The 55530-nt window shown below is 55.6% G+C and carries 60 protein-coding genes and 1 other annotated feature (2 of these 61 cut by a window edge); of the genes, 26 read left to right on the top strand and 34 right to left on the bottom strand.

Going from position 1 to position 55530, the window contains the following annotated elements:
* The 7 genes from pheT to thrS form a co-directional block, all read right to left on the bottom strand.
* A protein-coding gene (gene pheT / locus ACOTXD_RS12030) for a phenylalanine--tRNA ligase subunit beta (protein WP_045346440.1) crosses the window boundary here: on the bottom strand, window positions 1–1103 show its 5' end (the start). It extends 1285 nt beyond the left edge of the window; the window shows 1103 of its 2388 coding nt (coding positions 1–1103); it begins with the start codon at window positions 1101–1103; its stop codon lies off the left edge, out of view.
* Between the two features lie 15 nt (window positions 1104–1118).
* A complete protein-coding gene (gene pheS, locus ACOTXD_RS12025) occupies window positions 1119–2102 on the bottom strand; it encodes a phenylalanine--tRNA ligase subunit alpha (protein ID WP_061856398.1) in 984 nt (327 codons plus the stop codon).
* A 62-nt stretch (window positions 2103–2164) separates the two neighbouring features.
* Window positions 2165–2289: a sequence feature (Phe leader region), on the bottom strand.
* Window positions 2240–2284, bottom strand: a complete 45-nt coding sequence (gene pheM, locus ACOTXD_RS12020) for a pheST operon leader peptide PheM (protein ID WP_001386830.1) — start codon at window positions 2282–2284, stop codon at window positions 2240–2242. Its footprint overlaps the feature before it by 45 nt.
* 117 nt (window positions 2290–2406) lie before the next feature.
* Window positions 2407–2763 (bottom strand): 50S ribosomal protein L20, encoded by a 357-nt coding sequence (rplT, locus tag ACOTXD_RS12015; RefSeq protein WP_000124850.1) that lies wholly within the window; start codon window positions 2761–2763, stop codon window positions 2407–2409.
* Window positions 2764–2813: 50 nt separating this feature from the next.
* Complete coding sequence (gene rpmI, locus ACOTXD_RS12010; RefSeq protein ID WP_001124225.1) at window positions 2814–3011, bottom strand: 50S ribosomal protein L35; 198 nt, start codon at window positions 3009–3011, stop codon at window positions 2814–2816.
* Window positions 3012–3108: 97 nt separating this feature from the next.
* Window positions 3109–3651, bottom strand: coding sequence for a translation initiation factor IF-3 (gene infC / locus ACOTXD_RS12005; RefSeq protein ID WP_023616141.1), 543 nt, complete (start codon window positions 3649–3651; stop codon window positions 3109–3111).
* A 3-nt stretch (window positions 3652–3654) separates the two neighbouring features.
* Complete coding sequence (gene thrS / locus ACOTXD_RS12000; protein WP_003857814.1) at window positions 3655–5583, bottom strand: threonine--tRNA ligase; 1929 nt, start codon at window positions 5581–5583, stop codon at window positions 3655–3657.
* Between the two features lie 324 nt (window positions 5584–5907).
* Between thrS and yncL the strand changes: the two genes are divergently transcribed.
* Both yncL and yniD read left to right on the top strand, forming a co-directional pair.
* Entirely contained in the window at window positions 5908–6000 is a 93-nt protein-coding gene (gene yncL, locus ACOTXD_RS11995; RefSeq protein WP_071785204.1) for a stress response membrane protein YncL, read from the top strand.
* 98 nt (window positions 6001–6098) lie between these two features.
* A complete protein-coding gene (gene yniD, locus ACOTXD_RS11990) occupies window positions 6099–6206 on the top strand; it encodes a small membrane protein YniD (protein ID WP_003857815.1) in 108 nt (35 codons plus the stop codon).
* A gap of 149 nt (window positions 6207–6355) precedes the next feature.
* Here the strand turns inward: yniD and ACOTXD_RS11985 are convergent, their stop codons facing one another.
* Window positions 6356–6589 carry a hypothetical protein gene (locus ACOTXD_RS11985; protein WP_015570736.1) on the bottom strand — a complete coding sequence of 78 codons (234 nt, stop codon included), beginning with the start codon at window positions 6587–6589 and terminating at the stop codon, window positions 6356–6358.
* A 263-nt stretch (window positions 6590–6852) separates the two neighbouring features.
* The gene (locus tag ACOTXD_RS11980; protein WP_058648316.1) at window positions 6853–7611 is read right to left on the bottom strand and encodes a DUF481 domain-containing protein; all 759 of its coding nucleotides are present in this window, start codon (window positions 7609–7611) and stop codon (window positions 6853–6855) included.
* A 296-nt stretch (window positions 7612–7907) separates the two neighbouring features.
* On the opposite strand from ACOTXD_RS11980, the gene pfkB reads away from it, so the two are divergent.
* From pfkB to ACOTXD_RS11965, 3 genes are all read left to right on the top strand, one after another.
* Window positions 7908–8840 (top strand): 6-phosphofructokinase II, encoded by a 933-nt coding sequence (gene pfkB / locus ACOTXD_RS11975; protein ID WP_048208835.1) that lies wholly within the window; start codon window positions 7908–7910, stop codon window positions 8838–8840.
* A 91-nt stretch (window positions 8841–8931) separates the two neighbouring features.
* A complete protein-coding gene (ghoS, locus tag ACOTXD_RS11970; RefSeq protein WP_003857822.1) occupies window positions 8932–9222 on the top strand; it encodes a type V toxin-antitoxin system endoribonuclease antitoxin GhoS in 291 nt (96 codons plus the stop codon).
* Between the two features lie 105 nt (window positions 9223–9327).
* Entirely contained in the window at window positions 9328–10188 is an 861-nt protein-coding gene (locus tag ACOTXD_RS11965; RefSeq protein ID WP_022650899.1) for a fructosamine kinase family protein, read from the top strand.
* A gap of 36 nt (window positions 10189–10224) precedes the next feature.
* On the opposite strand, the gene ACOTXD_RS11960 is transcribed toward ACOTXD_RS11965, so the two are convergent.
* Complete coding sequence (locus tag ACOTXD_RS11960) at window positions 10225–10761, bottom strand: YniB family protein (protein ID WP_003857823.1); 537 nt, start codon at window positions 10759–10761, stop codon at window positions 10225–10227.
* A gap of 140 nt (window positions 10762–10901) precedes the next feature.
* On the opposite strand from ACOTXD_RS11960, the gene hxpB reads away from it, so the two are divergent.
* From hxpB to tcyP, 4 genes are all read left to right on the top strand, one after another.
* Entirely contained in the window at window positions 10902–11573 is a 672-nt protein-coding gene (gene hxpB, locus ACOTXD_RS11955) for a hexitol phosphatase HxpB (protein ID WP_421766419.1), read from the top strand.
* 128 nt (window positions 11574–11701) lie between these two features.
* Window positions 11702–12463, top strand: a complete 762-nt coding sequence (gene kduD / locus ACOTXD_RS11950; protein ID WP_003857827.1) for a 2-dehydro-3-deoxy-D-gluconate 5-dehydrogenase KduD — start codon at window positions 11702–11704, stop codon at window positions 12461–12463.
* 95 nt (window positions 12464–12558) lie between these two features.
* The gene (locus ACOTXD_RS11945) at window positions 12559–13149 is read left to right on the top strand and encodes a metal-dependent hydrolase (protein WP_015570742.1); all 591 of its coding nucleotides are present in this window, start codon (window positions 12559–12561) and stop codon (window positions 13147–13149) included.
* A gap of 127 nt (window positions 13150–13276) precedes the next feature.
* Entirely contained in the window at window positions 13277–14668 is a 1392-nt protein-coding gene (tcyP, locus tag ACOTXD_RS11940) for a cystine/sulfocysteine:cation symporter (RefSeq protein WP_421766418.1), read from the top strand.
* 48 nt (window positions 14669–14716) lie between these two features.
* Here the strand turns inward: tcyP and cedA are convergent, their stop codons facing one another.
* On the bottom strand, window positions 14717–14971 hold the full coding sequence (cedA, locus tag ACOTXD_RS11935; RefSeq protein ID WP_071785203.1) for a cell division activator CedA: 255 nt from the start codon (window positions 14969–14971) through the stop codon (window positions 14717–14719).
* 188 nt (window positions 14972–15159) lie between these two features.
* Here cedA and katE point away from each other — a divergent pair, with 188 nt between their 5' ends.
* Window positions 15160–17409 (top strand): catalase HPII, encoded by a 2250-nt coding sequence (gene katE / locus ACOTXD_RS11930; protein WP_022650896.1) that lies wholly within the window; start codon window positions 15160–15162, stop codon window positions 17407–17409.
* A gap of 109 nt (window positions 17410–17518) precedes the next feature.
* Here the strand turns inward: katE and chbG are convergent, their stop codons facing one another.
* The 7 genes from chbG to osmE all read right to left on the bottom strand — a co-directional run bounded on the left by chbG (window position 17519) and on the right by osmE (window position 23372).
* The gene (gene chbG, locus ACOTXD_RS11925; RefSeq protein WP_421766417.1) at window positions 17519–18268 is read right to left on the bottom strand and encodes a chitin disaccharide deacetylase; all 750 of its coding nucleotides are present in this window, start codon (window positions 18266–18268) and stop codon (window positions 17519–17521) included.
* Between the two features lie 11 nt (window positions 18269–18279).
* Window positions 18280–19635: a 6-phospho-beta-glucosidase gene (locus ACOTXD_RS11920; RefSeq protein WP_022650894.1), complete on the bottom strand. Its 1356-nt coding sequence runs from the start codon at window positions 19633–19635 to the stop codon at window positions 18280–18282.
* 109 nt (window positions 19636–19744) lie between these two features.
* Window positions 19745–20563: a transcriptional regulator ChbR gene (gene chbR / locus ACOTXD_RS11915; RefSeq protein WP_017384663.1), complete on the bottom strand. Its 819-nt coding sequence runs from the start codon at window positions 20561–20563 to the stop codon at window positions 19745–19747.
* Between the two features lie 30 nt (window positions 20564–20593).
* Window positions 20594–20941 (bottom strand): PTS N,N'-diacetylchitobiose transporter subunit IIA, encoded by a 348-nt coding sequence (gene chbA, locus ACOTXD_RS11910; protein ID WP_003857835.1) that lies wholly within the window; start codon window positions 20939–20941, stop codon window positions 20594–20596.
* 48 nt (window positions 20942–20989) lie between these two features.
* Entirely contained in the window at window positions 20990–22348 is a 1359-nt protein-coding gene (gene chbC / locus ACOTXD_RS11905; protein ID WP_017384664.1) for a PTS N,N'-diacetylchitobiose transporter subunit IIC, read from the bottom strand.
* An 80-nt stretch (window positions 22349–22428) separates the two neighbouring features.
* Entirely contained in the window at window positions 22429–22746 is a 318-nt protein-coding gene (chbB, locus tag ACOTXD_RS11900) for a PTS N,N'-diacetylchitobiose transporter subunit IIB (RefSeq protein ID WP_015570750.1), read from the bottom strand.
* Between the two features lie 281 nt (window positions 22747–23027).
* Window positions 23028–23372 carry an osmotically-inducible lipoprotein OsmE gene (gene osmE, locus ACOTXD_RS11895; RefSeq protein WP_003857836.1) on the bottom strand — a complete coding sequence of 115 codons (345 nt, stop codon included), beginning with the start codon at window positions 23370–23372 and terminating at the stop codon, window positions 23028–23030.
* 231 nt (window positions 23373–23603) lie between these two features.
* Between osmE and nadE the strand changes: the two genes are divergently transcribed.
* Together nadE and cho are read left to right on the top strand one after the other, a co-directional pair.
* On the top strand, window positions 23604–24431 hold the full coding sequence (gene nadE / locus ACOTXD_RS11890) for an ammonia-dependent NAD(+) synthetase (protein ID WP_003857837.1): 828 nt from the start codon (window positions 23604–23606) through the stop codon (window positions 24429–24431).
* 115 nt (window positions 24432–24546) lie between these two features.
* A complete protein-coding gene (gene cho / locus ACOTXD_RS11885; protein WP_421766416.1) occupies window positions 24547–25425 on the top strand; it encodes an excinuclease Cho in 879 nt (292 codons plus the stop codon).
* On the opposite strand, the gene ves is transcribed toward cho, so the two are convergent.
* From ves to astC, 7 genes are all read right to left on the bottom strand, one after another.
* On the bottom strand, window positions 25403–25960 hold the full coding sequence (gene ves / locus ACOTXD_RS11880) for an environmental stress-induced protein Ves (protein ID WP_421766415.1): 558 nt from the start codon (window positions 25958–25960) through the stop codon (window positions 25403–25405). The genes cho and ves overlap by 23 nt on opposite strands.
* Window positions 25961–26127: 167 nt before the next feature.
* Window positions 26128–26622, bottom strand: coding sequence for an ATP-independent periplasmic protein-refolding chaperone Spy (gene spy, locus ACOTXD_RS11875; protein WP_015570753.1), 495 nt, complete (start codon window positions 26620–26622; stop codon window positions 26128–26130).
* 337 nt (window positions 26623–26959) lie between these two features.
* Window positions 26960–27925, bottom strand: a complete 966-nt coding sequence (gene astE / locus ACOTXD_RS11870; protein ID WP_022650890.1) for a succinylglutamate desuccinylase — start codon at window positions 27923–27925, stop codon at window positions 26960–26962.
* A 9-nt stretch (window positions 27926–27934) separates the two neighbouring features.
* Window positions 27935–29260 (bottom strand): N-succinylarginine dihydrolase, encoded by a 1326-nt coding sequence (gene astB, locus ACOTXD_RS11865; protein WP_045897545.1) that lies wholly within the window; start codon window positions 29258–29260, stop codon window positions 27935–27937.
* Window positions 29247–30734, bottom strand: coding sequence for a succinylglutamate-semialdehyde dehydrogenase (gene astD / locus ACOTXD_RS11860; protein ID WP_057059062.1), 1488 nt, complete (start codon window positions 30732–30734; stop codon window positions 29247–29249). Before astD ends, astB begins: the two co-directional genes overlap by 14 nt.
* The gene (gene astA / locus ACOTXD_RS11855; RefSeq protein WP_022650887.1) at window positions 30731–31765 is read right to left on the bottom strand and encodes an arginine N-succinyltransferase; all 1035 of its coding nucleotides are present in this window, start codon (window positions 31763–31765) and stop codon (window positions 30731–30733) included. Before astA ends, astD begins: the two co-directional genes overlap by 4 nt.
* Window positions 31762–32982, bottom strand: a complete 1221-nt coding sequence (gene astC / locus ACOTXD_RS11850) for a succinylornithine/acetylornithine transaminase (RefSeq protein WP_061856395.1) — start codon at window positions 32980–32982, stop codon at window positions 31762–31764. The genes astA and astC overlap by 4 nt, the downstream gene beginning before the upstream one ends.
* Before the next feature lie 433 nt (window positions 32983–33415).
* On the opposite strand from astC, the gene xthA reads away from it, so the two are divergent.
* The 6 genes from xthA (at window position 33416) to ACOTXD_RS11820 (ending at window position 39591) form a co-directional block, all read left to right on the top strand.
* Window positions 33416–34222, top strand: coding sequence for an exodeoxyribonuclease III (gene xthA / locus ACOTXD_RS11845; protein WP_022650885.1), 807 nt, complete (start codon window positions 33416–33418; stop codon window positions 34220–34222).
* A gap of 6 nt (window positions 34223–34228) precedes the next feature.
* Window positions 34229–34912 (top strand): TVP38/TMEM64 family protein, encoded by a 684-nt coding sequence (locus tag ACOTXD_RS11840; protein WP_032645828.1) that lies wholly within the window; start codon window positions 34229–34231, stop codon window positions 34910–34912.
* A gap of 6 nt (window positions 34913–34918) precedes the next feature.
* Window positions 34919–36088: an ABC transporter substrate-binding protein gene (locus tag ACOTXD_RS11835; protein ID WP_073970455.1), complete on the top strand. Its 1170-nt coding sequence runs from the start codon at window positions 34919–34921 to the stop codon at window positions 36086–36088.
* Window positions 36061–37590, top strand: a complete 1530-nt coding sequence (locus ACOTXD_RS11830; RefSeq protein WP_061856394.1) for an ABC transporter permease subunit — start codon at window positions 36061–36063, stop codon at window positions 37588–37590. The genes ACOTXD_RS11835 and ACOTXD_RS11830 overlap by 28 nt, the downstream gene beginning before the upstream one ends.
* Complete coding sequence (locus tag ACOTXD_RS11825) at window positions 37590–38210, top strand: ATP-binding cassette domain-containing protein (protein ID WP_022650881.1); 621 nt, start codon at window positions 37590–37592, stop codon at window positions 38208–38210. The genes ACOTXD_RS11830 and ACOTXD_RS11825 overlap by 1 nt, the downstream gene beginning before the upstream one ends.
* Window positions 38211–38283: 73 nt before the next feature.
* Complete coding sequence (locus tag ACOTXD_RS11820) at window positions 38284–39591, top strand: sulfurtransferase (RefSeq protein WP_061856413.1); 1308 nt, start codon at window positions 38284–38286, stop codon at window positions 39589–39591.
* Here ACOTXD_RS11820 and ACOTXD_RS11815 read toward each other — a convergent pair.
* Window positions 39588–40205, bottom strand: coding sequence for a CDP-alcohol phosphatidyltransferase family protein (locus ACOTXD_RS11815; protein ID WP_022650879.1), 618 nt, complete (start codon window positions 40203–40205; stop codon window positions 39588–39590). The two genes, ACOTXD_RS11820 and ACOTXD_RS11815, sit on opposite strands and share 4 nt — an antisense overlap.
* Complete coding sequence (locus tag ACOTXD_RS11810; RefSeq protein WP_032658147.1) at window positions 40195–40767, bottom strand: carboxymuconolactone decarboxylase family protein; 573 nt, start codon at window positions 40765–40767, stop codon at window positions 40195–40197. Before ACOTXD_RS11810 ends, ACOTXD_RS11815 begins: the two co-directional genes overlap by 11 nt.
* 75 nt (window positions 40768–40842) lie before the next feature.
* Between ACOTXD_RS11810 and ACOTXD_RS11805 the strand changes: the two genes are divergently transcribed.
* Window positions 40843–41259, top strand: coding sequence for a pyrimidine (deoxy)nucleoside triphosphate diphosphatase (locus tag ACOTXD_RS11805; protein WP_045346455.1), 417 nt, complete (start codon window positions 40843–40845; stop codon window positions 41257–41259).
* Here ACOTXD_RS11805 and ACOTXD_RS11800 read toward each other — a convergent pair.
* Window positions 41219–41491: a YnjH family protein gene (locus tag ACOTXD_RS11800; protein ID WP_003857857.1), complete on the bottom strand. Its 273-nt coding sequence runs from the start codon at window positions 41489–41491 to the stop codon at window positions 41219–41221. The genes ACOTXD_RS11805 and ACOTXD_RS11800 overlap by 41 nt on opposite strands.
* Before the next feature lie 225 nt (window positions 41492–41716).
* Between ACOTXD_RS11800 and gdhA the strand changes: the two genes are divergently transcribed.
* Window positions 41717–43060, top strand: a complete 1344-nt coding sequence (gene gdhA, locus ACOTXD_RS11795; protein ID WP_023315910.1) for an NADP-specific glutamate dehydrogenase — start codon at window positions 41717–41719, stop codon at window positions 43058–43060.
* A gap of 114 nt (window positions 43061–43174) precedes the next feature.
* Here gdhA and ACOTXD_RS11790 read toward each other — a convergent pair whose 3' ends face one another.
* From ACOTXD_RS11790 to ACOTXD_RS11780, 3 genes are all read right to left on the bottom strand, one after another.
* Window positions 43175–45097, bottom strand: a complete 1923-nt coding sequence (locus ACOTXD_RS11790; RefSeq protein ID WP_061856393.1) for a DNA topoisomerase III — start codon at window positions 45095–45097, stop codon at window positions 43175–43177.
* 4 nt (window positions 45098–45101) lie between these two features.
* The gene (selD, locus tag ACOTXD_RS11785; protein WP_058648310.1) at window positions 45102–46145 is read right to left on the bottom strand and encodes a selenide, water dikinase SelD; all 1044 of its coding nucleotides are present in this window, start codon (window positions 46143–46145) and stop codon (window positions 45102–45104) included.
* Window positions 46146–46261: 116 nt separating this feature from the next.
* Window positions 46262–46813 carry an NAD(P)H nitroreductase gene (locus tag ACOTXD_RS11780; RefSeq protein ID WP_023324479.1) on the bottom strand — a complete coding sequence of 184 codons (552 nt, stop codon included), beginning with the start codon at window positions 46811–46813 and terminating at the stop codon, window positions 46262–46264.
* Window positions 46814–46980: 167 nt separating this feature from the next.
* Between ACOTXD_RS11780 and sppA the strand changes: the two genes are divergently transcribed.
* The 4 genes from sppA to ACOTXD_RS11760 all read left to right on the top strand — a co-directional run bounded on the left by sppA (window position 46981) and on the right by ACOTXD_RS11760 (window position 52043).
* Window positions 46981–48837, top strand: coding sequence for a signal peptide peptidase SppA (sppA, locus tag ACOTXD_RS11775; RefSeq protein WP_045346458.1), 1857 nt, complete (start codon window positions 46981–46983; stop codon window positions 48835–48837).
* Between the two features lie 62 nt (window positions 48838–48899).
* Window positions 48900–49916, top strand: coding sequence for an asparaginase (gene ansA, locus ACOTXD_RS11770; RefSeq protein ID WP_023303507.1), 1017 nt, complete (start codon window positions 48900–48902; stop codon window positions 49914–49916).
* Between the two features lie 9 nt (window positions 49917–49925).
* Window positions 49926–50567, top strand: a complete 642-nt coding sequence (gene pncA, locus ACOTXD_RS11765; protein ID WP_022650870.1) for a bifunctional nicotinamidase/pyrazinamidase — start codon at window positions 49926–49928, stop codon at window positions 50565–50567.
* Window positions 50568–50786: 219 nt separating this feature from the next.
* Window positions 50787–52043: a glycoside hydrolase family 18 protein gene (locus tag ACOTXD_RS11760; RefSeq protein WP_022650869.1), complete on the top strand. Its 1257-nt coding sequence runs from the start codon at window positions 50787–50789 to the stop codon at window positions 52041–52043.
* Window positions 52044–52103: 60 nt separating this feature from the next.
* Here ACOTXD_RS11760 and ACOTXD_RS11755 read toward each other — a convergent pair whose 3' ends face one another.
* On the bottom strand, window positions 52104–52382 hold the full coding sequence (locus ACOTXD_RS11755) for a YeaC family protein (protein WP_003857863.1): 279 nt from the start codon (window positions 52380–52382) through the stop codon (window positions 52104–52106).
* Window positions 52383–52423: 41 nt separating this feature from the next.
* Window positions 52424–52837, bottom strand: coding sequence for a peptide-methionine (R)-S-oxide reductase MsrB (gene msrB / locus ACOTXD_RS11750; protein WP_003857865.1), 414 nt, complete (start codon window positions 52835–52837; stop codon window positions 52424–52426).
* A gap of 341 nt (window positions 52838–53178) precedes the next feature.
* Here msrB and gapA point away from each other — a divergent pair, with 341 nt between their 5' ends.
* Both gapA and ACOTXD_RS11740 read left to right on the top strand, forming a co-directional pair.
* The gene (gapA, locus tag ACOTXD_RS11745) at window positions 53179–54174 is read left to right on the top strand and encodes a glyceraldehyde-3-phosphate dehydrogenase (RefSeq protein WP_023324475.1); all 996 of its coding nucleotides are present in this window, start codon (window positions 53179–53181) and stop codon (window positions 54172–54174) included.
* A 74-nt stretch (window positions 54175–54248) separates the two neighbouring features.
* Window positions 54249–55133, top strand: coding sequence for a D-hexose-6-phosphate mutarotase (locus tag ACOTXD_RS11740; RefSeq protein ID WP_023324474.1), 885 nt, complete (start codon window positions 54249–54251; stop codon window positions 55131–55133).
* A 66-nt stretch (window positions 55134–55199) separates the two neighbouring features.
* On the opposite strand, the gene ACOTXD_RS11735 is transcribed toward ACOTXD_RS11740, so the two are convergent.
* Window positions 55200–55530 carry the 3' portion of a MipA/OmpV family protein gene (locus ACOTXD_RS11735; RefSeq protein WP_421766414.1) on the bottom strand. It continues 416 nt past the right edge of the window, so the window shows 331 of its 747 coding nt (coding positions 417–747); its start codon lies beyond the right edge, outside the window; the stop codon is at window positions 55200–55202.

Here is a 55530-nt window from a genome sequence, read left to right as displayed (position 1 = left end):
AGCGCAGGATCCACACCACGCTCGTAGCGATGAGAAGCATCAGTGTGCAGACCGTGACGGCGTGCGCGGCCAGTGATGGAGAGCGGGCTGAAGAACGCGCATTCCAGCAGGACGTTTTGCGTCTCGTCGTTAACGCCAGAGTGCTCGCCGCCGAAGATACCGCCCATCGCCAGCGCTTTGTTGTGATCGGCAATCACCAGGGTGTCGGCGTTCAGTTTCGCTTCGCTGCCGTCCAGCAGAACCAGGGTTTCGCCCTCTTTCGCCATGCGCACGACGATCCCACCTTCGATACGATCTTTATCAAAGGCGTGCATTGGCTGGCCCAGCTCCAGCAGAACATAGTTGGTGACGTCCACCACGGCGTCGATAGAACGGATACCGCAGCGACGCAGTTTCTCTTTCATCCACAGCGGGGTTGGCGCTTTAACGTTAATACCTTTCACCACACGACCGAGGTAGCGTGGGCAGGCCTCAGGCGCGTCTATCTGAATCGGCAGCACGTCACTGATGGTTGCCTCAACCGGCGCGATCTCTGGCACGTTCAGTTCGGTCTGGTTCAGCACGGCCACGTCGCGGGCCACACCGATGATGCCTAAGCAGTCGGCACGGTTTGGCGTTACGCTGATTTCGATGGTGTTGTCATCAAGCTTCAGGTATTCGCGGATATCGGTACCGACTGGCGCATCCTGCGGCAGTTCAATAATGCCGGAGTGATCGTCGGAAATACCCAGTTCGGAGAAGGAGCACAGCATACCTTCAGACGGCTCACCGCGCAGCTTAGCCGCTTTGATTTTGAAATCGCCCGGCAGTACCGCACCGACGGTCGCCACGGCCACTTTCAGGCCCTGACGGCAGTTTGGCGCACCGCAGACGATATCCAGCAGACGATCACCGCCCACATTGACTTTTGTTACGCGCAGTTTGTCAGCGTTAGGGTGCTGACCGCATTCAACCACTTCGCCCACGACCACGCCGGTGAAGGCGCCAGAAACCGGCTCTACACCGTCAACTTCCAGACCCGCCATGGTGATCTGGTTGGAAAGCGCGTCGCTGTCCAGCGTGGTGTTCACCCATTCGCGTAACCACAGTTCACTGAATTTCATTGTTCTGTCCTGCCCTTATTTAAACTGTTTGAGGAAACGCAGATCGTTTTCGAAGAACGCACGTAAATCGGTTACGCCGTAGCGCAGCATGGTCAGACGCTCCATGCCCATACCGAACGCAAAGCCGGAATACACTTCTGAATCGATACCCACGTTGCGCAGCACGTTTGGATGCACCATGCCGCAGCCCAGCACTTCCAGCCATTTACCGTTTTTACCCATCACGTCAACTTCCGCAGACGGTTCGGTGAACGGGAAGTAGGACGGACGGAAGCGAACCTGCAAATCTTCCTCAAAAAAGTTGTTCAGGAAATCGTGCAGCGTGCCTTTCAGGTTGGTGAAGCTGATGTTTTTATCAACAATCAGACCTTCCATCTGGTGGAACATTGGGGTGTGGGTCTGATCGTAGTCGTTACGGTATACGCGGCCAGGCGCGATAATACGGATTGGCGGTTCCTGATCCTTCATGGTACGGATCTGAACGCCGGAAGTCTGGGTACGCAGCAGACGGGTAGCGTCAAACCAGAAAGTGTCGTGGTCAGCACGTGCCGGATGATGGCCAGGAATGTTGAGGGCATCGAAGTTATGGTAATCATCTTCAATTTCCGGGCCAGTCGCCACGGTAAAGCCGAGCTCACCGAAGAAACTTTCAATACGATCGATAGTACGGGTAACCGGATGCAGACCGCCGTTTTCGATACGACGACCCGGCAGAGAAACGTCAATCGTTTCTGCCGCCAGACGCGCATTCAGTACTGCGCTTTCCAGCTCGGCTTTACGCGCGTTCAGCGCCTGCTGTACCTGCTCTTTGGCTTCGTTAATCACTGCACCGGCTGCCGGGCGCTCCTCTGCTGGCAGTTCACGCAGGGTAGTCATCTGAAGGGTCAAATGCCCTTTCTTGCCCAGATATTCGACGCGGACATTGTCTAACGCGGCAACATCTGAGGCCTGGTTAATGGCGGCCGTTGCACTGGCAACCAGCTCTGCGAGATGTGACATGGTTTTCCTCATTATGTCGGTGCAGACACCGAATTGTTGGACGTATTCTCTTAACTTCAGGCACAAAAAAAGCCTCCATCGGGAGGCTTATCTGGCGCTGTTTTTCGTTTCATCTTTCACGCGCTAGCCTCCTGAAGTCAGGTGCTAAAGTAAAAGAAGAAGCGGAAAATAGCAGCATTCATGCTTGCGTTACCTTGTAGGGTAAAAACCGTTAAGACCTTATTGAAAAGCCTGCACGGATAAATGTCAATCTTCTGATGGTGTTAAATGAAAAGAGGAGGCAAAGCCCCCTCTCTCAACTGGCTTATGCCAGTGCTGCTTTCGCTTTTTCGACCAGAGCGGTGAACGCTACTTTGTCGAATACTGCGATGTCAGCCAGGATCTTACGGTCGATTTCAACAGAGGCTTTTTTCAGGCCGTTGATGAATTTGCTGTAAGAAATACCGTTCTGACGTGCTGCTGCGTTGATACGCGCAATCCACAGTTGACGGAACTGACGCTTACGCTGACGACGGTCACGGTAAGCGTACTGACCTGCTTTGATAACAGCCTGGAAGGCAACGCGGTATACGCGTGAACGCGCACCGTAGTAGCCTTTAGCTTGTTTCAAAATTTTCTTGTGACGTGCACGTGCAATTACACCACGTTTTACGCGAGCCATGTGTGCTCTCCTGTATCTATTCTAAGTTAAAAAAGTTAAACGTTAACGACTTATGCGTACGGCAGGCACGCGATGACCAGGCCCAGATCGCCTTTAGAAACCATGGCTTTTGGACGCAGGTGACGTTTACGCTTGGTAGCTTTCTTAGTCAGAATGTGACGCAGGTTAGCGTGCTTGTGCTTAAAACCACCTTTACCGGTTTTTTTGAAGCGCTTAGCAGCACCGCGTACGGTCTTAATTTTTGGCATTTTAATAACTTCCACTTCGCATTGTTAAATAAACGAAACATAGGCGAACAAAACCTATGAAACCCGAAGGCTCCACAGATTTTGCTGCTTGAAGGCCTTACTGTTTCTTCTTAGGAGCGAGCACCATGATCATCTGGCGGCCTTCGATCTTCGTAGGGAAGGATTCGACTACTGCCAGTTCACTCAGATCGTCACGGACGCGGTTAAGCACTTCCATACCAATCTGTTGGTGGGCCATCTCACGACCGCGGAAACGCAGCGTGATCTTGGCCTTATCGCCATCTTCCAGAAAGCGAATCAGGCTGCGGAGTTTTACCTGATAATCGCCATCGTCGGTACCAGGACGGAATTTGATTTCCTTAACCTGGATAACTTTTTGCTTCTTCTTCTGTTCCTTAGAAGACTTACTCTTTTCATAAAGGAACTTGCCGTAGTCCATGATACGACAAACTGGCGGTTCGGCGTTAGGGCTGATTTCAACTAAATCTACTCCAGCTTCTTCAGCCTTTTCGATCGCTTCTCTCAGACTCACAATCCCCAGCTGCTCGCCTTCCAGACCTGTTAAGCGAACTTCCTGGGCGCGAATCTCGCCATTGATACGATTCGGACGTGCCGTTTGAACTCGTTTTCCGCCTTTAATACCTTATTCCTCCAGTTGTTGAAGACTGCGGCTGCGAATCTCTTGTTGCAGCTTCTCAATCACTTCACTTACGTCCAGGCTCCCCAGGTCTTTACCACGGCGGGTGCGAACGGCAACTTTGCCTGCTTCCACCTCTTTATCACCACAGACCAACATATACGGGACACGACGTAAAGTGTGCTCGCGGATTTTAAAGCCAATCTTCTCATTTCTCAAGTCTGCTTTTACGCGAATGCCCGCATTTTGTAGTTTCTGCGTCAATTCTTTAACGTAATCCGCCTGAGAATCGGTAATGTTCATCACCACGACCTGCACTGGCGCAAGCCAGGTTGGGAAGAAGCCTGCGAACTCTTCGGTCAGGATGCCGATGAAGCGCTCCAGTGAACCGAGAATCGCACGGTGAATCATAACCGGCACCTGACGCTCGTTGTCTTCGCCAACATAAGAGGCGCTTAAACGCTGCGGCAGGGAGAAGTCAAGCTGTACCGTTCCGCACTGCCATGCGCGATCGAGGCAGTCATACAGGGTAAATTCAATTTTCGGACCGTAGAATGCGCCCTCGCCCAGCTGGTATTCGAACGGAATACCGTTCTCTTCCAGCGCTACGGCGAGATCCGCCTCTGCGCGATCCCATGTCTCATCGCTGCCGATACGTTTTTCCGGACGCGTTGAGAGTTTGACCACGATCTTCTCGAAGCCAAAGGTGCTGTACATATCGTAGACCATACGAATACAGGCGTTAACTTCTTCACGGACCTGATCTTCAGTACAGAAGATATGCGCATCATCCTGAGTAAAGCCACGAACACGCATCAGACCGTGCAGCGCACCTGATGGCTCGTTACGGTGGCAGCTACCGAACTCCGCCATACGCAGCGGCAGATCGCGGTAGGATTTCAGACCCTGGTTGAAGATCTGAACGTGGCCCGGGCAGTTCATTGGCTTGATGCAGTATTCACGGTTCTCAGACGAAGTGGTGAACATCGCATCTTTGTAGTTGTCCCAGTGGCCGGTTTTTTCCCACAGCACACGGTCCATCATGAACGGGCCCTTCACTTCCTGATACTGGTACTCTTTCAGCTTGGAGCGCACGAACGTTTCCAGTTCACGGAAGATAGTCCAGCCGTCGTTATGCCAGAACACCATCCCCGGCGCTTCTTCCTGCATATGATACAGGTCAAGCTGCTTACCGATTTTACGGTGGTCACGCTTAGCCGCCTCTTCCAGGCGTTGCAGGTATGCGTTCAGGGCTTTCTTATCGGCCCACGCGGTACCATAGATACGCTGCAACATCTTGTTGTTGCTATCGCCACGCCAGTAAGCGCCTGCGATTTTCATCAGTTTGAAGTGATGACAGAAGCGCATATTCGGCACGTGCGGACCACGGCACATGTCGACGTATTCCTGGTGATGGTACAAGCCTGGCTTGTCATCATGAGCGATGTTTTCATCAAGAATCGAGACTTTGTAGCTCTCGCCGCGCTTCACGAAGGTTTCACGCGCTTCGTGCCAGCTGACTTTCTTCTTAATGACGTCATAGTTGGTTTCGGCGAGCTCGTGCATACGTTTTTCGAGCGCGTCGATATCTTCCTGGGTCAGGGTGTGGTCAAGGTCAACGTCGTAGTAGAAACCGTTGTCGATAACCGGGCCGATCGCCATTTTGGTGTTTGGCCACAGCTGCTTGATAGCATGGCCTAACAGGTGCGCGCAGGAGTGACGAATGATCTCCAGACCTTCTTCGTCTTTCGCGGTGATGATCGCAAGCGTTGCATCGCTTTCAATCAGATCGGACGCGTCTACCAGCTCGCCGTTTACGCGGCCTGCAATGGTTGCTTTTGCAAGTCCAGGACCGATATCCAGGGCAACATCCATTGGGCTAACAGCGTGGTCGAAATGGCGTTGGCTGCCATCAGGAAGAGTAATTACAGGCATTTTATATCCTTATTTGCAGTGATGCCCCACACATAAGAGCATATACAAAGAAAATAATCGTGATTAAACAGTAGATTACGAAACCATCTGACCAACAATCGTCAAATTGGTTCATCATCATTCACCGGCCGATTTCAGAATAATGCGGGTTTACGACAGGCGACGTAATGGTAACACTATTGACAGGGCGAATGCACCTTCCTGCGACCGTTTTGAACCGCACATCCTGTTGTCTGCATTAATGAACTTTTGTTGACGGGTGCTCGCAATCCGAAAGTGCTGAGCTATTCTTGATCTGGTCCTTAAACATCGAAGGGGTATCACATGAACGTATCGAGTAGAACCGTTGTGATATTAAATCTACTTTCCGCTGCTGGCCTGGTATTGATTCTGGCTGACAGATTCCATTGGTTTTAAGCCGAACCGGTGTTCCGGCATAACCTGTTCTCCCTTGTTGAGCGCTTTCTGGCGCAGACTTTGGTAGACTAAGGGTATCAACTGACAAGGATTAGGTTATGCCAACAAAAAGATTTGCCGTGAAGCACTGGAAAATGGTCGTGGTGTTAATTGCTATTTGCGGCGCGATGTTGCTGCTGCGCTGGGCCGCAATGATCTGGGGCTAATATTTTGTCAGCGAAAACGTGCCGTGAATTTACTGAATAAATCTTAACTATCTTTACGATAATTTATGGTCCAAAACCGGTACGTCATAATCCGGTTTTCGACAGGCTGTGGCAGCGTATATATTCCGTCACACGTGGCAGTTGAAATATCAGGACCACTCACCCGCCACCAGCTTGTGTACATCAAATGCATCATTCATTGACTGGCCGGTAGACTGAGAGCCAGGGGCAATGTTGGAGCCTGCTTCTACATCCGAGGCTTTAGCGATCCCGATTGGGCTGTTAACGTCACTGGCAGGTTGCGTCATATTATCAGCAGCAAATACGCCAAATGAAAGTGCGGAAAGCACCATCGCTGCTGTAGCGGTTTTGATTTTTTTCATAATTTTATTCTCATACTTATTTAATGCGATATGCCTGAGGCGAGTTTTTCGCCTGTGTCGTAAGTGTAGATCTGGATCACATTCTTGCCTAGTCAAATTATTTATCAATTCGTGTCAAATAAACTGAATAAGCCCTGACCGGCTAATTATGGAGAAATTATGAAGATGAAACCAGACCCATTATTTTAAAACGCCGTTTAATATAAATAAGCACAGTTTCAGAAAATAAAAAACGGGCCGAGAATAATCCCGGCCCGACGATATTACATTTTATAACCTAAAGAAATCGTGGTTCGGCGATCGGTATGTTCCGGCGCAGAATCAGGTGGGGATGAGTTCCAGGTTACGTTGTACGCCACCTTGAGTCCAAAGTGTTCGTTGATGGCCACATTCAACGCACTTTCTGAGTTCAGCGTTGTATCTTCAGCACCAAACACCGACACACCCTGGGTGAATTTTGCGTTGTCGGTCATCTGCCATGCATAGGTGCCCGATGCATAACCCAGCGGCTGGGTTTCATCTTCGCCGTTGGTGTACTCGTCGTAACGGACACCCGGACCGAATTCAAAACGCAGGCTGTGCACCGGCCCATTGAGGAACTGACGACCATAACCCGCAGTTACGACATCACGCTGGCGATAGCCGTTGTAGCGGTCAGCCAGCCAACTCGCCTGCCCGAACAGGTAGTCATAATCGGTCATGTTGTATCGGCTACGTCCGCCTACCGCGTATTTCTCCGATGAGCGTTGATCGTTAGCAGAGGTGTTGCTGGCATTTCCCCACAGCGACCAGGCCGTGGTGTTGCCGTACCAGGTCAGGGTGCTGTCTGCGGTCAGGGAGGAGCTTTTCGTATTACCGGATTGCGCCAGATACCCGGCATTCACGTTACCTTCAAAGGGTTTTTTGGCAGTGGAGGGATCGTCCATGACAGTAAAAACGGTATCATCGGCGGTTGCATTCAGTGACGCAAATACGCCACCCGCCAGCATCAGTGCTGCGGGTACTGTCTTCAAAAGCTTCATTTTATTTAAGGAGTCCGTACAACATAAAAAGAGACCGTCACGGTCTCGGAAACTTTCTTGCGGATCAATGACAAGGCGACCTTAGAAAGGTAACAAATTATAAAAAGCCGCAAATAACATAGCAATATTTTCTTCTTTCATTTTTTGAATAAGAACGATCCCAAAACGCGTTTTATTTTATATGCCCGGCGCAGCTTATTTGTCAGCATTCATATTTAAAATCATACTGTTATTTACGTTGCCTTCCTGCCAAACGGTGCCAGGCTTAAAAGAACCCATGATAAAAGGAGGTCATGATGGCTTCGATTTATACGCTGACACTCTCCCCTTCCCTCGACTCCGCGACCATGACGCCGCAAATCTACCCGGAAGGTAAGCTGCGCTGTAGCGCGCCGGTGTTTGAGCCGGGCGGCGGCGGCATCAACGTGGCGCGCGCTATTACCCATCTCGGCGGAAAAGCCACCGCCATCTTCCCCGCTGGCGGCGCCACGGGAGAACATCTGGTGGCGTTGCTGGCAGATGAACAGGTGGCCGTAGACACCGTCGACGCTAAAGACTGGACCCGGCAGAACCTGCATGTCCATGTTGAATCCAGCGGCGAGCAATATCGCTTTGTGATGCCGGGGGCGAAATTGACCGATGATGAGTTTCGTCAACTGGGAGAGAAAGTGCTGACCATTGAAAGCGGCTCATTACTGGTGATCAGCGGTAGCCTGCCGCCGGGCGTCAAAACAGGGAAACTGACGGCGCTGGTTCAGGCTGCGCTCCAGCGCGGCATCCGCTGCGTTGTCGATAGCTCGGGCGAAGCCCTGAAGGCGGCGTTAGAACCCGGACAACTTGAACTCGTTAAACCTAACCAGAAAGAGCTCAGTGCCCTGGTTAATCGAGAACTCAGCCAGCCTGATGACGTTCGTACTGCCGCAGAAGAGCTGGTACGTACGGGCAAAGCGCATCGCGTTGTTGTTTCTCTCGGTCCTCAGGGGGCGCTGGCCGTCGATAAGACGGGCTTTGTGCAGGTTGTGCCACCGCCGATGAAAAGCCAGAGCACCGTGGGTGCCGGTGACAGTATGGTTGGCGCGATGGTGCTGAAGCTGGCGCAGGGCGCTTCGCTTCTGGAGATGGCACGCTATGGCGTCGCGGCAGGGAGTGCAGCCACCATAAACCAGGGAACGCGTCTGTGTTCGCTTGCGGATACCCAGAAAATTGTCGATTACCTCAAGAGAAGCTGAACCTGCTTCCCCTTCCCATGGAGGGGGAAGTCGCTAAACAGGGCATATCGACTATGCTAAGAAAACTTTCAGGATAACAACGAGGTGAATTATGAGCAGTGGTGATATCACCCGCTACGTCGTAACCGTGAATATTCATGAGGCGTCGCTGACCGAACTGAATGAACTCAACAACGCGTTCACGCGCGCCAATTTTCTGCTTACGCTGACGGACGATGAGGGCAATATTCACGATCTCGGCTCACTGGCATTTGGCCTGATAAGCCCGCTGAGTCAGGAAGAGGTGAAGGCGCTGGCCAGTAGCCTGGTGGAAAGCGTGACTGACAAAGCCACGGAAATTGATGTGGATAGCTGGGAAAACTGGCATAAAAAAGAACAATAAGTGCCCTGTATAAAATTAAACCGCTCAGTTGTGCGTTAGTTCCTGTTTTTTTATAGCCGTTTTGCGCTAACTTTATGATCTGGCAGACAACATGGGAGAGACATCATGTGGCAGGCTATCAGTCATCTTTTAAGTGAGCAGCTGGGTGAAGGTGAAATTGAACTGCGTAACGAACTGCCAGGCGGAGAGATCCATGCCGCATGGCATTTACGTTACGCCGGGCGCGATCTTTTCGTTAAATGTGATGAGCGCGAATTGCTCCCCATTTTTACTGCCGAAGCCGATCAGCTTGAGCTGTTATCGCGCAGTAAAACAGTCACCGTTCCGCAGGTTTTAGCCGTCGGCAGCGATCGTGACTATAGCTTTCTGGTGATGAACTATCTTCCCGCGCGTCCTCTGGATGCGCACAACGCCTTTATTCTCGGGCAACAGATCGCCCGTTTGCACCAGTGGAGCGATCAACCTCAGTTTGGGCTCGATTTCGATAACGACCTCTCCACCACCCCACAGCCAAACGCATGGCAGCGCCGCTGGTCGACTTTTTTCGCCGAACAGCGCATCGGCTGGCAGCTGGAGCTGGCCGCTGAAAAGGGATTAGCGTTCGGCAACATCGACGCGATTGTTGAACATATTCAGCAGCGTCTGGCTTCGCATCAGCCTCAGGCTTCCCTTCTGCACGGTGATTTATGGTCAAACAACTGCGCGCTTGGGCCTGATGGTCCCTATATATATGACCCGGCCTGCTACTGGGGCGACAGAGAGTGTGACCTCGCGATGCTGCCGTTGCACCCTGAACAGCCGCCGCAAATTTATGATGGCTATCAGTCTGTCTCGCCGTTACCTGCGGGTTTCCTTGATCGTCAGCCGGTTTATCAGCTGTACACCTTGCTAAACCGGGCTATTTTGTTTGGCGGGAGTCATCTGGTAAATGCCCAGCGGGCGCTGGACCGTATTCTGGCGGCATAGCGGGAAGGGGCGGCATCACGCCCCTTCCCTTAGGATTTACAGGAAGCCAAGCAGCGTAAAGAAGAAATACCCGGCCACAATGATGATGACCGGCAGAATGTAGAGCGGGAAAAACTGCACAAAAATGGTATGACGCGGAACGACAATGCGCGATTCGATCTGCTCGCGGCTCATCCCGTCAGGGCCTTTCGCCTTCTCAAGTATCAGCTGATCTTCCACCCCTTCGCGTAAAAAGCGGGTCTGGCGACTCATGCGCGCGCCGGAGGCCTGCAACGCCATCGCGATAAATATCAACGCATAGATTATCCAGAAACCGACATTCAGCTGGTGGTGAAAATCCGGCGTGGGCGAGTTGAACCAGAAGACGTTCAGGAACGGGGTGTTAAACCGCATCATCTCAATCATGACGTGGGCAAAATCAAGCATAACGGCATTGATGCCCGGCTGTTTTTCGCTGTGATCGTACATAAATTTGAGTACGGAGATCAGCGTTGAAATCAGGGCGGGAATAAAAATAACCCAACCAGCAACACGTTTTAAGACCGCGATGCGTCCAGCTTGTTGATACGTCATTAGTTCCTCTTCATAAAGACGCGTTATTTGTGCCTAAGTCTACCTGCTGTCGGTCAATTTCGCCCGCTCTTTGCATGCAATATGCTAAATTGCTTGTGCTTAGCACCGTTCGTCTTACCCCAAGATAAGGAGATGTTGTAATGTCGACACCGCGCCAGATACTTGCCGCTATTTTTGACATGGATGGATTGCTGATTGATTCCGAACCCCTGTGGGATCGGGCTGAACTGGACGTGATGGCCAGCCTCGGCGTCGATATCAGTCGTCGTAGCGAGCTTCCCGATACCCTGGGGCTGCGCATCGATATGGTGGTTGACCTTTGGTATGCCCACCAGCCATGGGTTGGCCCGGATCGCGACGAAGTTACGGCGCGCATTATCAACCGCGCCATCTCCCTCGTAGAAGAGTATAAGCCTCTGTTACCGGGCGTACGCGACGCTATCGCCCTGTGCAAGGCGCAAGGGCTGAAAGTGGGGCTGGCCTCCGCCTCACCGCTGCATATGCTGGAAAAAGTGCTGACGATGTTCGGGCTGCGCGACAGCTTCGACGCGCTGGCCTCGGCCGAAAAGCTTCCGTACAGCAAGCCACATCCGCAGGTGTATATGGACTGCGCCGCGAAACTGGGGCTGGATCCGCTTACCTGTGTGGCGCTGGAAGATTCGGTTAACGGCATGGTGGCGTCCAAAGCCGCACGTATGCGCTCCATCGTTGTGCCGGCTGAAGAAGGCCGACACGATCCCCGTTTTGCCCTGGCGGATGTCAGGCTGACGTCTCTTGAAGAATTGACTGCCCGCCATCTGCGTGGGGAGTAACGCTCTTTCAGGCAGCTTCGGCTGCCTGCCCCGCAAAATCAAAACAACGTTTTACTTTATTTGCTTTTCTCATTCCAGACTCCTATTCTTACGTGCAGAATGACAATAACCTGACTTCTGAGGCGCGTATGATACTGGATGCTTTTACTCTGGCAGGAAAAGTGGCGATGGTGACCGGGTGCGATACCGGTCTGGGGCAAGGCATGGCCATTGCCCTCGCCGAAGCAGGATGCGATATCGTGGGGGTTAACCGCAAGGTTCCTGACGAAACGGCAGCGCGCGTTACGGCGCTGGGACGACGCTTTATCGCGATTCGCGCCGATCTTGGCAAGCAGGAGAGTATTCAGAGCGTGGTGGATACCGCAGTCGCTGAGATGGGCCGCATCGATATTCTGGTTAACAATGCCGGCACCATCCGCCGTGCCGATGCGCTGGAATTTAGTGAGAAGGACTGGGACGAGGTCATCGATCTCAATCTGAAATCAGTCTTTTTCCTCTCTCAGGCAGTGGCGAAACAGTTTATCGCGCAGGGTCAGGGCGGCAAGATCATTAACATTGCTTCCATGCTATCCTTCCAGGGCGGCATCCGGGTGCCCTCCTATACGGCGTCCAAAAGCGGCGTGCTGGGCCTCACCCGCCTGCTGGCGAACGAATGGGCGCCGCTAGGTATTAACGTGAACGCTATCGCGCCAGGTTATATGGCGACCAATAACACCCGGCAGCTTCGCGATGATGAGCAGCGCAGCCAGGCGATCCTCGACCGGATTCCGGCGGGCCGCTGGGGTCTCCCGGAGGATTTACAGGGTCCGGTGGTGTTTCTGGCTTCAAGAGCATCTGATTACGTTAACGGTCATACTCTCGCCGTAGACGGTGGCTGGCTGGCGCGCTAACCGCGCGTTTGTGACAAAGAGTTACACCGTCACCTCTTTCACACACTGTATAAAAACCCTATACTGTATGAATCGACAGTTTACCGGGTTTTATCATGACGGCGGAAGGCCACCTGCTTTTTTCACTTGCCTGTGCAGTGTTTGCCAAAAACGCTGAACTGACCCCTGTGCTGGCACAGGGGGACTGGTGGCATATTGTCCCTTCCGCCGTACTTACCTGCCTGCTGCCGGACATAGATCATCCAAAGTCATTCCTTGGCCAGCGGCTAAAGTGGATTTCAAAGCCCATCGCCAGAGCCTTTGGTCATCGCGGGTTTACCCACAGCCTGCTGGCCGTATTTGGCCTGCTTACACTCTTCTATTTAAAGGTTCCGGAGAGCTGGATCGTCCCGGCGGATGCCATTCAGGGCATGGTGCTTGGCTACTTAAGCCATATCCTCGCCGATATGCTGACGCCAGCGGGCGTACCGCTGCTCTGGCCCTGCCGCTGGCGTTTCCGCCTGCCAATCCTCGTGCCGCAAAAAGGCAACCAGCTGGAGCGCGTTCTGTGCATGGCGCTGTTTGCGTATGCCGTCTGGATGCCGCAGACATTGCCCGAAAATGGTGCAGTGCGCTGGTCATCGCAGATGATCAACTCGCTGCAATTTCAGTTCAATCGTTTTATTAATCACCAGATTGAACATTAAACCGACAATATAATCACTTTTGTCATAAACCATTCCATATGGATATAAGCGTGACATCACACTTCTGATAACCTTGCGCCAACAGGTTCGGTAAAAACCGACCGTATAATAAATCAGGAGAACGGGGATGAATTTTCCACTCATCGCGAACATTGTTGTGTTCGTCGTATTGCTATTGCTTCTCGCCCAGGCTCGCCACAAACAGTGGAGCCTGGCGAAAAAGGTACTGGTCGGTCTGGTCATGGGTGTGGTGTTTGGCCTGGCCTTACACGCTATTTACGGCTCCGACAGCCCGGTACTGAAAGACTCCATTCAGTGGTTCAACATTGTCGGTAACGGCTATGTACAGCTGCTGCAAATGATCGTTATGCCGCTGGTATTCGCCTCTATTCTGAGCGCCGTAGCCCGCCTGCACAATGCCTCTCAACTGGGTAAAATCAGCTTCCTGACCATTGGTACCCTGCTCTTCACCACGCTGATTGCAGCGCTGGTGGGTGTACTGGTAACCAATCTGTTTGGCCTGACTGCTGAAGGTCTGGTGCAGGGTAGCGCTGAAACCGCGCGTCTGACGGCGATTGAGACCAACTACGTGGGTAAAGTGGCCGATCTGACCGTTCCGCAGATGGTGCTCTCCTTCATTCCTAAGAACCCGTTTGCTGATCTGACCGGCGCAAGCCCAACCTCCATTATCAGCGTGGTGATCTTCGCGGCATTCCTGGGCGTGGCTGCGCTGAAGCTGCTGAAGGACGATGCGCCGAAAGGCGAGCGCGTTCTGACAGCCATCGATACCCTGCAAAGCTGGGTGATGAAGCTGGTGCGTCTGGTCATGCAGCTGACGCCGTACGGTGTCCTGGCGCTGATGACCAAAGTCGTTGCAGGTTCTAACCTGCAAGACATCATTAAGCTTGGCAGCTTTGTGATTGCCTCGTACCTCGGTCTGGGCATCATGTTTGTTGTGCACGGCATTCTGCTGGCGGTGAACGGCGTTGGCCCGCTGAAATACTTCCGTAAAGTCTGGCCGGTGCTGACCTTCGCTTTTACCAGCCGTTCCAGCGCGGCATCTATCCCGCTGAACGTCGAAGCACAGACCCGTCGTCTGGGCGTACCGGAGTCTATCGCCAGCTTCTCGGCCTCCTTTGGCGCCACCATCGGGCAGAACGGCTGTGCGGGTCTCTACCCGGCGATGCTGGCCGTAATGGTTGCCCCAACAGTGGGGATTAATCCGCTGGATCCGGTCTGGATTGCGACGCTGGTCGGTATCGTGACCATTAGCTCCGCCGGTGTTGCGGGCGTGGGCGGCGGCGCGACCTTCGCTGCGCTGATCGTTCTGCCTGCGTTTGGACTGCCGGTGACGCTGGTTGCCCTGCTGATCTCTGTTGAACCGCTGATCGACATGGGTCGTACCGCCCTGAACGTGAGTGGCTCAATGACCGCCGGTACACTGACCAGCCAGTGGCTGAAGCAGACCGACAAAACAATTCTCGACAGTGAAGATGATGCCGAACTGGCCCATCGTTAATCACGGCCGAAATAAAAAAACCGCCTGAGGGCGGTTTTTTTATGGCTGTTATTCTTCAACCTCTTCATCCTGGCGGGTCTGCATAGCCCATCGCTGCGCCGATTCTGGCACCGTAAACGCAGGGGAGCGACGGAAGTGCTCGCCAATCAGCACGAAGGCAACGTATTTACCCCGTAACATCCAGACATCGCGAAAACCATCCACTTTCAGGGCATGGTCAGGCGGCGCGGGTTCAACGCGGGGCACATAGCTAATAACCTGGCGGTTTTGTTGACGAAGAGGTTTCATAAGCGACGGGTTCACTAAAGCAAATTCTTAAAGCAGGAAATTTCTATCATAGCCGATTCTCCCCCCACCCGTCGCGCCTGACATGTGGCAGATGGCTCCTTTCGCTAATCACTTCCTCTGAAAACGCTTAGTTCGCCTGCTAATTCATCACATTGTTCTATCCTTAATAGGGTTTTCAGGAACGAACAAAGGAGAATCGTGCAATGTCGAACAATGATAAACCCCATCAATCCCCTATTCATGGCACCGAAGAATCTCAACCGGGAATGGACTCACTCGCCCCTGCGGATGGCTCTCATAAACCGTCGCCGGGCCTCTCCGCGCCGGGCGAGCAACCTACTGCACCGGGAAGCATGAAGTCACCCGATGCGGACAACGAAAAGTTAAAATCTCTCGACCCGCACCGCAAAGGGGGTGAAGGCTATGCGCTGACCACCAATCAGGGCGTGCGCATCGCCGATGATCAGAACTCCTTGCGCGCCGGAACGCGCGGCCCGACGCTGCTGGAAGATTTCATCCTGCGGGAAAAAATCACCCATTTCGACCATGAGCGTATTCCTGAACGTATCGTTCACGCTCGCGGCTCTGCGGCGCACGGCTATTTCCAGCCGTACAAGAGCCTGAAGGAGATCACGAAGGCGGATTTCCTTTCCGATCCGAACAAAATTACACCGGTATTTGTGCGCTTCTCTACCGTACAGGGCGGCGCGGGTTCGGCCGACACGGTGCGTGATATCCGCGGCTTCGCCACCAAATTCTATACCGAAGAGGGCATTTTCGACCTCGTCGGGAATAACACCCCGGTTTTCTTCATTCAGGATGCGCATAAATTCCCTGACTTTGTCCATGCGGTAAAACCAGAGCCACACTGGGCCATACCGCAGGGACAAAGTGCGCATGACACCTTCTGGGACTACGTCTCCCTGCAACCGGAAACCCTTCACAACGTGATGTGGGCGATGTCTGACCGGGGGATCCCACGCAGCTATCGCACCATGGAAGGCTTTGGTATTCATACCTTCCGTCTGATTAACGCTGAAGGTAAAGCGACGTTTGTGCGTTTCCACTGGAAACCGGTCGCGGGGAAAGCGTCCCTGGTGTGGGATGAAGCACAGAAGCTGACCGGGCGCGATCCGGACTTCCACCGTCGCGAACTGTGGGAATCCATTGAAGCCGGTGATTTCCCGGAATACGAGCTGGGGTTACAGCTGATCCCGGAAGAGGACGAGTTCAAATTCGACTTCGACCTGCTCGACCCGACCAAGCTTATTCCCGAAGAGCTGGTGCCGGTTCAGCTGGTGGGCAAAATGGTGCTTAATCGCAACCCGGATAACTTCTTCGCGGAGAATGAGCAGGCTGCGTTCCACCCGGGCCATATTGTGCCGGGGCTGGATTTCACCAACGATCCGCTGCTCCAGGGCCGTCTGTTCTCTTATACCGATACGCAGATCAGCCGTCTCGGCGGACCGAACTTCCACGAAATTCCTATCAACCGTCCGACCTGCCCGTACCATAACTTCCAGCGTGACGGGATGCATCGCCAGGATATCGATACCAACCCGGCGAACTACGAGCCAAACTCCATTAACGATAACTGGCCGCGTGAAACCCCGCCGGGGCCAAAACGTGGCGGATTCGAGTCGTATCAGGAGCGCGTGGACGGAACAAAAATTCGCGAGCGCAGCCCGTCATTCGGCGAATATTACGCTCAGCCTCGCCTGTTCTGGAACAGCCAGACCCCGATTGAACAGCAGCACATTATCGGCGGTTTCAGCTTTGAGCTGAGCAAAGTGGTGCGTACCTACATTCGCGAGCGCGTGGTCGACCATCTGGCGCATATTGATATCCAGCTTGCTCAGGGCGTGGCGAATAATCTCGGCATCACGCTCACCGATGAGCAATGCCATGCCGCACCGCCAAAAGACGTGAACGGGCTGAAGAAGGATCCGTCCCTGAGCCTGTACGCGGTACCTGGCGGGTCAATTAAAGGCCGCGTAGTGGCTATTCTGCTGAACGATAAACCGCGCGCCAGCGACGTACTGGGGATCATGCGGGCGCTCAAAACCCAGGGCGTACATGCCAAACTGCTTTACTCTCGCATGGGTGAAGTGACGGCCGATGATGGCTCCGTCCTGCCGATTGCCGCGACCTTCGCCGGAGCACCGTCGCTGACGGTTGATGCGGTGATTATGCCGTGCGGCGACGTTGAGAGCCTGCTCGGTAACGGTGATGCCGCCTATTATCTGCTGGAAGCCTATAAGCACCTGAAGCCAATCGCTCTGGCAGGCGATGCGCGGAAGTTTAAAACTCTGCTGAAGGTACCGGATCAAGGGGAAGAAGGCATTGTCGAAGGTGATAACGTCGATGATGCGTTTATGACCCGGTTGTTTGACCTGCTCGCCGCGCACCGCGTGTGGTCGCGCAGCAGTAAGATTGACCAGATACCGGCGTAAAAAACCTGAAGCCCTCACCCCGGCCCTCTCCCCTGGGAGAGGGAGAAAACAATAAAAACGGTAACCAAAAGGTTACCGTTTTGCTTTTACCTCGCCACCGGGCTTTGCCTCAAAGATCCCTGAACGTCCCCAGACGATACCCACGCTCGGCAATCGCATACTTTAACGACGCCGATGTCAGCACATCCAGTTCTGCCAGACGCGGCCAGCAGTAGGCGCTCTTACGTACTATCTCATCGACAAACGCCGGGTGCGCCATTACCTCAAGCGAGCGCTCCCCTTTTGCGGCGGAGTCATCCAGCACCTCCAGGAACAGCGCTTCATCGATCTCGTCGCCATAAAATGCGCTGCTGAACCCCTCCGTTGACGTCACCGCGACGTCCGGCAACCCGCGCACCTCACGATCCACGCGCATCGCCACGCCTTTACGTTGCGCAAACTCTGCCACAAGCGGGAAAATCGCCGGGATCATATGCACATGATGATGGCTGTCAATATGGGTAGGTTCGCGGCCAAACACATCCACAAAGCGGTTAAACTGGCACTCCAGCTCGCGGGCAATCTCATCGAGCGGCAGAGCGTCCTGCTCCGCCATTTCCCAAATCCATTTCCCCAGTTTTCCCTCGCGCGTCAGACCCGGCATCGGTGAAAGGGGCAACCCAAGCGTCAGCACAAAATGCATGCCCACGCCCAGCTCGGGCAGCTCACGGCTTAACTGCGCCGCATGTTCCACCGCCTCACCGTTGATGAGCGCTGTTGTAGAGGTCACGACGCCCCGGCGACAGGCTTCAATAATGCCGTAGTTCTGCCCTTTTGACAGGCCAAAATCATCGGCATTGACGATCAGCAGGTTTTCCATCGCGCCTCCTCTTAACGGTGTGTGAGTTTCAGTTTCTCAACCGTTGCAGCAAAGTTTGGCAGCCATTTTTCATGCGCCAGGATCATCTCACTCGCGAGTTTTTCAGCGTCACGGTCAGAATGCACCAGCGGGCTGAGATTCAGCGCCAGCAGCACGTCATTCAGTTCGCCGCTCAGGGCAGCATTGCTCGCCGCCACTTCAAAGCCTTTGATGGTGTGAATCAGCCCCATCACCTTATCGTCGAAGTGGGTAATGCGGGGATGCGGTTTTGCACCCTCGCGTCCAAGGATGCAGGTCATCTCAACGGCCCAGTCTGCCGGGATATTGTCGATGTGCCCGTGATGGGGAACGTTCACATAGTGCTCGGCCTGCTTGTCATTGTAAATGGCGTTAATCACTTCACACGCCGCATCCGAATAGTATGCCCCGCCGCGCTGCTCCAGCTCTTTCGGTTTGACGTTCAGGTTCGGATCTTTATACAAATCAAACAGCTGCTTCTCTACTTTCTGCACAACCTGAGCGCGTGCGCCACCTTTGTAGTATTCGCCCATTTCAATGGCCAGCATCTCTTTCTGCTTGAAGTAGTAAAGCAGATACGAGCACGGCAGCAGATTCAGGGAGCGGATCAGCCCTTCGCTGAACGGCAGATCGAAGATGTTTTTCACCGAGGCCGCAGTCAGGCGACCAGAGGCGACGCCGTCGAGCAGTTCCGCAAAGCGCGATTGCCCGTTCACAATCACATCTTTGATAAAGACCATGTGATTCAGGCCGAACAGGTCAATGGACAGATCATCGTGCTCGGTCAGTTCCAGTACATCGCGGATGAACATCTTCATGCCAATCGGAATATTGCAGACGCCGATAAAGCGTTTGAAACCGGTATGGCGATAGACTGCCTCGGTGACCATCCCGGCCGGGTTGGTAAAGTTAATCACCCAGGCGTTCGGGCAGATCTCCTCCACGTCTTTAATGATGTCAAAAATGACCGGAATAGTACGCAGGCCTTTAAACAGGCCACCTGCCCCGTTGGTTTCCTGGCCCAGATAACCGTGGCTCAGCGGAATGCGCTCGTCCAGCTCACGCGCCTTCAGCTGGCCGACGCGCAGCTGCGTGGTCACGAAGTCAGCATCTTTCAGTGCCAGGCGACGATCCAGCGTTTTATGCACGGTTAAGGGCACGCCCGCTTTTTCAACCATGCGTTTGCACAGTTCAAAAATAATATTCAGCTTCTCCTGACCTTCTTCAACATCCACCAGCCATAATTCGCTGACCGGTAATTCATGATACCGTTTCAGGAAACCTTCAAGTAATTCCGGGGTATAGCTGCTGCCGCCACCAATGGTTACGACTTTTAATTTCTGTTGCATAATATCTCCCTTAGCGTATCAGGTTAATCGCCTGCAAGGTATAGCGTGCTCTTCCCGCTATTTGGGCAAGCCATTACGTCACTGTTCCTGGCGGATAAACCGCCGAAAGTTAATTAATTACCGTTAAATTTTTGCGGTAACTGTTCGGTGTGAATGAAGTCAATTTTTTAAAGGTTTTAATAAACAGACTGGGACTGCTGTAACCCGATTCGTAAGCGATATCGGTGACAGAGTAATTAGTAATTTCCAGCTGTTTTTTGGCAAAGTTAATGCGGATTTCATTAATAATTTGCACAGGCGTTTTACGGTAATAACGCTGCGTGGCGCGCGTCAAATATTCCTGCGATTTACCCGACAGCGCCACCATATTCTCCAGGGCGTTATCGCTGAACTGTCCTTTGTCGTGCATCAGCTCCACGGTACTACGCAGCCACTGAGGAATATCATCCACCACCTGCTGTTCTTCACGGTGATGGCGGAGGCGATTCATGACGTAGAACGTCACGGTTTCAATAAATTCATCAAATTCATTGTCGCGGAAATTCAGCGAGGCGATAACCGTTTCAATCCAGGTCATAAACTCATTTTTAACGCGATACACCTGTGACGCCACAAAGCAGAACGGCACCAGCGGCAGATAATGCTTCTCGAAGAAACGCCTGCTCACGCCTACGTTCAGAATGCGCGTCGCACCAAACTCATAAAAGCTCTGGTGATAAGATCCCATCGGCAGGAAGACGAAATCGCCACGCTCAAGCAGGACGCGCTTACCGTTGATCTCCTGATAGTAGCGGCCGGTCAGAACAATCGTGAACTCGTAGTAGTCATGCTGGTGCAGACCGCTGGCGCTCTCCGTTTTGTTGTAAATCACCACGTGAAAATTCTTGCCATTAAACAGCTGCTGCTCATGTGCGGTTTTGATTTCCATCGTGCTGACCTCCTGCTACTTCATCCTGACTTATTGCATCTTCTCGTGAAGCTCGATGAGCTCCGCTACCAGCTCGCGTGCCAGCATGGAGGTCATCAGATGATCCTGCGCATGTACCAGCACCAGACTCACTTTCATCTTCCCTTCGCCCTGGTCGCTTTCGATAAGCTTCGTCTGCACCAGATGCGCTTCGTTTAACGCCGTACGGGACTGCTCCATCATGGTTTTCGCGGCAACGAAGTCGCCCTGCTTAGCCTGCTTAAGCGCCGCATACGCCAGGCTGCGTGCCTGCCCGGAGTTGATGATGAGGCCCATCACCACCTCTTCCAGATCGTTCTCTGCGGTTTCTTCGGCAACGATACTCTCTAAATCTAACATTTTTTAAGCTCCTTTCCGCTGGCGCGGGTTGCCCCGCGCCGTGCAATTTTAGAATTTCAGTGCGAGGGCGATATCCTCTTCGCTCTCTTCTTCATCGATAACCGTTGCGGCCTTGTTCGCAATCGCCACGAACGGCATGTAGAGCAGGGTTGCAATCCCGAGGTTGAATATCGCCAGCAGGAAGGCGGCCACGCTACCATTGGTGTTGAAGAACGCGCCCAGACCAGCCGGCATCGTCCACGGCGCAATGTTGGTCACCGGCGGGATAATGCCCAGGTAGTACGCCGTCAGCGTAATCGCGGCCAGCAGCGGCTGAACCAGGATGAAGGGAATGAACATCACCGGGTTCATGATAATTGGCAGACCAAACAGGATCGGCTCGTTAATCTGAAAGATGCCTGACGGCAGGGCCAACTTCGCAACCTGACGATGGTCAGCGCGGCGAGAGACAATAAAGACCGCGATGATCAGACCCAACGTCGCCCCGGTACCGCCCAGGAAGATATAGGAGTCAAGCATCGGCTTCGCCCACACATGGAAGGTTTTACCGGCCGCCAGCGCCGCATCGACGGAGCCGTACTGCTGGTAAAGCGCGACGTTTTCCAGTGCCCATGGGGTCATAATACCGCTGTCCAGCGCCGCCAGTGCCAGTGAACCATGCACGCCGAAGAACCACAGCAGGGAGGTAAAGATGACATACGCCCAACCGACCACGCTACCCATCGACGCCAGCGGCGTTGAGATAGAGTCCATAATGATCTGGTGGAAGTTAGTTCCCCAGTGAGAGAGCGCCCAGGCAATAATCCCCATGATGGAGAGAATAATGAAGCCCGGAATCAACGCGGAAAATGAACGAGAAACAGAGGCCGGAACGCTATCCGGCAAGCGGATAACCCAGTTACGGCGAATAATGAAGGTGAACATTTCGGCCACCACCAGCCCGATAATAATACCGGAAATGATGTTTGCCCCACCCAGCCAGTTGGCGCCAACGGCATAAGCGTCGCCCACGCTGTACGGTGTGACGGTCATGAACGCGGCAATGGACAGTAAGCCTGCCGCCAGCGGATCCACTTTACGCTCTTCCGCCAGCGCCATTCCAATAAAGAAAGGCGCCATTAGCGACATAATACCCAACGTACCGTTGTATACGTTGCCGCCAATGGCTTTTAAACCATTAAGGGTTTCAATAGTTGAAGCATCTAGCCTAATTCCTAATGAATAAAAAAAGGAACCTTCTCCAAAGCTCAGAAAAACGTTGTTAATTAAAACGAACATTGCCCCGGCTAATGTCAACGGCATTAATTTAATAAAGCCGTTCTTAATGGCATTAACATGAGGCTGCTTTCCTATTTTAACAGCAAAAGGAAGGAGTACCTTTTCAAGTGAAGCGATGACTTTACTCATAGGAAAATACCCTTAAAGGCCGCAACGATCGTTACGGCAGATTGTGTGTGAAATAGCTCTTTGACGGGAAAAATAAAAAATTAATTAGCAGCTTTTTTAATCGCCGCAACGGCAGCTTTTAATACACCTAAACCATCAATCTTGCCGTATAAAACGGAATCGATCACTTCGACCGGCTTATTGGGTAGCAGACGTTGAATTTCTGGCAGCATATAAGCGATTTGCGGCCCGAGTAAAATAACGTCTGCTGTCTGGCCCTTCTCGCCCGCCAGCGTTTCCGGAAACGCCTCAATCACCACAGGGACTTCATATTTTTCGGCCTGCGCGCGCATTTTAGAAACCAGCAGCGAAGTGGACATGCCCGCAGAGCAAAACAGATAGATATGTTTCTTTTCCATGATAACTTCCCTCTTGTTTGGCTACCCGCCGTCTCGCTATCACTCGACTCGCTATCCTGGCTGACGGGCAGTGTGCTGAACATTGTTTATCGTTGAAGTGAGTATACGCAATGGTACAGGGAGGGGATAATTCTGGATAGACTGAAATTGTCTCTCATTGACCTGGCTTGTTGACTACCTTCACATTTCAGGCAAATAATTCGCGCCAAGAAATAAGATTCACGTATGCATAAAAAAACCGGCCTTCAGGCCGGTTTGTTAACGCTCTCAGGCAAACAGGCTTACTGTGCCTTAGGTGCCTGTGGGTCGGTGTCGTATTCGGCACAGGTCTGGTAACCAGAATTGATCACGTGACCCGTATCATCCAGGGCGACAAAGTAGGTCTCTGCCTTACCATCACGTTGACCCAGAATATAGGTCTGGCAGGTACCACGCGCGTGGATCATAGTAACTTCTGAAGAAGGTTTACCGGCAATGGCTGCAACCTGGGAACGCGTCATGCCTTTTTTGACGTCTTTTACCACTGGCTGTGTGAACTGATCTTTGGTGCGATCGTAAGCTGTACACCCTGCCAGCATAGTCAGTACCGCCGCTGCGCTTAAAATTCCTGCTACGTTCTTGTTCATATTCCGTCCTCTTGTTTATCAGCGTGTTAACTAAGCATGGGATAAAAATTACTATTGTTCAACTTTGCGAGTTACGCCAGACGAATTTCGGAAAATTCTAATAAAACAACGGTAAGCTGCTAAATCGCTGTAAAACAGTACACTCAAAACTGTGATCCTTGTCGTTTCCCCGACAAAGGGTTAGTTTTAACAGATCACACTTTCTGTTTGGTTCTGCATAGGGAGGGCGTAATGGCTCTGCAACAAGAAATTATTCAGGCGCTGGGCGCGAAACCTGCGATTGATGCCAATGAAGAGATCCGTCGTAGCGTTGATTTTTTGAAAGCTTACCTGTCTGCACACCCTTTCCTGAAGACGCTGGTGCTGGGTATCAGCGGCGGTCAGGATTCCACTCTGGCCGGCAAGCTGAGCCAGATGGCCATCTCCGAGCTGCGTGACGAGACCGGTGACACCGCGCTGCAATTTATTGCCGTACGTCTGCCGTATGGCGTGCAGGCTGACGAGCAGGACTGTCAGGATGCGATCGCGTTTATTCAGCCGGACCGTGTTCTTACCGTAAACATCAAAGGTTCGGTACTGGCAAGCGAGCAGGCCCTGCGTGAAGCCGGTATTGAACTGAGCGATTTTGTCCGCGGCAACGAGAAAGCCCGTGAGCGCATGAAAGCGCAGTACAGTATCGCAGGGATGACCAAAGGGGTCGTCGTCGGCACCGACCACGCCGCGGAAGCCATCACCGGCTTCTTCACCAAATACGGCGATGGCGGCACGGATATCAACCCCCTCTTCCGCCTGAACAAGCGTCAGGGCAAGCAGCTGCTGGCGGCGCTGGGCTGCCCGGAGCACCTGTATAAGAAGGCGCCAACGGCGGACCTGGAGGACGATCGCCCTTCCCTGCCGGATGAAGCCGCGCTGGGCGTCACATATGACAACATTGATGATTATCTGGAAGGCAAAACGCTCGACGAAGGTACCGCCAAAATTATCGAAGGCTGGTATCTGAAAACCGAGCACAAGCGCCGTCCGCCGATTACGGTGTTTGATGATTTCTGGAAAAAGTAAAAGCAAAACGGTAACTCAGTTTTACAGGCCGGGTAAGGCGTAACCGCCACCCGGCTCTTTTTTAACCACCGAACACCTGCTACACTGTATGCCTGAACAGTATATGGAGCAGTATGTGAGCAGGCGTCAATCCGCCCCGCGTCTTGAGTTTGAAGCGGCGGCTATCTACGAATATCCCGAGCATCTTCGCCCCTGGCTTGAGGCTCTGCCTAAACAGCCTGGCGTCTATTTCTTCCACGGCGACAGCGATACCATGCCGCTCTATATCGGCAAAAGCGTGAATATCCGCAGCCGGGTGATGTCGCACCTGCGTACGCCGGATGAAGCATCGATGCTCAGGCAGTCCCGGCGGATCACCTGGATCGAGACGGCAGGCGAACTGGGCGCGCTTCTGCTCGAAGCCCGGCTCATCAAGGAACAGCAGCCGCTGTTTAACAAACGCCTGCGCCGCAACCGCCAGCTGTGTTCCTTGCAGGTTAACGCAGGAAAACCGCAGGTTGTTTATGCCCGGGAAGTGGATTTTTCGCATGAACCCAATCTTTACGGTCTGTTTGCCAACAAACGTGCCGCACTGCAAACCCTGCAATCCCTGGCTGATGAATTACAGCTTTGTTACGGCCTGTTAGGACTGGAAGCCACCACCCGCGGTCGCGCCTGTTTCCGCTCCGCGCTGAAACGCTGCGCCGGGGCGTGTTGTGGAAAAGAGAGCGTTGAAGAACATCATGCCCGGTTTATGGCGGGCCTGGCCTCTATCAGCGTTAACTGCTGGCCGTGGGAAGGCGCGGTGGCGCTGAAAGAAACCCGCGATGCGATGACGCATTATCACATCATCCGCAACTGGCTCTGGCTTGGCGCCGTTGAAAGCCTGGATGACGCTACCGCCCTGCTGCGCACCCCTGCCGGGTTCGATCAGGATGGTTACAAAATTCTCTGTAAGCCATTATTAACCGGAAAATATGAGATCATCGTCCTCAGTGACCCGGCAGCCAGCTAATTTCACTGAACAGCAGCGACCCCTTCGTTTCCAGTAAACGTAGGGTATGACTGCCCGCTTCCCAGCTGGCACCCTGATCGGCGGTCAGTAATTTGTCGCCCAGTTGCCAGGCGCCACTTAAGACAAAGACCACCCCACCGCGTGACGCGAAGGTAGTGAACGTTCGGGTAGCAACGCGCACCTTTGCCTGGCAGCAATCCCGTCGGGTCATGATGTTGAAGTCCATCGACATCTGCCCCTCTGTGAGCACGGCTTTCACCGCCAGATCGCCCGCAAATCGGTAAGGCTGGTGATGCTTCAGGGTATGACAAAACGCCCTGCCTGCATCCAGGGTCACCTCGCCGCCTTCCAGCAGCGTAATCACCCGGTCAACGCCCGGGAACGCGGAGAATTCGCCGTTACTGGCGATGGAGGCAATACTGGCCCGCCAGAAAAAATCCCGCGTCGCGGGAGGAAAACAGCAAATCTCACGCGTCTCACCCGCACCATTACGCCAGAGACTGACCGGCATTTTACGGATATCAAAGAATTCCATGACCACTCCTGAAGGACGCACCGTGCGCCAGGGCATTTTCACAGACGTATTATCGGCAGCAGTCAGGCCAGACCTTAGGCATGGGATAAAAGAAAAACCGCCGGTCCTGTCCACAGCGTTTTCGCTTTTGTAGACAGGAGCCCGGCGGTCTTAAGAGAGTGAACCGATTATTCGGTTGGTGCAGGCATTTTACCTTCCGGCGCTGCACGTTCTGTCAGACGCTTCTCAAAATTGGCATTAAATTGCTTTTTCTGTTCCGGCGTCAGAATGTTGTAAATCTTGTTCTGGGTTTCCATGTGGGCCAGCATGCGTGCTTTATGCTGCTCGGCCATTTTGTCGATCTGCGCTTCCGCTTTTGCTTTATCGAAGCTGTCGCTGGCAATGATGTCATGCATTGCGCGGCGCTCTTCCAGCGGAGGACGTTTCATCTGGTCACGCTGGCTTTTCATGATGTCGCGGATCTGCTGCTTCTGCGCATCGGTGAGGTTCAGATCTTTAAACATCATCATCTCATGGTGCATACCCGGCTTGCCTTTATGATGCATCATCATTTTGCCTTCCGTCGGCGCGGCGGTAGTGGTCGCGGTATCGGCGGCGAACGCCATGCTGGTAGCGCCCAGAGCCAGGGTAGAGGCAACAAACAGTGCAGTTAATTTACGCATAATGTCTTTCCTTACTTTCAGTTATTCTTCGGCGCTATGCCGTGTTGACGAGATTAACTTTACGGCGTTTATCGTCAATTAGTCAGAGCAACGGTAAAACAATGAAAGTGTAAAAAACAACTTTTCGCCAATTGTGGAGAAATTAAGGAAAAAGCGTGGAGAGATGAAACAAAAATATTCAACAGGATGATTTTAAAGAGATTATGGAGAAGTATAGCGAAGTGCCGTTTAATAATAAAGCAATTCTCCAGGAATATTCCGCAAACAATACCAGAGCGCTTTTAACGCTAAGAAATTTATTCTTCATTTCCCCTCCGGTCTGCGCGAGGGGAGACGTTCAGGGCATTTTTTCCAGCATCAGACCTGCTCGCAAACCAAACGCGACCGACGGATTAGGAAATAAAACATATTCCGTGGATTTCTGTACCGCATAGCGCGTCTCACCATCTTCCGCCAGCAGGACGCCCTGGCGAAACGGCGTAAAGTTCAGCGTATGGGGTGCCATATGAAGCTGGAAAGCCTCGCTTTGACGCGTGATCTGCTGCACGACCCGATAGCGCACGACGGGTTCCCGGGTGGGTTCCGGCGCAACCCCGGCGAGCAACGCCCGGAGCGCCTGATGCGTAGGGGTAAAACGCGTCAGGTCGTTTTGCCCGAACGGCAGCGCTTTTCCGAGCTCCAGAGTGCAGGATAACGCGCCAACATTTTCGCAGGTGAAGTGGGTAAAAGTGCCGCCTGGCGTCTGGTGGAAAACCAGTGCCTCCAGCCCCGCATCGCCAAGCCAGGTCAGAAACGCCTCATCCCACGGCTGATGACGCTGCGGTAACACGCCAAAACGCACATGGTACGAGGCGCGAATGGCCGTATGCAGATCAAGGTGCCAGCGCGTTTCCCCCGCCCCGGCAAAAAACGCCGTGACCACCTTCTCCAGCCATTGCGCGCGAGTCGTCTCATCACTCTGTGGAAACTGCGCCCAGCGACCACCAAACATGCGGTTGATGTCGCTCACGAGATACCGTTTATTTTGCGCCAGCGCAGGCGGATTTCCCAGTACCACCAGCAGACGGCAGTGCAGCGTGATCTCTGCGCGATACAGCGCGCGCAGCAATAGTTCGACAATCTCCACGGGCGCGGTTTCGTTTCCGTGAATGCCGGTAGAAAGCAGCAGCGACAGGTTATATTTCCCCGTCGGCGTGAGTTCAAGCACGCCCGGCCCCAGCCATCGCCAGTGGAACGAAGGGCCTGCCCCCTCTTGCCGCTCCGGTGTCTCTTCGGCCAGCGTCAGCGCCAGTAAGTTTTCCATGTCGTCTCCTTAGCGCTGGAACGGATAAACCGATCCCAGTTGCAGGATGGTTGATAATGCATCCAGCGCTTCGCGGCCTTCGCGCAGCAGCTGCGGATCAACCAGATCGGCCTGAACCAGACGGTCACGATAATAGCGGTCCACCCAGTCATTGAGAGTATTGAACAGCGTGTCGTTCATCATCACCGCCGGATTCACGGCCTGCAATTCCTCCGGCGTTAACACCACGCGTAGTCGCAGGCACGCCGGTCCCCCGCCGTTGGCCATACTTTCCCGAAGATCAAACACGCGCAGTTCATCAATCGGGTTATCCGCCTGCACCAGTTCGCTGAGATAGCGCCAGACGCCCTGATGGTTTCGGGATTCCTGCGGCAGCACCAGCATCATGCTGCCGTCATCCCGGCTCAGCAGCTGGCTGTTGAACAGATACGTTTCGACCGCGTCCTGCACGCTTACCGCCTGCGTGGGCACCTGAATCGGCATAAATCCCGGCACGCGTTCGCGCAGCGTGGCCAGCAACTTTTCCTGATGGGCAAACGCCTGCTCGTGGCAGAACAGTACCTGACGGTTGGAAACGGCAATGACGTCGTTATGAAACACGCCCTGGTCGATCACCTGCGGATTTTGCTGGGCAAAAATCACCTGAGAAGGATTAACCTGGTTCAGCCGCGCAACCGCCTGGCTTGCGGCTAAGGTTTGTCTCGCCGGATAACGAACCGGCGCGGCGTGGCCGCCCTCTTCCCGTCCATAGATAAACAGCTGCAAACCCGGCTCGCCATAGTCGCCGCCCAGACGGTTGTGGTTTGCCGCCCCTTCATCGCCAAACATCGCGACCTGCGGCAGCGCCGAATGTACCTCGAAATGCGCATCATGATTAAAAATGGCGCGCAGCACGCGCCCGGTGGTCTCCGCTTCGCTGGCGCGGTGGAATTTGTTGTTCAGGTTAGCAACGGTCAGATGCACTTTGCCGTCCAGCGTATCCGCCGACGGCGCAACGGTGGCGGCATTCGCCACCCACATCGAGGAGGCTGAACTGGCTGCGGAAAGCAGGTGTGGCGTCTGCGTGCCTGCTTTTTCCACCACCTGTTCATCCGTACCGCTGAACCCCAGCTGGCGCAGCACGGCCACGTTTGGGCGCTCCTGCGGCGGGATCACCGCCTGCGGGAAACCGGCATCGGACAGCGCCTTCATTTTCAATAGCCCCTGCTTCGCCGCCAGCTTCGGGTTCGAGACCTGGAAACGGTGCTTCGTCGAGGCTTCATTACCGAACGACAGCCCGGCATAGTGGTGCGTCAGCCCCACGAGGCCGTCAAAGTTAACCTCACGCGCTTTCATGGGCGTCACCCTCTGTAAAATCCAGCCCCGGATTCAACGTCTCCGGCAGCTTCAGCGCCGGGGTTTCGAGGCTTGCCATCGGCCACGCGCAGTAATCGGCGGCATACCAGGCGCTGGCGCGATGGTTGCCCGACGCCCCTACGCCACCAAACGGCGCAGTGCTCGCCGCACCGGTCAGCGGTTTGTTCCAGTTCACGATCCCGGCGCGCGCTTCCAGCAGCAGCTGGTCGAATTTCTCGCGATGCGGCGATATCAGGCCGCTCGACAGGCCGTAGCGGGTATTGTTGGCCATCTCGATCGCCGACTCAAAATCGTCATAGCGCCAGACGCACAGCAGCGGGCCAAAGACCTCTTCATCCGGCACGTTGCTTGTCGCACTCATATCAATAATCCCCGGCGTCAGCAGCGACGTGCCGGGCTGAACCAGCTTCGGCTCCAGCAGGGTTTTCGCCCCGCGCGCCACGTGCTCCTGCCACGCTTTCAGTACGTTCAGCGCCGCCTGCCCGGAGATCAGCCCGCCGATAAACGGCTGCGGGTCGGCATCCCATTTCGCGGGAACCAGACGCGCGCTCACCTCCACCAGACGCTTCAGGAACGCATCCCCCTGCGCGCCGCGCTTAACCAGCAGGCGGCGGGCGCATGTGCAGCGCTGTCCGGCGGTAATGAACGCCGACTGAATGGTCAAGTGGACCGCGGCATCGATATCCTCCGGATCTTCCACAATCAGTGGGTTGTTGCCGCCCATCTCCAGCGCCAGAATTTTTTCCGGTTGCCCCGCCAGCTGACGATGCAGCTGATAGCCCGTTCCGGCACTGCCGGTAAACAGCAGACCGTCAATGTCGCTCAGCGCACTCAGCGCCTGACCGGTTTCACGCCCGCCCTGTACCAGATTCAGCACCCCCGGCAGCAGCCCCGCCTGCTCCCAGAGTTTTACCACTGCTTCTCCGGTTAAGGGGGTTAACTCACTCGGCTTGAAGATGACGGTATTCCCCGCCAGCAGCGCAGGCACAATGTGCCCGTTCGGCAGATGCCCGGGGAAGTTATACGGGCCAAACACCGCCAGTACCCCGTGCGGACGGTGGCGCAGCGTGGCCGCGCCGTCTGGCATCTCGGTATGCTGCTCGCCGGTGCGGGTATGGTACGCCTTCACCGATATCGCAATTTTGTTGATCATCGCCGTGACTTCGGTTGTTGCCTCCCAGCGCGGCTTACTGGTTTCGCAGGCAATGATGCGGGTCAGCTCGGCTTTATTGGCCTCCAGCAGCGCAGCAAATTTCTCAACCAGCGCCTGGCGCTCGGAGAATGGCCGTTTCGCCCACGCCGGAAACGCGCGGCGTGCAGCCTGACAGGCCTGCTCAACCTGCCCGGCGCTTGCGTCGTTCCCAGACCAGAGCACCTCCTGGCCGACCGGGTTAGTTTTTGTCCGCGCGTCACCTTCGCCCGTAACCCAGTCACCGTTAATCCATAGAGTCATGCTGTTTTCTCCTCAGGGCAGAGCCGCACCAGGCGAACCGTGTCGCCAGCGTTACATTTCAGGGCATCCAGTTGCGCAGCCGTCAGTACCAGACGCTCGCATGATGGGTTGGTTCGCACCAGCATGGCGCGGAAGTTGGTGTAATTCTCGTTCGAGACCAGGCAGGCTGGCCACTCGCCCGGCGCGGGCTGGCCTTCTGAAACCTCAACCAGGCGGCTTTTACGGATGGCGCGAACGCGGTCAATGTCGCATTCCAGCGTCGGGCCGCCGTCGAAGATGTCGACGTAGTTACGGTAGCGAAATCCCTCTTTCTCCAGCACCGCGCGGGCCGGGGCGGTTTGCGGGTGAACTTCGCCGATCACCGCCTGCGCTTCTGGCGTTAGGAAATGGGTATAAATAGGATGCTTCGGCATCAACTCGGCGATAAACGCCTTCTGACCGGTGCCGCACAGGTAATCCGCCCGGCTAAATTCCATGGAGAAGAAGCGTTCGCCCAGACTCTCCCAGAACGGCGAGTAGCCCGTCTCATCAATCACGCCGCGCATCTCCGCGACCACTTTTTCGTTGAAGCGGTCGCGAAAGGCGGCCATAAACATAAAGCGCGATTTGGAGAGCAGATAACCGTTGCCCTCTTTGCGCCAGTCCGGATCGAGAAACAGGGTGCAGAGTTCGCTGGCGCCGGTATGGTCATTACAGAGGAAGAGCGTCGGCAGCGCGTTGTAAACGTTCAGCTCTTTCGAAGCGTGGACCATCGTGCCGACGCGGTAGTTGTACCACGGATCATTAAGCCCGACGGCCACCTCGATAGCGCAAATCCCCGCCACGGTCCCCGTGTCGGTATCTTCCAGCACGAACACATAGCCCTGTTCGCTTTTTGGCAACGTCCCCTGCCAGGTTTGCAGGGCGCGCTCAATGCGCGCCGACAGCGTTTTTTCATCGGCAGGCAGCGAGGTCAGCCCGCCCCCTGTCTTACCGGCAAGCTGCATAAGCCCGGCGAGATCGCCGTGCGCAACGGGACGGATGACCATCATGATGACACCCCGGGCTTCACCTGTTCGCAGGCCAGCGCAAAACGATCTAAGCCAGTTCTGACCTCTTCCTCGCTGACGATCAGCGCAGGGGCAAAGCGCACCACGTTAGCACCGGCAATCAGCACCATTACGCCCTGCTTTGCCGCTTCCTGTGAAATCAGCTTCGCTTTGCCGGCAAACTCAGGGGCAAGCTCACAGCCTATTAACAGCCCCAGACCGCGGATCTCTTTGAACAGGCCAGTTTTGCTGTTAATGGCCGTGAGTCGCTCAACAAACCACTGGTGACGCTGCTTCACGCCGTTCAGCACCTCAGGGGTGTTGATGATATCCAGCACCTGTCCGGCGACAGCGGTTGCCAGCGGGTTGCCGCCGTATGTGGTGCCATGAGTGCCCACGGTCATCACGCTGGCGAATTTTTCGGTGGTCAGCATCGCCCCCACCGGGAAACCGCCGCCGAGCGCTTTGGCTGTTGAGAGCACATCCGGGGTCACGCCATAGTGCATGTAGGCATACAGCTCACCCGTGCGGCCCACGCCGGTCTGGACTTCGTCAAAAATCAGGACCGCGTTATGCCGATCGCACAGCTCGCGCAACCCTTGCAGGAACGCTTTCTGGGCGGGCATGACGCCGCCTTCCCCCTGCATGGGCTCGACAATCACCGCACAGGTGGTGTCGTCAATCAGCTCGCTGGCAGAGTGTAAATCGTTATACGCCGCATGACGGATATCCGGCGGCAGCGGCGCAAAATCCTGAGAATATGAGGGCTGACCGCCCGCACTGACGGTAAACAGCGTGCGGCCATGGAAAGCATTTTTAAAGGCTACGATGCCGCTCTTATGCGCGCCGAATTTATCGTGCGCATATTTGCGCGCCAGCTTCAGCGCCGCTTCGTTCGCTTCCGCGCCGGAGTTACAGAAAAAGACTTTTTCTGCGAAGGTGGCGTCGATCAGCTTCTTCGCCAGACGCAATGCCGGTTCGTTGGTATAACCGTTGCCGGTATGCCAGAATTTCGCCGCCTGGTCATTCAGCGCCTGCCGCAACGCCGGGTTTGCATGCCCCAGCGCATTCACCGCAATCCCACCTGCAAAGTCGATATACTCTTTGCCCTGCTGATCCCACAGGCGAGAGCCTTCCCCACGTACCGGAATAAAAGCCGCCGGAGCGTATACCGGCATCATCCATTCATCGAAATTTTCACGCGTAACTGACAGAGACATAGCGACCTCATCCGGTAAATAAAAGGTTGTTTAAATGTTAAATAATTGAGTGTTTGCACTGTGAATGTAGATTGCAGCGTTCGTGCCAGCCAGCGATAAAAATGCATAAATGGGTTTGGGTAACAGAATATCAATGAGTTACAATATGGAGTTATTCACTTATAATGCATAAATAGTGAATATTTTTACGACAAGCGGCGCTTTGCCGCATGAAAACAAGAAAGAGTATGCAGAGGCCAAATATAATTCTGGAATTGTGATCGCTCGCGAAATTTATCGGTCGTTTACGCCCTGTTCGAGGGCAAAACGCGCCGAAATGGTGCAAATATTGCACCGTTGGCATTATCTGTCGCAGTAATTGGGCGAAGCGGATAACAGACGACGTAAATTCTGCTACCATCCTTGCACTATTCACCTTGCATTGGCAGCGACTATGAAATTTGTCTCTTTTAATATCAACGGCCTGCGTGCCCGCCCTCACCAGCTTGAAGCGATTGTTGAGCAACATCAGCCAGATGTGATCGGCTTGCAGGAGACAAAAGTTCACGACGATATGTTCCCGCTCGAAGAGGTAGCGAAGCTGGGCTATAACGTTTTTTACCACGGTCAGAAAGGCCACTACGGCGTTGCGCTGCTGACCAAAGATACGCCGGTGTCGGTGCGCCGTGGCTTCCCGGGTGACGGTGAAGAGGCGCAGCGCCGCATCATCATGGCGGAAATTCCTTCCGCACTCGGCAATGTGACCGTCATCAACGGCTATTTCCCGCAGGGTGAAAGCCGCGATCATGAAACCAAATTCCCGGCCAAAGCGAAGTTTTATCAGGATCTGCAAAACTACCTGACAACCGAACTCAAAAAAGAAAACCCGGTGCTTATCATGGGCGACATGAATATCAGCCCGACGGATCTGGATATCGGTATTGGCGAAGAGAACCGTAAGCGCTGGCTGCGCACCGGCAAATGCTCTTTCCTGCCGGAGGAGCGCGAGTGGATGGAGCGCCTGCTGGGTTGGGGGCTGGTGGATACTTTCCGCACGGCTAACCCGGAAACGCAGGACCGTTTCTCGTGGTTTGACTACCGCTCTAAAGGCTTCGATGACAACCGGGGCCTGCGTATTGATCTGCTGCTGGCGAGCGCCCCCCTGGCCGAACGCTGCATCGAAACCGGTATCGACTATGACATCCGCAGCATGGAAAAGCCGTCCGACCATGCGCCGGTATGGGCAACGTTCAAGCTGTAAACTTCAGTGAATATTAAAAAAATCAGTCTCCTGTGCGCCCTTCTGGGCGCATTTGTTTTAATTGTTGTTTTGCTTCCACCGGGCATGCTCTCCCTCGACACGCTAAAAATACACCAGCAAACGTTGCTCGCTCGTGTGGAGCAAGCGCCCCTTCAGAGCGCGCTGTTCTATTTTGCGGTTTACGTTCTGCTCTCCGCGCTATCGATCCCCGGAGCCGCGCTTCTGACGCTGCTCGGCGGGGCGCTTTTCAGCCTGTGGGAGGCGACGCTGTTGGTGTCATTTGCCTCGACGCTCGGCGCCACGCTTGCCATGCTCGTCAGCCGTTATCTGCTGCGCGACTGGGTGCAGCGGCGCTTTGCCGCACAGATGAATACGATCGATGCGGGGATGGATCGCGACGGCGCACGCTACCTTTTTGCCCTGCGCCTGATGCCGTTGTTCCCGTTCTTTCTGGTCAATTTGCTGATGGGGCTAACCCGTCTCAGGGTGCGTCACTACTGGTGGGTCAGCCAGCTTGCGATGCTACCTGCCACCGTCATTTATCTGAACGCCGGACGCGAGCTGGGAAAACTTACCTCGCTGCGCGATATTCTGTCGCCGGGACTGCTGTTCGCCTTTACACTGTTAGGGTTATTACCGCTGGTCACTCGCTGGCTGTTTTCCCGTTACATCCCTTCGATTAAAAAGTGAGGCATTATGCGCCGGGTGCGTTTTTGCGCGTTTCTGACGAGTCTGCTGCTGGCAACCTCTGCCTTCGCCGCAGAGAACTGGCAATCCATTCAGCAACAGGCCACCGGGCAGACCGTCTGGTTTAACGCCTGGGGCGGTGATGAGGCCGTTAACCGCTACCTCGACTGGGTGAGCGGCGAGATGAAAACGCACTACGCCATCAACCTGAAGATCGTTCATCTGGCCGATGCCGCCGACGCGGTGAAGCGGATCCAGACGGAACATGCCGCAGGACGTAGCAGTAACGGGTCGGTGGATCTGCTCTGGGTAAACGGGGAAAACTTCCGCAACCTGAAAGCGGCAAACCTGCTGCTCACCGGCTGGGCGCAAACCCTGCCCAACTGGCGCTACGTCGATACCCGTAAACCGGTAACGGAAGATTTTGCCATCCCGACCGATGGGGCAGAATCCCCGTGGGGCGGCGCGCAATTAACCTTTATCGCCCGTAAAGCGAGTACGCCGACACCACCGGCAGATCCCCACGCGCTGCTGGTATACGCCCGACAGCACCCTGGCAAGGTGAGCTATCCGCGACCGCCGGATTTTACCGGCACGGCGTTTCTTGAGCAGCTACTGCTGGCGCTGACCGCCCATCCGGAGGCGTTAAAAAACGCGCCAGACAGTACCTTTGCGCAGGTCACCGCGCCGCTGTGGGATTACCTTGATACGCTGCACCCCCTGCTGTGGCGCGAAGGAAACGATTTTCCTCCGTCGCCTGCGCGCATGGATACGCTGCTGGCCAGCGGCAGTCTGAACCTGTCGCTCACCTTTAACCCCGCCCATGCGATGCAAAAGGTGGCGAGCGGTGAACTGCCTGCCGACAGCTACAGTTTCGGCTTTCTCAAAGGCATGATCGGCAACGTCCATTTTGTCGCCATCCCGGCAAACGCCAGCGCGAGCGCAGGTGCGAAAGTGGTGGCGAATTTCCTGCTGTCACCACAGGCGCAGATCCGCAAAGCTAATCCTGCCGTCTGGGGTGACCCGAGCGTACTGGATGGCGAAAAACTGCCTGCGAAAGCGGCAAAACAGCTTCGCGCCTTTACCCCCTCAGGCACGCCTGATGTGCTTCCCGAACCGCACGCCGCCTGGGTTAACGCCCTGGAGCAGGAATGGCTTCGCCGCTACGGAACCCGCTAAGCGGGCTGGTCTGGGCGGCAATGGCGGTCATCTATCTGCCCCTGCTTCCCGCCAGCGGCATGCTGCTGGCCCCGGCGTTTTCTCCCGGCAACTGGGCGACGCTGTTTGCCGACCCGCAGCTGCCGCAGGCGCTGGCCGCCACGCTGGTGTCAGCGCTTATCGCGACGCTGGGCTCACTGTTTATCGCCCTGACCCTGCTTGCGCTTCTCTGGCCGGGTGAAGGCTGGCAGCGCCTGAGCACCCGTTTGCCGTGGCTGTTAGCCGTGCCGCACGTCGCCTTCGCCACCAGCGCGCTGCTGCTGTTTGCGGAAGGGGGGCAGTTTTACCGGATCTGTACAGTCTGTTCGCCGCAGCTTGACCGCTACGGTATCGGGCTTGGCCTGACGCTTGCGGTCAAAGAGAGCGCGTTCGTTCTGTGGGCAATCTACGCCGCGCTGCCTGAAAAGCGCCTCGCACAGCAGAAAATTGTCCTGCATACCTTCGGCTACGGACGAATGCAGGCGCTCTACTGGCTCGTCCTCCCGGCAATCGCCCCCGCGCTGGGCGCCGTGATGCTGGCGGTGCTCGCCTGGTCCCTTTCCGTGGTGGATGTGGCGATCGTGCTCGGGCCGGGCAACCCGCCTACGCTGGCGGTGCTGGCCTGGCAGTGGCTCACCCAGGGCGATGCGCAGCAGCAAACCAAGGGAACGCTGCTGTGTCTGGTGTTGCTCCTGCTGCTGGCGGCGCTTGCCGCGGTGGGATACGGCTTCTGGACGGCATGGCGGCGCGCCCAGCGTGCTCCCTCCGGGGTTCGTCGCGCTTCGCATAGTGTGCTGCCCGCACGGGTGCTGGGCGGGTTACTGCCGCTGTGCGGCGTGCTCTGTGCGCTGGTTCTGCTGATGCTGGCACGCCGGGACGACATCGGCCCCGTCAGCGACAGCCTTTCACTGGGACTGCTGTCCAGCCTGACAGCGCTGGCCATCCTCATGCTCTGGCTTGAGTGGGGATCCCAGCGCGGCGCGGTGTGGATCTGGCTGCCGCTCGCCCTCCCGGCGCTGCCCCTCGTGTCCGGGCAATACGCCGTAGCGCTGTGGCTGGGCATCGACGGCCAGTACGCTGCGGTGCTCTGGAGCCATATGCTCTGGGTCCTCCCGTGGATGCTCCTGGTGCTGCAACCGGCCTGGCGCCGGCTCGATCCCCGGCTTATCCTCACCGCCAGAACGCTGGGCTGGCGGCGGGCGAAAATTTTCTGGCTAGTGAAATGCCCATTGATGGTTCGTCCGGCCCTGCTGGCCTTTGCCACCGGCTTTTCCGTGAGCATGGCCCAGTACATGCCTACCCTCTGGCTGGGGGCGGGACGTTTCACCACCCTGACGACGGAGGCGGTCGCCCTCAGCAGCGGCGGCAGCATTCCGATCCTCGCCAGCCGGGCGCTGGGTCTGTTGTTGTTGACCAGCAGCGTATTTGCCCTTGCCGCGCTGCTCTCCCGGCTCGTGGGCCGTCACAGACAAGGATTACGTTAATGCTGACCGTGAAAAATCTCACCATTGCGCCGCTCTTACATGAGGTCAACTTCCGCGTCCCGGCAGGGGAGATCGTCACGCTGATGGGGCCCTCCGGGAGTGGGAAATCGACCCTTTTCGCCTGGATGGTGGGGGCGTTATCCGCTGATTTTAAGGCGCACGGCGAGCTGTGGCTGAACGATCGTCGCTGCGATATGCTCCCCGTGGAAACGCGCGGGATCGGCATTCTGTTTCAGGATGCCCTGCTGTTTGACGCCTTCAGCGTGGGGCAAAACCTGATGCTGGCGCTGCCGGCGCACATCGTCGGGCGCGCCCGCCGCAACGCGGTCGAGCAGGCCCTGGAGACTGCCGGGCTGGCAAACCACTACACCAGCGATCCGGCGACCCTTTCCGGCGGCGAGCGCGCCAGGGTCAGCCTGTTGCGCGCCCTTCTCGCCCAGCCGCAGGCATTGCTGCTCGACGAGCCGTTCAGTCGACTGGATAAAACGCTGCGCGCCTCATTCCGGGCGTGGGTATTCGAGGTCACTCGCCAGCGCAGGATCCCGGTGGTGCTGGTCACGCATGATGAGGACGATATTCCGCCCGGCGGCGAGGTGATTGAGATTTCTCGCTGGCAATAATGTGCTAACGCAATGTTTTTGGCTTCAGGAGAGACGACAATGCCCCCCTCTTTTAATGACGTCAGGTTTTTCGATGAAACGTGTTTCTCAACTGACCGCGCTGGCCCTGATCTGCGGCCTCGCCTCACTCTCCTCCACGGCGGCTGATATGCCCCACTCCCTCACGCTGGACCAGCTCCAGGCGCAAAACGGCGCGGTAATTGATACGCGCGTCAGTGCGTTCTTTAACGGCTGGCCGCAGACCCTGAGCGGAACGTCCGGGCATGAACCCGCCGCGCTTAATCTCTCTGCCAGCTGGCTTGGGGCAATGAGCGATGAACAGCTCAGCGGCTGGGCAAAACAACATCGGCTTACGCCAGACATGCCGGTTGCGCTCTATGGCAACGATAATGACAACCAGACCGTCAAAACACGGCTGGAGAAAGCGGGCTTTACCCACGTCTCCACCCTGAGCAATGCCCTGCAACAATCCGACCGTCTGCAACGTCTGGCGCATTTCGAACAGCTGGTTTATCCGCAGTGGATCCACCAGTTGCAGCAGGGCAAACCCGTTACCGCCGCTCCAGCCGGAGAGTGGAAGGTGATCGAGGCTGGCTGGGGTGCGCCGAAGCTTTATCTCCTGAGCCACATTCCCGGCGCGGGCTATATCGACACCAATGAAGTGGAAAGCGAACCGCTGTGGAATAAGGTCTCTGACGAAGAGCTGAAAGCGATGCTGGCGAAGCACGGGATCCGTCACGATACCACCGTCATTCTGTATGGTCGCGACGTGTATGCCGCCGCGCGCGTGGCGCAGATCATGCTCTACGCGGGCGTGAAGGATGTGCGGATTCTGGATGGCGGCTGGAAGGCGTGGTCCGACGCCAGCCTGCCCGTTGAGCGCGGAACGCCTGCAAACGTGAAGCCAGCCCCTGATTTTGGCGCGCCGATCCCGGGCCAGCCGCGGCTGATGGTGGATATGGAGCAGGCCCGGGGAATGCTGCACCGTCAGGACGCGTCGCTGGTGAGCATTCGTTCCTGGCCAGAGTTTATCGGTGAAACCAGCGGCTACAGCTATATCAAGCCAAAAGGTGAAATTGCCGGTGCGCGTTGGGGCCATGCGGGCAGCGACGCGACCCACATGGAAGATTTCCACAATCCGGATGGCACCATGCGCAGCGCCGATGATATTGCCGCCATGTGGAAAACGTGGAATATCCTGCCGGAGCAGCACGTTGCGTTTTACTGTGGTACCGGCTGGCGCGCGTCTGAAGCCTTTATGTACGCCCGCGCCATGGGCTGGCAGAACGTTGCCGTCTACGACGGCGGCTGGTACGAATGGAGCAGCCATCCGCAGAACCCGGTCTCCACCGGGGAGCGCGGACCGGAGAGCGCACGCTAGCGGGGAAGTGACTTCAGCGTGATATAACCGCTCCAGATGCGCGTTGTGGTGGTCAGCCAGCACAACGCGCCAAACACCCATGCAAAGAGCGCGAAATGCGCCGGAAACAGGCTGCACAGCACAAACAGCGCGATGGTCTCTGTTCCTTCCGTTAATCCTCCAATGTAATAAAGCGACTTGTGCGCATAGCCGGGGTTGTCGATATCATGCTTCCCCGCCAGCGCGGCAAAGGCCAGAAAACTGCTGCCCGTCCCCATAAACGCGAACAGCAGCCAGGCGGCGGCGATCGCATTATCAGCCGGAGCGGCCAGCGCAAAACCAAACGGCACCAGGGCGTAAAACAGGAAGTCGAGGGCGATATCAAGAAATCCTCCCGCGTCCGTCAGGCCACGGCGACGCGCCAGCGCGCCGTCCAGACCATCCAGCAGCCGGTTCAGCACAATGGCGATCAGCGCCGCCGGATACCAGCCCAGCGCCAGAAAAGGTAACGCCAGCACGCCAATCGCAAACCCGGCGAGCGTTAAGCCATCAGGCGTGATAAACGGTTTATCCAGCGCGGCGGCCAGCTGATTTAATCCGGGTTTCAGCCGGGGGTGCAGATGTTTATCCAGCATGTGGTTTACCTTTAAACGTGGCGCACAGCCCCTGAGTCGGGATATCCAGCGCGGCGTTAAAGCGGGCGGAAAGATTCTGAAAGGCAATCAGAGCCGTCATTTCGGTGATGGTCTCTTCCGTAAAGTGGCGCTTCAGCAGGCTTTTGATATTTTCATCCACCTCAGGCGGCGTGGCGGTGACCGCTTCCGCATAGGCCAGCGCCGCGCGCTCCTCTTCGCTGAACAGGGTGGAATTTTGCCAGTCGCTGATGGCCTGCACTTTATCCAGCGCCCCGCTCCGCTCGGCCAGACGCAGGCTGTTGGCATCAATACAAAATGCGCAGTGGCAGATCTGCGAGACCCGCGTCATTAGTAGCGATCGCAGAACCGGGGTCAAACGCGCCTTGCGCCGCTCCAGATAGCCGACAAACAGCGCCACCAGCCAGAAAAGACGCGGCATACGACCCCACCAGCGAGTGGGGTTCAGCACCGCGCCGAAGTGTTTTTTCTGCATGGCGGCGATGGGGCTAAGGCTGACGGGAAGGGTTTCCATGGGCGCAACCCAGGCGGATATCTCTTTCACCTGATTCTCCTGATGACTGGACTCTTTGGAAGGGCACGATAATATGTCGTTTTTCGCTATTAATTATTGACGAACATGCTGAAAACACTCGATGTGGTTGCGGCCATCCTCGAAAATGAGGGCAAGATTTTGCTGGCGCAGCGTCCCGAACATGCCGATCAGCCAGGAATGTGGGAATTTGCGGGCGGGAAGGTTGAAGCCGGTGAGACCCAGCCGGAAGCGCTGATCCGCGAACTGCGCGAAGAGCTCGGCATTGAGGCCGTGCCCGCGCAGTATGTGGCAAGCCACCAGCGGGAGGTGTCGCAGCGGCTGATTCACCTCCACGCCTGGCATGTGCCTGAATTTAGCGGTGAGCTGAAGGCGCATTATCACTCGGCGCTGGTATGGTGTACGCCAGAAGACGCGTTCACGTATGATTTAGCCCCGGCGGATATACCGCTGCTGGAAGCGTTTATTCTTTTACGCGACGCCAGACCAGCGGGTTTGTACTGAGGGTGCGTTCATCACGCTGGCACTGCAACAGCACGCCATCCGCCCTGACCACTGCGCCTTCGGAATAGTTTTGATCCTGATAGATACAGCACTGATTACACGGCTGCGCACGCTGGCCGCCAGCGCTAAAGACCTCTGGCGGCACGTTAACCTCGACATCCGGGCGAATGCGATCAGCCTGTGCCCCGGCGGACACCATCAAACATAACGCGGCCATTGCGTAACGGTTCATAGACTTTGTTTCCTTTGCAACGTTTATATCTATAACGGTCGATCCGGACGGGATCTTTAATGTATCTCGTCATCGCTTTTAGTTATGACGCGCGCCCTGTCATTAATTTCCCTTGCAGCATAAATTTCTGCTTGCCTCTCAAAGCGGTGCGGGTGGTATAGTCAAAAAAACGACACAAAACATCTCCGCCACACGCATAAATTATTATAAGAGGTTCTTATATCTATGGATCAGACACGCTCTCTGGAAAGCTTTCTTGCCCATGTTCAGCAGCGCGACCCGCACCAAAGCGAGTTTGCCCAGGCCGTTCGTGAAGTCATGACCACCCTGTGGCCCTTCCTTGAGGAAAATCCGCGCTACCGCCAGATGGCGCTGCTTGAACGTCTGGTAGAGCCAGAGCGCGTCATCCAGTTCCGCGTGGCGTGGGTGGACGATCGCAATCAGGTGCAGGTCAACCGCGCATGGCGCGTGCAGTTTAACTCCGCCATTGGGCCGTTTAAGGGCGGGATGCGCTTCCATCCTTCGGTGAACCTGTCGATTCTGAAGTTCCTCGGCTTCGAGCAGACCTTTAAAAATGCGCTCACTACCCTGCCGATGGGCGGCGGTAAAGGCGGGAGTGATTTCGATCCGAAAGGCAAGAGCGAAGGCGAAGTGATGCGCTTCTGCCAGGCGCTGGTCACTGAACTCTATCGCCACCTTGGGCCGGACACCGACGTTCCCGCCGGAGATATCGGCGTGGGGGGGCGTGAAGTGGGCTTTATGGCAGGGATGATGAAAAAGCTCTCCAACAACAGCGCCTGCGTCTTTACCGGCAAAGGTCTGTCGTTTGGCGGTAGCCTGATTCGCCCGGAAGCGACGGGTTACGGTCTGGTCTATTTCACTGAAGCGATGCTTAAGCGTCACGGGCTGAGCTTCGAGGGGATGCGCGTGGCGGTCTCCGGCTCCGGCAACGTGGCGCAGTACGCTATCGAGAAAGCGATGGCGTTTGGCGCGCGCGTGGTGACCGCCTCCGACTCCAGCGGCACCGTAGTGGATGAAGCTGGCTTTACGGCAGAAAAACTGGCGCGTCTGTGCGAAATCAAAGCCAGCCGTGACGGTCGGGTAGCGGATTATGCCCGTGAGTTTGGCCTGACCTATCTGGAAGGTAAACAGCCGTGGGGCGTGCCGGTGGATATCGCCCTGCCGTGCGCGACGCAAAACGAACTGGACGTGGATGCCGCCCGGACGCTGATTAGCAATGGCGTGAAAGCGGTAGCGGAAGGGGCAAATATGCCCACCACCATTGAAGCGACCGATCTATTCCTGGACGCGGGCGTACTATTTGCACCAGGCAAGGCGGCGAACGCTGGCGGCGTGGCAACATCCGGTCTGGAAATGGCGCAAAACGCCGCGAGAATGAGCTGGAAGGCTGAGAAAGTGGATGCCCGTCTGCACCACATCATGCTCGATATTCATCACGCCTGCGTGGAGTATGGCGGCGAGGCGTCTCAGACCAACTACGTGCGCGGGGCGAATATCGCCGGGTTCGTGAAGGTGGCGGATGCGATGATTGGGCAGGGTGTGATTTAGTTTCGCTGCATTCTCGTCCTTGTAGGCCCGGTAAGCGTTAGCGCCACCGGGCTTTTTTCAGGCCGCAGAGCGGCTTTTCGCCGTGTGGCGGCTTCGCCTTACCCGGCCTACGGTTTAAGCGGTTGTATTTTTGGCTGCGCTTTTCTTCTTTTTGAACGGTTTCTTCGCCCCGCCGCCCGGGGCGACCATTCCCCGGAAGCGCTTCACTGGCGTGCTGCGCGCCTGATCGATCAGCTGGTAAAGCGTCCCCACCAGCGGCTGCATAAAGTCCTGATAGCGGCACTGCTTCTCGCTAATCTGCGTCAGCACCGATTCCCAGTGCGCGGTCATGTCCGGCCTGGCGGCCAGCTCCGGCAGGGAATGAATCAGCGCGCGCCCCGGCTCGGTCGAATGGATATAGCGCCCCTTTTTCTCAAGAAAACCGCGCTTAAAGAGCAGCTCGATGATCCCCGCGCGGGTTGCTTCCGTACCCAGACCGTCGGTGGCGCGCAGGATCTTCTTCAGATCTTTATCCTGCACAAAACGGGCGATCCCGGTCATGGCCGAAAGCAGCGTCGCATCGGTGAAGTGGCGCGGCGGCTGGGTCTGTCGTTCAACCACCTCCCCCTTCTCGCACAGCAGTTCGTCGCCTTTGGCCACGACCGGCAGCGGCGTACCGTCGTTCTCTTCGTCACGCTCTTTGTTGCCGAGCAGCGTGCGCCAGCCCGCTTCCGCGAGGAAACGCGCTTTGGCGATAAATTTGCCTTTGGCAATTTCCAGCTCAATAACGCACTTGCGGAAAACCGCGTCCGGGCAGAACTGCATCAGATACTGACGTGCGATCAGGTTATAGACTTTTGCTTCGTTGTCGGTCAGGTTGACGTTGCTAGTGCGCGCCGTCGGGATTATCGCGTGGTGGGCATCGACTTTTTTATCGTCCCAGCAGCGGTTATGGGTATCCGGGTTTACCGCCGGTTGCGGCAACAGATCCGGCGCATGGACACCAATGGCGTTCATCACCGAGTGGCGTCCGGCGAAGTGTTCCTCCGGCAGATAGCGGCTGTCCGAACGCGGATAGGTGATCAGCTTGTGGGTTTCATAGAGCTTTTGGCAGATATCGAGCACGTTCTGCGCGCTCAGGCCAAACTTTTTCGCGGCCTCGATCTGCAACGCCGAAAGGGAGAACGGCAGTGGTGCGGGCTCTGATTCCCGTTTGTCGTTATAGCTGGTGACGATCGCGGGTTGGCCGGTAATGCGGTTAACCACGTGCTCCGCCAGCGGACGATGCAGCAGCCGTCCCTCTTCGTCCTGATATGACTCACAGGCATCGCTCGGCTGCCAGACGGCGGTAAAGCGTTCGTCTTTCGGCGTGACGATATGCGCTTTGACTTCGAAGAAGTCTTTGGCGACGAAATTTTCGATCTCTTCGTCGCGACGCACCACCAGCCCCAGCACCGGGGTTTGAACACGCCCAACAGAGAGTACGCCCTGATAACCCGCGTTGCGACCGAGAATGGTGTAGGCGCGGGTCATGTTGATTCCGTACAGCCAGTCCGCGCGGGCACGCGCCAGCGCGGAGACACACAGGGGAATAAATTCGCTGTTGGCGCGCAGGCGTGAAATGGCCCGCTCTACCGCCTGAGGGTTGAGGTCGTTGATCAGGCAGCGCTGTACATGCTGACGCTTTTCCGGCGCCAGCTCCAGGTAGTCCAGCACTTCATCGACCAGCAGTTGCCCTTCCCTGTCCGGGTCACCCGCGTGGACCACTTCCGTCGCCTCATGCAGGAAGCGCTTAATGACGTTGAGCTGTTTGGTGACGGAAGGACGCGGTTGCAGACGCCACTTTTCCGGCACAATTGGCAGATCGTTGAGATTCCAGCGGGCGTAGCGGCTGTCGTAGACATCCGGCTGCGCCTGTTCAAGCAGGTGCCCGATACACCAGGTGACCACCTGTCCGTTACCGCATTCGATAAAGCCATCACCTTTGCGATGCGGCTTGGGCAGCACATCGGCGATGGCACGCGCCAGACTCGGTTTTTCGGCAATAAACAACCGCATCGAATTAACGGATCTCAATCATCGGGCGACCACCGCGGGCGGTCACCAGCTCGCCAATGGCCGTCAGGGTGATGCCAAACTCGGCAGCCGTCGCCTGAACGTCAGCTTCAGCTTCCGGCGTCACCGCCAGCAGCAGACCGCCGGAGGTTTGCGGATCGCACAGCAGGTTACGCCATGCTTCCGGCATTTCGCCCATTAAATGGCCGTAGCTGGCGAAGTTGCGCTGCGTCCCGCCCGGCACCGCGCCCTGAGCAATGTACTCTTCCACGCCCGGCAGTTTCGGCACATCCTGATACCGGACCTGCGCCTGCACGCCTGCGCCCTGACAGACTTCAGAGAGGTGCCCCAGCAGACCAAATCCGGTCACGTCGGTCATGGCCTTCACGCCGTCGATATTGGCGAATGCCGCACCGGCGAGGTTCATCTGGCACATCACTTCCGTTGCCAGACCAATATGCTCGGGCTTCAGCAAGGACTTTTTTTCTGCGGTCGTCAGTACGCCAACGCCCAGCGGCTTGGTGAGAAACAGTTTGCAGCCCGGTTGCGCCGTGCTGTTGCGCTTCACGCGTTCGGTGGGCACCACGCCGGTGACGGCCAGGCCGAAGATCGGCTCCGGCGCATCGATAGAGTGACCACCGGCCAGGGCAATACCCGCCTGCTGGCAGGCAAAGCGTCCGCCTTCAATCACGTCGCGGGCAATTTCCGGCGGCAGGGTGTTAATCGGCCAGCCCAGAATGGCGATCGCCATGATCGGTTTCCCGCCCATCGCAAAGATATCGCTGATGGCGTTGGTGGCCGCAATGCGTCCGAAGTCGAATGGGTTGTCGACAATCGGCATAAAGAAGTCAGTAGTGCTGATAATGCTGGTGCCGTTACCTAAGTCATAAACCGCTGCATCGTCACGCGTTTCGTTACCGACAAGCAGGTTCGGGTCGACAAACTTCGCCTGCTCACTGTGCAGGATGGTTTCCAGCACTTTCGGGGAAATTTTACAACCGCAACCGGCTCCGTGGCTGTATTGCGTTAAACGAATGGTTTGCTCGCTCATGGACGTCTCCTGTCATCTCAATCGCGCTATGGTAGCGCTCATTCCATAAAGAGGTAAGTATGACTGTCTGAATTCTGCGGCGGATGCTCAGAATCCAGACAGTTTAGCGCGGGTAATTAAAAACGGCTGACGAAAGGCGTGGTGTCCGGCACGCTGATGGTGCTGGAGGCTTTAAGCTGCGGGGTGCCGAGATAGAGGAAGCCGACAATTTTATCGTGCTCGCCACAGGCAAAGCCATCACGCACGACCGAACTTTCGGTCAGCGGTCCGGTGCGCCAGATGCCATTGAAGCCCTGCGCGACGGCGGCCATTTGCATTGCCATTACCGCGCAACCGGCAGACATCTCCTGCTCCCAGACCGGCACTTTATGATCGGCCTGGCATTTTGCGACTACCGCGATGATCATCGGCGCACGGAATGGCGCGTTGCGGGCTTTATCAATCCCCTTCTCATCCTGGCCTGCGGCAACAGCCCCCTGCTCCAGCAGCTGGCTGAAGCGGCCGCGCCCTTCGCCTTCAATAATAAAGAAGTGCCACGGCTGCAATGTGCCATGGTCCGGCGCACGCATTCCGGCACGCAGAATGTTTTCCAGCTGCTCGCCGACGGGTGCCGGTTCGGCCAGGCGGGAAGCGCTACGACGGTTAACAAGCAGTTCAAGTGCGTCCATTGGTTAACTCCTTTCATGAAATTTACTCACAAAATTAACACGACAGCAGAATTTGTTACAGCCTGGCAGGCGATTCCTGCTGACAAGTGGCGGTTGGGTCATTACGATAACCGCACATTACCGTCCCGTGGCGACGGAAACAGTCCTTTTCTGGTTAGGGAGAATACATGCGAACCCTTTGGCGAATCTTTGCCGGTTTCTTTAAATGGACGTGGCGACTGCTCAACTTCGTCCGCAACCTGGTGATGAACATCTTTTTCATCTTCCTGGTCCTGGTATGCGCTGGTATCTGGATGCATATCAGCAACGCAAACCAGTCGCAGCATTCGACGCGCGGCGCACTGTTACTCGATATCACCGGGGTGATTGTTGATAAGCCATCGACCAGCAACCGTCTGGGCGTGATTGGCCGCCAGCTGTTCGGCGCAACGTCAGACCGTCTCCAGGAAAACTCCTTGTTTGATATTGTCGACACCATCCGTCAGGCCAAAGACGATCGTAACATTACCGGTATCGTGTTGGACCTGAAAGATTTTGCCGGCGCCGATCAGCCGTCAATGCAGTACATCGGTAAAGCGCTGCGCGAATTTCGCGACAGCGGTAAACCGGTTATTGCCATTGGCGACAGCTACACCCAGGGGCAATATTATCTGGCGAGCTTTGCCAATAAGATCTGGCTTTCGCCACAGGGCACGGTCGATCTGCATGGCTTCGCCACTAACGGTCTGTACTACAAATCGCTGCTCGACAAGCTGAAGGTCACTACCCACGTCTTCCGCGTCGGGACCTATAAATCCGCCGTGGAGCCGTTTATCCGCGATGATATGTCCCCTGCCGCTCGTGAAGCGGACAGCCGCTGGATTGGCGAGCTGTGGCAGAACTACCTCGGCACCATTGCCGCTAACCGTCAGATTACCGCTGAGCAGGTCTTTCCGGGCGCGCGCGGCGTGCTGGACGGCCTGCGCAAGGTGGACGGCGATACAGCGAAATACGCGCTTGATAACAAACTGGTCGATCAGCTGGGTTCCAGCGCTGAAATTGAAAAAGCGCTGACCAAACAGTTCGGCTGGAGTAAAGAGGACAAAAACTACAGCGCCATCAGCATGTATGACTACGCCGCGAAAAAATCGGACGACAGCGGTGACAGCATCGCCGTGGTGTTTGCTAACGGGGCCATTATGGACGGGGAAGAAACGCCGGGGAACGTCGGCGGAGACACCACCGCGTCGCAGATCCGCGATGCGCGCCTGGATCCGAAAGTGAAGGCAATTGTCCTGCGGGTGAACAGCCCTGGCGGCAGCGTCAGCGCCTCTGAAGTGATCCGTGCTGAACTGGCCGCCGCGCGCGCCGCAGGCAAGCCGGTAGTGGTCTCGATGGGCGGCATGGCGGCTTCCGGGGGGTACTGGATCTCGACGCCAGCCAACTACATCGTGGCTAACCCAAGCACGCTGACCGGCTCGATTGGCATCTTCGGTGTGATCAACACCGTTGAGAACAGCCTGGATTATCTCGGCGTCCACACCGACGGCGTTTCCACCTCGCCGCTGGCAGACGTGTCCGTTACCAAATCCCTGCCGCCTGAGGTGTCTGAGATGATGCAGCTCAGCATTGAGAGTGGCTATAAACGTTTCATCACGCTGGTTGCGGACTCCCGTAAAAAGACGCCAGACCAGATTGACCAGATCGCGCAGGGCCACGTCTGGACCGGCCAGGATGCGAAGAGCAACGGTCTGGTAGACAGCCTGGGTGATTTCGACGACGCCGTGAAGAAAGCGGCGGAGCTGGCGAAGCTCAAGCAGTGGCACGTGGACTATTATCAGGACGAACCGACGTTCTTCGATATGGTCATGGACAGCATGTCCGGCTCCGTCCGTGCCATGCTGCCGGACGCGCTTCAGGCTTATCTGCCGGCGCCGGTGGCGACCGCGGCGAAAGCCATGAAAGCGGAGAGCGACAAGCTCGCAGCCTTTAATGATCCACAGAGCCGTTACGCGTTTTGCCTGACCTGCGCGAACGTGCGTTAAAAACCGTCCCCTCTTCCCGTGAAGAGGGGATTTTTTCTTTTGAAGAACAAGAACTCATTACCATGCAGAAGAAATCAATATATGTCGCCTATACCGGCGGTACCATCGGTATGCAGCGCTCAGAAAATGGCTATATCCCGGTTTCCGGCCACTTGCAGCGCCAGCTGGCGCTGATGCCTGAATTTCACCGTCCGGAAATGCCGGACTTTACCATCCACGAATATGAGCCGCTGATGGACTCCTCCGACATGACGCCGGAAGACTGGCAGCATATTGCGGATGATATTAAAGCCCATTACGACCAGTACGACGGCTTCGTGATCCTTCACGGTACCGACACCATGGCGTTCACCGCCTCGGCGCTCTCCTTCATGCTGGAGAACCTGAGCAAGCCCGTCATCGTGACCGGTTCGCAGATCCCGCTGGCGGAACTGCGTTCAGACGGGCAGATCAACCTGCTTAACTCCCTGTACGTGGCCGCTAATTACCCGATCAACGAGGTAACGCTGTTCTTCAACAACCGACTGTACCGCGGGAACCGTACCACTAAAGCGCACGCCGATGGCTTTGACGCTTTTGCCTCACCTAACCTGCAACCGCTGCTGGAAGCGGGGATCCATATCCGTCGTCTGGGCACGCCGCCCGCACCAAATACGGCAGGCGAGTTGATCGTTCATCCGATCACCCCGCAGCCGATTGGCGTGGTGACGATTTATCCGGGGATCTCCGCCGACGTGGTGCGCAACTTCCTGCGCCAGCCGGTGAAGGCGCTGATCCTGCGCTCCTATGGTGTGGGTAACGCCCCGCAGAACGGTGAGTTCCTGAAAGAGCTTCAGGAGGCGAGCGATCGCGGGATTGTGGTGGTCAACCTCACCCAGTGTATGTCCGGCAAGGTCAATATGGGCGGCTACGCCACCGGTAATGCTCTGGCTCACGCAGGCGTGATAAGTGGTTTCGATATGACCGTTGAGGCAACGCTGACTAAACTTCACTATTTACTGAGTCAGGATCTGGATATTGATTCCATTCGCCGCGCCATGATGCAAAACCTGCGCGGTGAACTGACGCCGGACGAATAAGGAGATCCCATGAAGCAACGCGCCCTGTTACTGGTCGATTTGCAAAATGATTTCTGTGCGGGTGGTGCGCTGGCCGTCGCGGAAGGCGACAGCACCGTAGACGTCGCGAATTCGCTGATTGCGTGGTGTAAAGCTCGTGGTGAAGCGGTGGTGGCGAGTCAGGACTGGCATCCGGCAAACCACGGCAGCTTTGCCAGCCAGCACAACGTTGAGCCTTACAGCCAGGGCGATCTGGACGGGCTGGCGCAAAACTTCTGGCCCGATCACTGCGTGCAGCAGACGGAGGGCGCTGAGCTGCATCCGCTGCTGAACCAGAAGGCCATCGACGCGGTGTTCCACAAAGGTGAAAACCCAACCATCGACAGCTACAGCGCGTTCTTTGATAACGGTCATCGTCAGAAGACGGCGCTGGACGCGTGGTTGCGCCACCATGAGATCACCGAGCTGATTGTGCTGGGCCTGGCGACGGATTACTGCGTGAAGTTCACCGTGCTGGATGCGCTCCAGTTGGGCTATACCGTGAATGTCATCACCGACGGCTGTCGCGGGGTAAATATTCAGCCGCAGGACAGCGCTCAGGCGTTTATGGATATGGCAGCAGAAGGCGCAACGCTGTATACGCTGGCTGACTGGATGGAGACGCAGGCGTAAGCTTTTTAGCCGGGTGAAGGCTTAGCCTTACCCGGCCTACTTTCTCTGGTTTTGTAGGCCGGGTAAGCGTCAGCGCCACCCGGCATTTCTTCCCCAATCCCCATAAAGTGAACTCCCTCGCATCACAAGCGAAACGGCGATGCTATTCTCTTCAGGCTGTTTTTTCGCCACGCCTTTTCTGTGGCGTGGTTATTTTTATTCAGTCAAAGAGGAACTTATATGAAACGTTTGCCCTTGCTGGCAGCATTACCCTTGCTTTGCGCGTCACTGGCTTCCGCCGCGCCCCTGATGTCCGTGGGTTACTTCAATGGGGGTGGCGATGTTACCGCCGGACCGGGTGGCGATATTAATAAACTGGACGTCCGCCAGATCACCCACCTCAACTACTCGTTTGGTCTGGTCTATAACAACGAGAAAGACGAAACCAACGCCGCGCTGAAAGATCCGGCAAAACTGCATCAAATCTGGTTATCACCTAAGGTGGCATCCGATCTGGCGTTACTTCCTCAGCTTCGTAAACAAAACCCGAACCTGAAAGTCCTGCTTTCCGTTGGCGGCTGGGGGGCGCGTGGTTTTTCTGGCGCAGCGGCAACCAAAGAGAGTCGCGCGGTGTTTATTCGCTCCGCGCAGGAGATCGTCAGTCAATACGGCCTGGACGGGATCGACCTGGACTGGGAATATCCGGTCAACGGCGCGTGGGGACTTGTCGAAAGCACCCCTGCCGACCGGGATAATTTCACCGCGCTGTTAAAAGAGATGCGTGACGCGTTTGGTAAGAAAAAGCTGGTCACGATTGCGGTGGGCGCGAATGCGGAAAGTCCGAAAAGCTGGGTGGATGTGAAAGCTATTGCCCCCCTGCTCGATTACATCAACCTGATGACCTACGACATGGCGTACGGTACTCAGTATTTTAACGCGAATCTGTATGACTCCAGCGACTGGCCAACGGTAGCTGCCGCAGACAAATACAGCGTCGAGTTTGTGGTGAATAACTATCTGGCCGCCGGGCTGAAGCCGCAGCAGATGAATCTCGGAATTGGTTTCTATGGGCGCGTGCCGAAACGTGCCGTAGAGCCAGGGATCGACTGGAGCAAACCAGACGCGCAAAACAATCCGGTGACGCAGCCCTACTTCGGGCCGCAGGAACTGAGCCTGTTCAAATCGCTTGGCTATGATCTGACCAAAGATACCTATGTGAAATACAACGATATCGTCCGCAAGCTGCTGAACGATCCGCAAAAACGCTTTACCGAGCACTGGGACGAACAGGCGAAGGTGCCGTGGCTGTCGGTGAAATCCGCCGACGGGAAGGCGCTGTTTGCGATTTCCTATGAGAACCCGCGCTCCGTGGCGATCAAAGCGGATTACATCAAGGAGAAAGGACTTGCCGGCGCCATGTTCTGGGAGTATGGGGCTGACGACGAAAACCAGCTCGCGAAACAGCTGGCGGAGTCGCTTGGGATCCCGCATCAGTAGTAAGACAATCAAGCCCTCTCCCTTTGGGAGAGGGTTGGGTGAGGGCATAAACCCGCACCGTTATTGCATTTTCATCGTCGCAATCGGCTTCGGCGTGATGCCGAAGTCTTCTTTCAACTCGCGCTTGCTTTTCATCACCATCTGACCGTTAGTGTCGATGGTCATGTGCTGGGCGTCGGTATTGTGACGCGCCTGCCACAGCATCACCAGCTGCAAGCTGTTCTCTTTTTGCTCAGGTGTGAGCGCCACACCGTCCGGCCATTTTCCCAACTCAACGGCCGTCACCAGACGCTGATAAACCTCCGGGGTCATACCTGCAATCATGTCATCAATATTCATGATCTCTCCCTTTCAAAGGAATAATTTGCTGAATCGTTTTTTCAACCCTTGGTCTGGTCGCCGTTTTCATCATCGGTAAAGCTCATGGAAGCCGAATTTACGCAGAAACGCTCCCCCGTCGGCTGCGGGCCATCCGGGAAGACATGCCCGAGATGGGCGTCGCAGTTCCCGCAACGAATTTCGGTGCGCACCATGCCGTGCGAGGTGTCCGTCAGGTAGCGGATCGCATCATCGCTGACAGGCTCGTAAAAACTCGGCCAGCCGCAGCCAGAATCGTACTTCGTCTGGGAGTTAAACAGCGGTGCATCACACACCAGGCAGTGGTAGACGCCTTCCCGTTTATTGTGCAGCAAACGCCCGGAAAACGGCGGTTCTGTGCCGTGATTTTGCGTCACGTAAAACTGCATCTCTGTAAGGTTTTTTTTCAAATCGTCGGGGTTACGTTGGTTCGACATATGCTTACATCTCGCTGTTGAAACAGACATCTTTTAACCCAGATTCTAACAAAACATTAACACCCGCGCGTGCACTTTTGTTCTAAACTTATGTGTCGCGAAAAGGCGGTCAGGCAATTGTGATCAATTTCACATTTTAATCCTGCGAGGCCTTTAAAATTCCGGGCGCAGCCCCCATGTGGTTGCTAGCTCAAAGGGAAAGTGAGGCGAGTCAGTCGCACAAACGTTAGTCACAGGATTGATTTGTCGCAATGATTGACACGATTCCGCTTGACGCTGCGTAAGGTTTTTGTAATTTTACAGGCAACCTTTTATTCACTAACAAATAGCTGGTGGAATATATGACTATCAAAGTAGGTATCAACGGTTTTGGCCGTATCGGCCGTATTGTTTTCCGTGCTGCTCAGGAACGTTCTGACATCGAAATCGTTGGTATCAACGATCTCCTGGACGCTGAATACATGGCGTACATGCTGAAGTACGACTCAACTCACGGTCGTTTCGACGGCACCGTTGAAGTGAAAGACGGCCACCTGGTTGTTAACGGCAAAACCATCCGCGTTACTGCTGAGAAAGACCCAGCTAACCTGAAATGGAACGAAATCGGTGTTGACGTTGTAGCTGAAGCTACCGGTATCTTCCTGACCGACGAAACTGCACGTAAACACATCACTGCGGGTGCGAAGAAAGTTGTTCTGACTGGTCCTTCCAAAGACAACACCCCAATGTTCGTTCGCGGTGCAAACTTTGAAACTTACGCTGGCCAGGACATCGTTTCCAACGCATCCTGCACCACCAACTGCCTGGCACCGCTGGCTAAAGTTATCAACGACAACTTCGGCATCATCGAAGGTCTGATGACTACCGTTCACGCAACCACCGCTACTCAGAAAACCGTTGATGGCCCGTCTCACAAAGACTGGCGCGGCGGCCGTGGCGCGGCTCAGAACATCATCCCATCTTCTACCGGTGCTGCTAAAGCAGTAGGTAAAGTACTGCCAGAACTGAATGGCAAACTGACTGGTATGGCGTTCCGCGTTCCAACTCCTAACGTATCCGTTGTTGACCTGACCGTTCGTCTGGAAAAAGCTGCTTCTTATGAAGAAATTAAGAAAGCAATCAAAGCTGCTTCCGAAGGCCCAATGAAAGGCGTTCTGGGTTACACCGAAGACGACGTTGTATCTACCGATTTCAACGGCGAAGTGTGCACTTCCGTGTTCGATGCTAAAGCAGGTATCGCACTGAACGACAACTTCGTGAAACTGGTTTCCTGGTACGACAACGAAACTGGCTACTCTAACAAAGTACTGGACCTGATCGCTCACATCTCCAAATAAGTTGAGATGAGTGCTTGATCCTAAAAGGCGACTTCGGTCGCCTTTTTTATTGTTTTTAGACAGAGGATTGCTTAATGATTAATAAAATTTTTGCACTTCCGGTAGTCGAACAACTTACCCCTGTGCTCTCCCGCCGTCAGATTGACGGTGCCGATATCATCGTCGTTGATCATCCGCGCGTTAAAGCCTCCGTCGCGCTCAACGGCGCCCACCTGCTCTCCTGGAAACCAGAAGGTGAAGAAGAAGGCCTGTGGCTGAGCGAGGCCACCTCGTTCAAAAGAGGGGCGGCGATCCGCGGCGGCGTACCGATTTGCTGGCCATGGTTTGGCCCGTCAGCGCAGCAGGGATTACCGTCTCACGGTTTCGCCCGTAACCAGCAGTGGACGCTGAAAGCCCACAACGAAGATGAAAACGGCGCGGTGTTGACCTTTGAGCTCCAGGCGAATGATGAAACGCGCGCCCTGTGGCCACATGAATTCACCCTGTATGCCCGCTTCAAGCTGGGTAAAACCTGCGAGATTGAACTGGAAGCGCACGGCGAATTCGAAACAACGTCCGCCCTGCACACCTATTTCAACGTAGGCGACATTCAGGCCGTTAAGGTGAGCGGACTTGGCGATACCTTTATCGACAAAGTGGATAACGCGAAAGAAGGCAAGCTGGACGACGGCGTGCAGACTTTCCCGGATCGTACCGACCGCGTATACCTGCACCCGGAAGCCTGTAGCGTCATCCACGACAGCGCGCTGAACCGCGGTATTGATGTGGTTCATCACCACCACAGCAACGTAGTGGGCTGGAACCCGGGCCCTGCCCTTTCCGTCAGCATGGCGGATATCCCGGATGACGGTTACAAGACCTTCGTCTGCGTGGAAACCGCGTGCGTGACCGCGCCGCAGAAAACCAGCGAAGAAAAACCGTCCCGCTTAGGCCAGACGATCAAGATTGTGAAGCGCTAATATTGTTCAGGCATCATAAAAAACAAACGGGGCGCAAGCGCCCCGTTTTAATGCATTACGTTCTGGTCAGAACTTGTAGGTCACACCTACAGAGAAGATGCCAGACCAGGACTTGTCGACCATCGGGCTGTCTTTCACTTCATCGCTCAGACGAATGTAACGGCCAGTACCGTACACATTCCAGTCACCGAGGAAGTTATACGATGCGGTGAGTTCCAGGTACGGGTCCCAGCCATCATCCGCGCTGTAGCTATTCAAACCACTGCGGCGAGACTCCGCTTTAGACACGCCATAGTAGTAGTCGTTGTAATTTTCGCTGCTGTACTGCACACCGATACCCGGCGTCAGCGTCACTGCGCCGTTGGTATAGCGGTAAAGCCACGCCAGATCCCAGATG

The sequence above is a fragment of the Enterobacter cloacae complex sp. CDL013 genome, from assembly GCF_049238805.1.
GTDB classification, from domain to species: Bacteria; Pseudomonadota; Gammaproteobacteria; order Enterobacterales; family Enterobacteriaceae; genus Enterobacter; species Enterobacter hormaechei_C.
This window is presented reverse-complemented; position numbering and strand designations above follow the sequence as displayed.

Bases quoted from the DNA above. Each gene is read 5' to 3' on its own strand.
- pheS (WP_061856398.1), bottom strand. From the start codon at position 2,102: ATGTCACATCTCGCAGAGCTGGTTGCCAGTGCAACGGCCGCCATTAAC.
- rplT (WP_000124850.1), bottom strand. From the start codon at position 2,763: ATGGCTCGCGTAAAACGTGGTGTAATTGCACGTGCACGTCACAAGAAA.
- rpmI (WP_001124225.1), bottom strand. From the start codon at position 3,011: ATGCCAAAAATTAAGACCGTACGCGGTGCTGCTAAGCGCTTCAAAAAA.
- thrS (WP_003857814.1), bottom strand. From the start codon at position 5,583: ATGCCTGTAATTACTCTTCCTGATGGCAGCCAACGCCATTTCGACCAC.
- yncL (WP_071785204.1), top strand. From the start codon at position 5,908: ATGAACGTATCGAGTAGAACCGTTGTGATATTAAATCTACTTTCCGCT.
- yniD (WP_003857815.1), top strand. From the start codon at position 6,099: ATGCCAACAAAAAGATTTGCCGTGAAGCACTGGAAAATGGTCGTGGTG.
- ACOTXD_RS11985 (WP_015570736.1), bottom strand. From the start codon at position 6,589: ATGAAAAAAATCAAAACCGCTACAGCAGCGATGGTGCTTTCCGCACTT.
- ACOTXD_RS11980 (WP_058648316.1), bottom strand. From the start codon at position 7,611: ATGAAGCTTTTGAAGACAGTACCCGCAGCACTGATGCTGGCGGGTGGC.
- pfkB (WP_048208835.1), top strand. From the start codon at position 7,908: ATGGCTTCGATTTATACGCTGACACTCTCCCCTTCCCTCGACTCCGCG.
- ghoS (WP_003857822.1), top strand. From the start codon at position 8,932: ATGAGCAGTGGTGATATCACCCGCTACGTCGTAACCGTGAATATTCAT.
- ACOTXD_RS11965 (WP_022650899.1), top strand. From the start codon at position 9,328: ATGTGGCAGGCTATCAGTCATCTTTTAAGTGAGCAGCTGGGTGAAGGT.
- ACOTXD_RS11960 (WP_003857823.1), bottom strand. From the start codon at position 10,761: ATGACGTATCAACAAGCTGGACGCATCGCGGTCTTAAAACGTGTTGCT.
- hxpB (WP_421766419.1), top strand. From the start codon at position 10,902: ATGTCGACACCGCGCCAGATACTTGCCGCTATTTTTGACATGGATGGA.
- kduD (WP_003857827.1), top strand. From the start codon at position 11,702: ATGATACTGGATGCTTTTACTCTGGCAGGAAAAGTGGCGATGGTGACC.
- ACOTXD_RS11945 (WP_015570742.1), top strand. From the start codon at position 12,559: ATGACGGCGGAAGGCCACCTGCTTTTTTCACTTGCCTGTGCAGTGTTT.
- tcyP (WP_421766418.1), top strand. From the start codon at position 13,277: ATGAATTTTCCACTCATCGCGAACATTGTTGTGTTCGTCGTATTGCTA.
- katE (WP_022650896.1), top strand. From the start codon at position 15,160: ATGTCGAACAATGATAAACCCCATCAATCCCCTATTCATGGCACCGAA.
- chbG (WP_421766417.1), bottom strand. From the start codon at position 18,268: ATGGAAAACCTGCTGATCGTCAATGCCGATGATTTTGGCCTGTCAAAA.
- ACOTXD_RS11920 (WP_022650894.1), bottom strand. From the start codon at position 19,635: ATGCAACAGAAATTAAAAGTCGTAACCATTGGTGGCGGCAGCAGCTAT.
- chbR (WP_017384663.1), bottom strand. From the start codon at position 20,563: ATGGAAATCAAAACCGCACATGAGCAGCAGCTGTTTAATGGCAAGAAT.
- chbA (WP_003857835.1), bottom strand. From the start codon at position 20,941: ATGTTAGATTTAGAGAGTATCGTTGCCGAAGAAACCGCAGAGAACGAT.
- chbC (WP_017384664.1), bottom strand. From the start codon at position 22,348: ATGAGTAAAGTCATCGCTTCACTTGAAAAGGTACTCCTTCCTTTTGCT.
- chbB (WP_015570750.1), bottom strand. From the start codon at position 22,746: ATGGAAAAGAAACATATCTATCTGTTTTGCTCTGCGGGCATGTCCACT.
- osmE (WP_003857836.1), bottom strand. From the start codon at position 23,372: ATGAACAAGAACGTAGCAGGAATTTTAAGCGCAGCGGCGGTACTGACT.
- nadE (WP_003857837.1), top strand. From the start codon at position 23,604: ATGGCTCTGCAACAAGAAATTATTCAGGCGCTGGGCGCGAAACCTGCG.
- ves (WP_421766415.1), bottom strand. From the start codon at position 25,960: ATGGAATTCTTTGATATCCGTAAAATGCCGGTCAGTCTCTGGCGTAAT.
- spy (WP_015570753.1), bottom strand. From the start codon at position 26,622: ATGCGTAAATTAACTGCACTGTTTGTTGCCTCTACCCTGGCTCTGGGC.
- astE (WP_022650890.1), bottom strand. From the start codon at position 27,925: ATGGAAAACTTACTGGCGCTGACGCTGGCCGAAGAGACACCGGAGCGG.
- astB (WP_045897545.1), bottom strand. From the start codon at position 29,260: ATGAAAGCGCGTGAGGTTAACTTTGACGGCCTCGTGGGGCTGACGCAC.
- astD (WP_057059062.1), bottom strand. From the start codon at position 30,734: ATGACTCTATGGATTAACGGTGACTGGGTTACGGGCGAAGGTGACGCG.
- astA (WP_022650887.1), bottom strand. From the start codon at position 31,765: ATGATGGTCATCCGTCCCGTTGCGCACGGCGATCTCGCCGGGCTTATG.
- astC (WP_061856395.1), bottom strand. From the start codon at position 32,982: ATGTCTCTGTCAGTTACGCGTGAAAATTTCGATGAATGGATGATGCCG.
- xthA (WP_022650885.1), top strand. From the start codon at position 33,416: ATGAAATTTGTCTCTTTTAATATCAACGGCCTGCGTGCCCGCCCTCAC.
- ACOTXD_RS11835 (WP_073970455.1), top strand. From the start codon at position 34,919: ATGCGCCGGGTGCGTTTTTGCGCGTTTCTGACGAGTCTGCTGCTGGCA.
- ACOTXD_RS11830 (WP_061856394.1), top strand. From the start codon at position 36,061: ATGGCTTCGCCGCTACGGAACCCGCTAAGCGGGCTGGTCTGGGCGGCA.
- ACOTXD_RS11825 (WP_022650881.1), top strand. From the start codon at position 37,590: ATGCTGACCGTGAAAAATCTCACCATTGCGCCGCTCTTACATGAGGTC.
- ACOTXD_RS11820 (WP_061856413.1), top strand. From the start codon at position 38,284: ATGAAACGTGTTTCTCAACTGACCGCGCTGGCCCTGATCTGCGGCCTC.
- ACOTXD_RS11815 (WP_022650879.1), bottom strand. From the start codon at position 40,205: ATGCTGGATAAACATCTGCACCCCCGGCTGAAACCCGGATTAAATCAG.
- ACOTXD_RS11805 (WP_045346455.1), top strand. From the start codon at position 40,843: ATGCTGAAAACACTCGATGTGGTTGCGGCCATCCTCGAAAATGAGGGC.
- ACOTXD_RS11800 (WP_003857857.1), bottom strand. From the start codon at position 41,491: ATGAACCGTTACGCAATGGCCGCGTTATGTTTGATGGTGTCCGCCGGG.
- gdhA (WP_023315910.1), top strand. From the start codon at position 41,717: ATGGATCAGACACGCTCTCTGGAAAGCTTTCTTGCCCATGTTCAGCAG.
- ACOTXD_RS11790 (WP_061856393.1), bottom strand. From the start codon at position 45,097: ATGCGGTTGTTTATTGCCGAAAAACCGAGTCTGGCGCGTGCCATCGCC.
- selD (WP_058648310.1), bottom strand. From the start codon at position 46,145: ATGAGCGAGCAAACCATTCGTTTAACGCAATACAGCCACGGAGCCGGT.
- ACOTXD_RS11780 (WP_023324479.1), bottom strand. From the start codon at position 46,813: ATGGACGCACTTGAACTGCTTGTTAACCGTCGTAGCGCTTCCCGCCTG.
- sppA (WP_045346458.1), top strand. From the start codon at position 46,981: ATGCGAACCCTTTGGCGAATCTTTGCCGGTTTCTTTAAATGGACGTGG.
- ansA (WP_023303507.1), top strand. From the start codon at position 48,900: ATGCAGAAGAAATCAATATATGTCGCCTATACCGGCGGTACCATCGGT.
- pncA (WP_022650870.1), top strand. From the start codon at position 49,926: ATGAAGCAACGCGCCCTGTTACTGGTCGATTTGCAAAATGATTTCTGT.
- ACOTXD_RS11760 (WP_022650869.1), top strand. From the start codon at position 50,787: ATGAAACGTTTGCCCTTGCTGGCAGCATTACCCTTGCTTTGCGCGTCA.
- ACOTXD_RS11755 (WP_003857863.1), bottom strand. From the start codon at position 52,382: ATGAATATTGATGACATGATTGCAGGTATGACCCCGGAGGTTTATCAG.
- msrB (WP_003857865.1), bottom strand. From the start codon at position 52,837: ATGTCGAACCAACGTAACCCCGACGATTTGAAAAAAAACCTTACAGAG.
- gapA (WP_023324475.1), top strand. From the start codon at position 53,179: ATGACTATCAAAGTAGGTATCAACGGTTTTGGCCGTATCGGCCGTATT.
- ACOTXD_RS11740 (WP_023324474.1), top strand. From the start codon at position 54,249: ATGATTAATAAAATTTTTGCACTTCCGGTAGTCGAACAACTTACCCCT.